General features: G+C 72.1%; 52 protein-coding genes and 2 tRNA genes (1 of these 54 cut by a window edge). 26 read left to right on the top strand and 28 right to left on the bottom strand.

Annotated elements, in window-relative coordinates; translation table 11 throughout:
- Nucleotides 1-319, bottom strand: the 5' portion of a protein-coding gene (locus ABZV06_RS21145; RefSeq protein ID WP_355237238.1) for an SOS response-associated peptidase. The gene continues 392 nt to the left of window position 1, outside the view; 319 of the gene's 711 nt are visible here — the first part of the coding sequence; the start codon lies at nt 317-319; its stop codon lies off the left edge, out of view.
- Nucleotides 320-420: 101 nt separating this feature from the next.
- Between ABZV06_RS21145 and aroA the strand changes: the two genes are divergently transcribed.
- From aroA to ABZV06_RS21125, 4 genes are all read left to right on the top strand, one after another.
- Nucleotides 421-1,722 carry a 3-phosphoshikimate 1-carboxyvinyltransferase gene (gene aroA / locus ABZV06_RS21140; RefSeq protein WP_355623530.1) on the top strand — a complete coding sequence of 434 codons (1,302 nt, stop codon included), beginning with the start codon at nt 421-423 and terminating at the stop codon, nt 1,720-1,722.
- Between the two features lie 135 nt (nt 1,723-1,857).
- Nucleotides 1,858-2,853, top strand: coding sequence for a ribosome small subunit-dependent GTPase A (gene rsgA / locus ABZV06_RS21135; RefSeq protein ID WP_355237612.1), 996 nt, complete (start codon nt 1,858-1,860; stop codon nt 2,851-2,853).
- Nucleotides 2,854-2,881: 28 nt separating this feature from the next.
- Nucleotides 2,882-3,700 carry a histidinol-phosphatase gene (gene hisN / locus ABZV06_RS21130; RefSeq protein WP_355237232.1) on the top strand — a complete coding sequence of 273 codons (819 nt, stop codon included), beginning with the start codon at nt 2,882-2,884 and terminating at the stop codon, nt 3,698-3,700.
- Between the two features lie 59 nt (nt 3,701-3,759).
- Nucleotides 3,760-4,614 (top strand): hypothetical protein, encoded by an 855-nt coding sequence (locus ABZV06_RS21125; RefSeq protein WP_355237609.1) that lies wholly within the window; start codon nt 3,760-3,762, stop codon nt 4,612-4,614.
- Between the two features lie 73 nt (nt 4,615-4,687).
- Here the strand turns inward: ABZV06_RS21125 and ABZV06_RS21120 are convergent, their stop codons facing one another.
- Nucleotides 4,688-5,887 carry a glycosyltransferase gene (locus tag ABZV06_RS21120; protein ID WP_355623527.1) on the bottom strand — a complete coding sequence of 400 codons (1,200 nt, stop codon included), beginning with the start codon at nt 5,885-5,887 and terminating at the stop codon, nt 4,688-4,690.
- Nucleotides 5,888-6,091: 204 nt separating this feature from the next.
- On the opposite strand from ABZV06_RS21120, the gene ABZV06_RS21115 reads away from it, so the two are divergent.
- Both ABZV06_RS21115 and ABZV06_RS21110 read left to right on the top strand, forming a co-directional pair.
- Nucleotides 6,092-7,090 (top strand): SDR family oxidoreductase, encoded by a 999-nt coding sequence (locus ABZV06_RS21115; protein WP_355237226.1) that lies wholly within the window; start codon nt 6,092-6,094, stop codon nt 7,088-7,090.
- A gap of 51 nt (nt 7,091-7,141) precedes the next feature.
- Nucleotides 7,142-7,714, top strand: a complete 573-nt coding sequence (locus ABZV06_RS21110) for a DUF5709 domain-containing protein (protein ID WP_355623524.1) — start codon at nt 7,142-7,144, stop codon at nt 7,712-7,714.
- Nucleotides 7,715-7,719: 5 nt separating this feature from the next.
- Here the strand turns inward: ABZV06_RS21110 and ABZV06_RS21105 are convergent, their stop codons facing one another.
- Nucleotides 7,720-8,367: a response regulator transcription factor gene (locus tag ABZV06_RS21105; protein ID WP_355623553.1), complete on the bottom strand. Its 648-nt coding sequence runs from the start codon at nt 8,365-8,367 to the stop codon at nt 7,720-7,722.
- A gap of 14 nt (nt 8,368-8,381) precedes the next feature.
- On the bottom strand, nt 8,382-9,506 hold the full coding sequence (locus tag ABZV06_RS21100) for a DUF5931 domain-containing protein (protein ID WP_355237220.1): 1,125 nt from the start codon (nt 9,504-9,506) through the stop codon (nt 8,382-8,384).
- A gap of 120 nt (nt 9,507-9,626) precedes the next feature.
- Between ABZV06_RS21100 and ABZV06_RS21095 the strand changes: the two genes are divergently transcribed.
- Entirely contained in the window at nt 9,627-10,067 is a 441-nt protein-coding gene (locus ABZV06_RS21095; RefSeq protein WP_355237217.1) for an ATP-binding protein, read from the top strand.
- A gap of 206 nt (nt 10,068-10,273) precedes the next feature.
- Here the strand turns inward: ABZV06_RS21095 and ABZV06_RS21090 are convergent, their stop codons facing one another.
- Complete coding sequence (locus ABZV06_RS21090) at nt 10,274-11,212, bottom strand: ribose-phosphate pyrophosphokinase (RefSeq protein ID WP_355237214.1); 939 nt, start codon at nt 11,210-11,212, stop codon at nt 10,274-10,276.
- Nucleotides 11,213-11,289: 77 nt separating this feature from the next.
- Between ABZV06_RS21090 and glpK the strand changes: the two genes are divergently transcribed.
- The 3 genes from glpK to ABZV06_RS21075 all read left to right on the top strand — a co-directional run bounded on the left by glpK (nt 11,290) and on the right by ABZV06_RS21075 (nt 13,738).
- Complete coding sequence (gene glpK / locus ABZV06_RS21085) at nt 11,290-12,774, top strand: glycerol kinase GlpK (protein ID WP_355623521.1); 1,485 nt, start codon at nt 11,290-11,292, stop codon at nt 12,772-12,774.
- A gap of 3 nt (nt 12,775-12,777) precedes the next feature.
- The gene (locus ABZV06_RS21080; protein ID WP_355623518.1) at nt 12,778-13,200 is read left to right on the top strand and encodes a DUF3592 domain-containing protein; all 423 of its coding nucleotides are present in this window, start codon (nt 12,778-12,780) and stop codon (nt 13,198-13,200) included.
- An 88-nt stretch (nt 13,201-13,288) separates the two neighbouring features.
- The gene (locus tag ABZV06_RS21075; protein ID WP_355237206.1) at nt 13,289-13,738 is read left to right on the top strand and encodes a YbaB/EbfC family nucleoid-associated protein; all 450 of its coding nucleotides are present in this window, start codon (nt 13,289-13,291) and stop codon (nt 13,736-13,738) included.
- Nucleotides 13,739-13,759: 21 nt separating this feature from the next.
- Here the strand turns inward: ABZV06_RS21075 and ABZV06_RS21070 are convergent, their stop codons facing one another.
- Nucleotides 13,760-14,209, bottom strand: a complete 450-nt coding sequence (locus ABZV06_RS21070; RefSeq protein WP_355237204.1) for a hypothetical protein — start codon at nt 14,207-14,209, stop codon at nt 13,760-13,762.
- A 104-nt stretch (nt 14,210-14,313) separates the two neighbouring features.
- Between ABZV06_RS21070 and ABZV06_RS21065 the strand changes: the two genes are divergently transcribed.
- Entirely contained in the window at nt 14,314-14,607 is a 294-nt protein-coding gene (locus ABZV06_RS21065) for a hypothetical protein (protein ID WP_355237201.1), read from the top strand.
- Nucleotides 14,608-14,624: 17 nt separating this feature from the next.
- Nucleotides 14,625-15,521, top strand: a complete 897-nt coding sequence (locus ABZV06_RS21060; protein WP_355237198.1) for a hypothetical protein — start codon at nt 14,625-14,627, stop codon at nt 15,519-15,521.
- A 20-nt stretch (nt 15,522-15,541) separates the two neighbouring features.
- Here ABZV06_RS21060 and ABZV06_RS21055 read toward each other — a convergent pair whose 3' ends face one another.
- Entirely contained in the window at nt 15,542-16,375 is an 834-nt protein-coding gene (locus tag ABZV06_RS21055) for a phosphoribosylaminoimidazolesuccinocarboxamide synthase (RefSeq protein WP_355237195.1), read from the bottom strand.
- Between the two features lie 138 nt (nt 16,376-16,513).
- Between ABZV06_RS21055 and ABZV06_RS21050 the strand changes: the two genes are divergently transcribed.
- The gene (locus tag ABZV06_RS21050) at nt 16,514-17,845 is read left to right on the top strand and encodes an extracellular solute-binding protein (protein WP_355623515.1); all 1,332 of its coding nucleotides are present in this window, start codon (nt 16,514-16,516) and stop codon (nt 17,843-17,845) included.
- Between the two features lie 66 nt (nt 17,846-17,911).
- Here the strand turns inward: ABZV06_RS21050 and ABZV06_RS21045 are convergent, their stop codons facing one another.
- Entirely contained in the window at nt 17,912-18,163 is a 252-nt protein-coding gene (locus tag ABZV06_RS21045; protein WP_089019121.1) for a hypothetical protein, read from the bottom strand.
- Nucleotides 18,164-18,335: 172 nt separating this feature from the next.
- On the opposite strand from ABZV06_RS21045, the gene ABZV06_RS21040 reads away from it, so the two are divergent.
- Nucleotides 18,336-22,106, top strand: coding sequence for a S8 family serine peptidase (locus ABZV06_RS21040; protein WP_355623512.1), 3,771 nt, complete (start codon nt 18,336-18,338; stop codon nt 22,104-22,106).
- A gap of 117 nt (nt 22,107-22,223) precedes the next feature.
- Here ABZV06_RS21040 and ABZV06_RS21035 read toward each other — a convergent pair.
- The 6 genes from ABZV06_RS21035 to ABZV06_RS21010 all read right to left on the bottom strand — a co-directional run bounded on the left by ABZV06_RS21035 (nt 22,224) and on the right by ABZV06_RS21010 (nt 28,304).
- Nucleotides 22,224-22,300: transfer RNA gene (locus ABZV06_RS21035), tRNA-Met, on the bottom strand.
- A gap of 129 nt (nt 22,301-22,429) precedes the next feature.
- A tRNA-Met gene (locus ABZV06_RS21030) sits at nt 22,430-22,503 on the bottom strand.
- Between the two features lie 60 nt (nt 22,504-22,563).
- Nucleotides 22,564-23,502 (bottom strand): hypothetical protein, encoded by a 939-nt coding sequence (locus ABZV06_RS21025; protein WP_355623509.1) that lies wholly within the window; start codon nt 23,500-23,502, stop codon nt 22,564-22,566.
- Nucleotides 23,492-24,001, bottom strand: a complete 510-nt coding sequence (locus tag ABZV06_RS21020; RefSeq protein ID WP_355237180.1) for a SigE family RNA polymerase sigma factor — start codon at nt 23,999-24,001, stop codon at nt 23,492-23,494. Before ABZV06_RS21020 ends, ABZV06_RS21025 begins: the two co-directional genes overlap by 11 nt.
- Before the next feature lie 196 nt (nt 24,002-24,197).
- Complete coding sequence (locus ABZV06_RS21015) at nt 24,198-27,194, bottom strand: UPF0182 family protein (protein WP_355237603.1); 2,997 nt, start codon at nt 27,192-27,194, stop codon at nt 24,198-24,200.
- Between the two features lie 96 nt (nt 27,195-27,290).
- Nucleotides 27,291-28,304 (bottom strand): PDZ domain-containing protein, encoded by a 1,014-nt coding sequence (locus ABZV06_RS21010; RefSeq protein WP_355237177.1) that lies wholly within the window; start codon nt 28,302-28,304, stop codon nt 27,291-27,293.
- A 115-nt stretch (nt 28,305-28,419) separates the two neighbouring features.
- On the opposite strand from ABZV06_RS21010, the gene ABZV06_RS21005 reads away from it, so the two are divergent.
- Complete coding sequence (locus ABZV06_RS21005; protein WP_355623507.1) at nt 28,420-29,736, top strand: zinc-dependent metalloprotease; 1,317 nt, start codon at nt 28,420-28,422, stop codon at nt 29,734-29,736.
- Between the two features lie 288 nt (nt 29,737-30,024).
- Here the strand turns inward: ABZV06_RS21005 and ABZV06_RS21000 are convergent, their stop codons facing one another.
- On the bottom strand, nt 30,025-30,633 hold the full coding sequence (locus ABZV06_RS21000; protein ID WP_355237171.1) for a hypothetical protein: 609 nt from the start codon (nt 30,631-30,633) through the stop codon (nt 30,025-30,027).
- Nucleotides 30,634-30,888: 255 nt separating this feature from the next.
- Complete coding sequence (locus ABZV06_RS20995) at nt 30,889-31,419, bottom strand: M48 family metallopeptidase (protein ID WP_355237168.1); 531 nt, start codon at nt 31,417-31,419, stop codon at nt 30,889-30,891.
- A 526-nt stretch (nt 31,420-31,945) separates the two neighbouring features.
- Here ABZV06_RS20995 and ABZV06_RS20990 point away from each other — a divergent pair.
- From ABZV06_RS20990 to ABZV06_RS20980, 3 genes are all read left to right on the top strand, one after another.
- Nucleotides 31,946-32,113 (top strand): DUF5679 domain-containing protein, encoded by a 168-nt coding sequence (locus tag ABZV06_RS20990; protein ID WP_007464795.1) that lies wholly within the window; start codon nt 31,946-31,948, stop codon nt 32,111-32,113.
- Nucleotides 32,114-32,321: 208 nt separating this feature from the next.
- Nucleotides 32,322-33,434, top strand: a complete 1,113-nt coding sequence (locus ABZV06_RS20985) for a hypothetical protein (protein ID WP_355623504.1) — start codon at nt 32,322-32,324, stop codon at nt 33,432-33,434.
- Nucleotides 33,431-34,777, top strand: a complete 1,347-nt coding sequence (locus tag ABZV06_RS20980) for an AarF/ABC1/UbiB kinase family protein (protein ID WP_355237162.1) — start codon at nt 33,431-33,433, stop codon at nt 34,775-34,777. Before ABZV06_RS20985 ends, ABZV06_RS20980 begins: the two co-directional genes overlap by 4 nt.
- Nucleotides 34,778-35,070: 293 nt before the next feature.
- On the opposite strand, the gene ABZV06_RS20975 is transcribed toward ABZV06_RS20980, so the two are convergent.
- The 3 genes from ABZV06_RS20975 to ABZV06_RS20965 all read right to left on the bottom strand — a co-directional run bounded on the left by ABZV06_RS20975 (nt 35,071) and on the right by ABZV06_RS20965 (nt 38,105).
- Entirely contained in the window at nt 35,071-35,436 is a 366-nt protein-coding gene (locus ABZV06_RS20975; protein ID WP_139582271.1) for a WhiB family transcriptional regulator, read from the bottom strand.
- A gap of 129 nt (nt 35,437-35,565) precedes the next feature.
- Nucleotides 35,566-35,817, bottom strand: a complete 252-nt coding sequence (locus ABZV06_RS20970; protein WP_355237158.1) for a hypothetical protein — start codon at nt 35,815-35,817, stop codon at nt 35,566-35,568.
- 122 nt (nt 35,818-35,939) lie between these two features.
- A complete protein-coding gene (locus tag ABZV06_RS20965) occupies nt 35,940-38,105 on the bottom strand; it encodes an ATP-dependent DNA helicase UvrD2 (protein ID WP_355623501.1) in 2,166 nt (721 codons plus the stop codon).
- Nucleotides 38,106-38,198: 93 nt separating this feature from the next.
- Here ABZV06_RS20965 and ABZV06_RS20960 point away from each other — a divergent pair, with 93 nt between their 5' ends.
- Nucleotides 38,199-38,441, top strand: a complete 243-nt coding sequence (locus ABZV06_RS20960; protein ID WP_355050572.1) for a mycoredoxin — start codon at nt 38,199-38,201, stop codon at nt 38,439-38,441.
- Between the two features lie 63 nt (nt 38,442-38,504).
- On the opposite strand, the gene ABZV06_RS20955 is transcribed toward ABZV06_RS20960, so the two are convergent.
- On the bottom strand, nt 38,505-39,794 hold the full coding sequence (locus ABZV06_RS20955; protein WP_355623499.1) for an MFS transporter: 1,290 nt from the start codon (nt 39,792-39,794) through the stop codon (nt 38,505-38,507).
- Between the two features lie 216 nt (nt 39,795-40,010).
- On the opposite strand from ABZV06_RS20955, the gene ABZV06_RS20950 reads away from it, so the two are divergent.
- The 3 genes from ABZV06_RS20950 (at nt 40,011) to ABZV06_RS20940 (ending at nt 41,792) form a co-directional block, all read left to right on the top strand.
- Complete coding sequence (locus ABZV06_RS20950; RefSeq protein WP_355237149.1) at nt 40,011-40,991, top strand: helix-turn-helix transcriptional regulator; 981 nt, start codon at nt 40,011-40,013, stop codon at nt 40,989-40,991.
- A gap of 74 nt (nt 40,992-41,065) precedes the next feature.
- Entirely contained in the window at nt 41,066-41,305 is a 240-nt protein-coding gene (locus ABZV06_RS20945) for a DUF397 domain-containing protein (protein WP_355237147.1), read from the top strand.
- Nucleotides 41,306-41,516: 211 nt separating this feature from the next.
- The gene (locus ABZV06_RS20940; RefSeq protein ID WP_355237145.1) at nt 41,517-41,792 is read left to right on the top strand and encodes a hypothetical protein; all 276 of its coding nucleotides are present in this window, start codon (nt 41,517-41,519) and stop codon (nt 41,790-41,792) included.
- Nucleotides 41,793-41,918: 126 nt separating this feature from the next.
- Here the strand turns inward: ABZV06_RS20940 and nudC are convergent, their stop codons facing one another.
- From nudC to ABZV06_RS20925, 3 genes are all read right to left on the bottom strand, one after another.
- The gene (gene nudC, locus ABZV06_RS20935) at nt 41,919-42,878 is read right to left on the bottom strand and encodes an NAD(+) diphosphatase (RefSeq protein ID WP_355237142.1); all 960 of its coding nucleotides are present in this window, start codon (nt 42,876-42,878) and stop codon (nt 41,919-41,921) included.
- A 73-nt stretch (nt 42,879-42,951) separates the two neighbouring features.
- The gene (locus ABZV06_RS20930) at nt 42,952-44,295 is read right to left on the bottom strand and encodes a pitrilysin family protein (RefSeq protein WP_355623496.1); all 1,344 of its coding nucleotides are present in this window, start codon (nt 44,293-44,295) and stop codon (nt 42,952-42,954) included.
- A complete protein-coding gene (locus ABZV06_RS20925; protein ID WP_355623493.1) occupies nt 44,292-45,602 on the bottom strand; it encodes a pitrilysin family protein in 1,311 nt (436 codons plus the stop codon). Before ABZV06_RS20925 ends, ABZV06_RS20930 begins: the two co-directional genes overlap by 4 nt.
- 309 nt (nt 45,603-45,911) lie before the next feature.
- On the opposite strand from ABZV06_RS20925, the gene ABZV06_RS20920 reads away from it, so the two are divergent.
- Genes ABZV06_RS20920 through ABZV06_RS20905 form a run of 4 tightly spaced genes read left to right on the top strand, consistent with a single transcriptional unit; the run spans nt 45,912 to nt 49,065 of the window.
- Complete coding sequence (locus ABZV06_RS20920; protein ID WP_355237133.1) at nt 45,912-46,976, top strand: ABC transporter substrate-binding protein; 1,065 nt, start codon at nt 45,912-45,914, stop codon at nt 46,974-46,976.
- A complete protein-coding gene (locus tag ABZV06_RS20915) occupies nt 46,973-47,752 on the top strand; it encodes an ABC transporter ATP-binding protein (RefSeq protein ID WP_355237130.1) in 780 nt (259 codons plus the stop codon). Before ABZV06_RS20920 ends, ABZV06_RS20915 begins: the two co-directional genes overlap by 4 nt.
- Nucleotides 47,742-48,626 carry an ABC transporter permease gene (locus ABZV06_RS20910; RefSeq protein WP_355237127.1) on the top strand — a complete coding sequence of 295 codons (885 nt, stop codon included), beginning with the start codon at nt 47,742-47,744 and terminating at the stop codon, nt 48,624-48,626. Before ABZV06_RS20915 ends, ABZV06_RS20910 begins: the two co-directional genes overlap by 11 nt.
- A gap of 1 nt (nt 48,627) precedes the next feature.
- Nucleotides 48,628-49,065: an Rrf2 family transcriptional regulator gene (locus ABZV06_RS20905; RefSeq protein WP_355623490.1), complete on the top strand. Its 438-nt coding sequence runs from the start codon at nt 48,628-48,630 to the stop codon at nt 49,063-49,065.
- A 250-nt stretch (nt 49,066-49,315) separates the two neighbouring features.
- Here ABZV06_RS20905 and ABZV06_RS20900 read toward each other — a convergent pair whose 3' ends face one another.
- The 5 genes from ABZV06_RS20900 to ABZV06_RS20880 all read right to left on the bottom strand — a co-directional run.
- Entirely contained in the window at nt 49,316-49,516 is a 201-nt protein-coding gene (locus ABZV06_RS20900; protein WP_355237122.1) for a hypothetical protein, read from the bottom strand.
- 229 nt (nt 49,517-49,745) lie between these two features.
- Complete coding sequence (locus ABZV06_RS20895) at nt 49,746-51,059, bottom strand: DEAD/DEAH box helicase (RefSeq protein WP_355237119.1); 1,314 nt, start codon at nt 51,057-51,059, stop codon at nt 49,746-49,748.
- Between the two features lie 223 nt (nt 51,060-51,282).
- Complete coding sequence (locus tag ABZV06_RS20890; protein ID WP_101369720.1) at nt 51,283-51,486, bottom strand: cold-shock protein; 204 nt, start codon at nt 51,484-51,486, stop codon at nt 51,283-51,285.
- Between the two features lie 227 nt (nt 51,487-51,713).
- Nucleotides 51,714-55,166, bottom strand: coding sequence for an ATP-dependent DNA helicase (locus ABZV06_RS20885; protein WP_355623487.1), 3,453 nt, complete (start codon nt 55,164-55,166; stop codon nt 51,714-51,716).
- Between the two features lie 55 nt (nt 55,167-55,221).
- Nucleotides 55,222-56,137, bottom strand: a 916-nt coding sequence (locus tag ABZV06_RS20880) for a PD-(D/E)XK nuclease family protein (protein ID WP_355623484.1), incomplete at its 5' end; no start/stop codon positions are given.

Genomic DNA, 56,137 nt, shown 5'->3' with positions numbered 1-56,137 from the left:
ACTCGTACCAGCCGTCGGCCGGAACCAGGCAGCGACGCCGGGCGAACGCGCCGGCGTACGCCCGACTGGTGGCCACCGTCTCGGCCCGCGCGTTGATCATGCGCGCCGCGCCGGCGGCGGACCGGGACCAGTGCGGCAGGAAACCCCAGCGGGCGACGCAGAGACTGCGGTGACCCTCGGGGGTGAGCCGGACCAGCGGAACGCGATCGGTGGGCGCGACGTTGTGATCCGGCCGGATCACCCCGTCGGTGTCGTCGGACGACTCGAACAGGGCGCTCAGCTCACCGGCGCCACGGGTCGTCGCGTACCTGCCGCACATGCGCCCACGCTATCCCTCCGGGGCCCCGCCTGCTGTCCCGCCAACCGGGAGTACGACCGCCGGTCGATGCCTCCCACCGGCCGGCACGGCAGAATGTAACCGTGGGGAATCTGACCGCGACCCGGCCGCCGCAGCCGTGGACCGCACCGACCGCATCCGACCCGGTGGCGGCGACGCTGCGCCTACCCGGTTCCAAGTCGATGACCGCGCGCGCCCTGGTGCTCAGCGCCCTGGCCGCCGGGCCGTCGACCCTGGCCGAGCCACTGCGCGCCCGCGACACCGAGCTGATGTCCGCAGGTCTGCGCGCGATGGGCGCGCACGTCTCGATCAGTGACGACGAGCGCTGGCTGGTCCGGCCGCACCCGCTGGTCGGCCCCGCCCACGTGGACGTGGGGCTGGCCGGCACCGTGATGCGGTTCCTGCCGCCGGTGGCGGGTTTGACCGACGGGCAGGTCACCTTCGACGGCGACCCGTACGTCCGCACCCGCCCGCTCGGCCCGCTTGTCGACGCGCTGCGCTCGCTGGGCGTCCGGATCGACGTCACCGGCTCGGGCAGCCTGCCGTTGACCGTGCTCGGCGCCGGTCGGGTCACCGGCGGTGCGGTGGTGATCGACGCCTCCGCGTCCAGCCAGCTGGTCTCCGGGCTGCTGCTGGCCGCTCCCCGCTTCGACAGGGGCCTCGTGGTGCGCCACGTCGGCCCGCCGGTGCCGTCCGCGCCACACCTGCGGATGACCGTGCAGATGCTGCGCGCTGCCGGTGCCGCCGTCGACGACAGCACCCCCGACGTGTGGACCGTCGAGCCGGGCCCGCTCACCGGGCGCGGCTGGGAGATCGAGCCCGACCTCTCCGGCGCCGTGCCGTTCTTCGCCGCTGCCCTGGTCACCGGCGGCGAGGTGACCCTGCAGGGTTGGCCGCACCGCAGCGCGCAGCCGGTCGACCGGCTCCGCACGCTGCTGCAGCAGATGGGCGGCGAGGTCACCCTCTCCACCGGCGGGCTCACCGTCCGGGGCACCGGCGTGGTGCACGGCGTGACCGCCGACCTGTCCGACGTCGGCGAGCTGACCCTGGTGTTGACCGCGCTGGCCATGCTTGCCGACTCGCCGTCGGTCTTCACCGGCGTCGGGCACATCCGCGGCCACGAGACCGACCGGCTCGCCGCGCTGGCGCGGGAGTTCGGCGGGCTCGGTGCCGACATCACCGAGACACCGGACGGGTTGGAGATCCGGCCCCGCCCACTGCGCGGCGGAGTCTTCCGCACCTACCAGGACCACCGGATGGCGCACGCCGCAGCGGTGGCCGGGCTCGCCGTTCCGGGCATCGAGGTGGACGACGTGGGGTGTACCTCCAAGACGATGCCCGAGTTCCCGGCACTATGGTCAGCGATGGTGACTGGCAAGAGCTGACGCGAGAAGGGGACGGTCCTGGCGACCAAACGGCGGGAGTACGACGAGGACGACGTACGGGTCCGGCCCGGCAAGTCGTCGCGTCCGCGTACGCGCACCCGACCCCAGCACAGTGACGCGGTCGACGGCTTCGTCATCGCCGTCGACCGGGGCCGCTACCAGTGTGTGCTGGCCGGCGCCGAACGCGGCGTGGTCGGGGCCGAGCTGCCGACGGTGACCGCGATGCGGGCCCGGGAACTGGGCCGTAAGTCGGTGGTCGTGGGTGACCGGGTCAGCCTCGTGGGGGACACCTCCGGCGCGCAGGGCGCTCTCGCCCGCATCGTCCGGATCGCCGAGCGCCGCTCGGTGCTGCGTCGCACGGCGGACGACGACGAGACCACCGCCGAGGGCCGGTTGGAGCGGGTCGTCGTGGCGAACGCCGACCAGTTGGTGATCGTCAGCGCGCTGGCCGACCCGCCGCCGCGTACCGGGTTCATCGACCGCTGCCTGGTGGCCGCGTACGACGCCGACGTCGAGCCGCTGCTCTGCCTCACCAAGGCCGACCTGGCCGGTCCGGAGGAGGTGCTGGGCTACTACACGGAGCTGGAGCTGCCGTACGTGCTCAACCGGCCCGACTCCGACCTGGGCGCGCTTCGTGCGCTGCTGAGCGGCAAGGTCTCGGTACTGGTCGGGCACTCCGGAGTGGGCAAGTCGACGCTGGTGAACCGCCTCGTCCCGGAGGCCGCGCGCGCCGTCGGCGTGGTCAGCGCGATCGGCCGTGGCCGGCACACCTCGACCAGCGCCGTGGCGCTGCGGCTGCCACCGGTGCCGGGTGTCGACACCGACCCGGGCTGGATCATCGACACCCCGGGCATCCGCAGCTTCGGGCTGGCGCACGTCTCCGCCGACAGCCTGCTGCACGGCTTTCCCGACCTGGTCGAGGGCACCGTCGACTGCCCGCCCAACTGCCAGCACACGGCCGACGAGACCGACTGCGCCCTGGACGCCTGGGTGGCCGCCGGCAAGGCCGACCCGCGCCGGCTGGCGTCGTACCGCCGGTTGCTCGCCTCGCGTGCCGGCGACGGCGACGCGCGCGGCGACAGCGACCAGCGCGGGCCCGGCGAGGACGACCGGCGCGGGCCCGACGAGTGAGCCGGCGGGCGTCGGCTAGGTTGCCGGCATGACCGGGTACGCCGACGACCTCGCCCTCGCCCACCTGCTCGCCGACCGCGCCGACGCCATCGCCACGGCCCGGTTCCGGGCGCTCGACCTGCGGGTGGACACGAAGCCGGACCTGACACCGGTCTCCGACGCGGACACCGCCGTCGAGCGGGAGATCCGCGCGCTGCTGGCCGAGCACCGGCCCGGCGACGGACTGCTCGGTGAGGAGTACGGCGCGGCCCCGGCCACCGACCTGCGTGGTCGCCGGTGGATCGTCGACCCGATCGACGGGACCAAGAACTTCGTCCGTGGGGTGCCGGTGTGGGCCAGCCTCATCGCGCTGTACGACGGTGACCGTCCGGCGGTCGGCGTGGTGTCCGCGCCGGCGCTGGGGCGGCGTTGGTGGGCGAGCGCGGGCGCGGGCGCGTACGCCGGTCCCGGTCCCGACGCCGGCGAGCGGATCGGCGTGTCCGCGGTACGCGACGTCGGCGACGCGAGCGTCTGCTACTCGTCGTTGACCGGGTGGGAGGACGCCGGCCGGCTCGACGCGATGCTCGACCTGTTGCGGGCCGGCTGGCGCAGCCGGGCGTACGGCGACTTCTACGGCTACGTGCTGCTGGCCGAGGGCGCGCTGGAGGTGATGGTCGAGCCGGAGCTGTCCCTGTGGGACGTGGCGGCGCTGGTGCCGATCGTGACCGAGGCGGGTGGCACGATCACCGATCTGAGCGGTCGACCCGCGCCGACGGGCGAGCCCGGCACCGAGAGCAGCGTGGTGGCCACCAACGGTGTGCTGCACGCCGACATCCTCGCCCGCCTCGATCGACCAGCCGAGCGCTGACTCACGACAACCTCTATCCTCGCCAGGTGGTCTCCTCCGGCTGGTGCTTCCTCGCGGCGATGATCGTCGCGTACGGCTTCGCCAACCTGCTCCAGTCGGTGGCGGCGGCCCGCACCACCGTGCACCACACCTTCGATCCGGGTCTGCTGCTGAGACTGGCCGGGCACCGGACATACCTGGTCGGGCTGACCTGTCAGATCGGCGGTTTCGTGCTCGCCTTCCTGGCCCGGCGCGATCTGCCGCTGTTCCTGGTGCAGGCGAGCGTGGCGGCCGGGCTCGGGGTGACCGCCATCATCGGCGTACTGGTGCTGAAGTGGCGGTTGCCGATGGCGGAGGTGGCCCTGCTGGCCCTGCTCTTCGCCGGGATCACCGCGTTGGTGCTGGCCGCCCGGCCGGCGCCGTCGAAGCAGCTCGGCACCGCCGGCTCGGTGGCCCTCCTGGTGGCGCTCGGTGTCATCGCGGTGCTCGGCGTCTTCGCCGTCCGGCTGCACGGCGCGCCCGGCTCGGTGGCGCTGGGCTCGCTGGCCGGATTGGCGTTCTCCTCGGCCGCAGTCGCGGCACGCCCCCTGGCCTCCGCGCCGTCGGCCGAGGCGTTCCTCGCCGACCCGCTGTTCTACCTGCTGGTCGCCCACTCGATCGTCGGCCAACTGCTGCTCGGCCTGGCCATGCAGCGCGGCTCGACGACCGCTGCCGTCGCCGCCATGGACGCGGCCGGGGCGGTGCCCGCCGCGATCGTCGGCCTGCTGCTGCTCAACGACAAGATCTGGCCGGGGCGGGAGTGGCTGGCCGCCGTCGGCTTCCTGGTCACCCTGGCGGCCGTGATCGGTCTGACCCGGTACGCCCAGCCGCAGCAGCACCGCTCGATGGCGCACCGCCGCGACCGGGCCATGGTCGGCGTGGGCCGGCCCATCTGAGCGAGAAGCCCACCACGCCGGTGAGCGAGCAGCCCACGCCACACCGTGCGGGCGTGGCGTGGGCCGTGTCGTCTCAGGCCTCGACGGGCTTGCGGCGGCTCACCACCCGCTCGTAGAGGCGTTCCAGTGCACCGGCGGTCCGTTCCCAGGTGTAGCTGCTGCGGACCCGGTCAACTGCGGCGTGACCGTAGGCGAACCGGCCGGCGTTGTCGCCGAGCAGCCGGCGCAGCGACAGGCCGAGGGTCCGGACGTCGCCGGGTGGCACCAGGCGGCCGGTGACCTCGTCGACGACGGCGTCCGCCAGGCCACCCATCGCGTAGCCGACGACCGGCACCCCGCAGGCCATCGCCTCGAGGGAGACCCGCCCGGCGGAGGAGTAGTGCGGGGTGCAGGCCACCACGTCGGCCGAGCGGTACCAGGTCGCCATCTGGTCGTGCGGCACCGCCCCGACCAGGCGTACCTGCTCGGCCACCCCGGCGAGCTCGGCCAGTTCGCGCAGGCGGCGCGACTCCGCGTGGTGGGACAGTTGATCGGCGGGTGGGCCACCGGCGATCACCAGTTCGGCGTCGCCGACCAGTCGCATCGCCCTGATCAGGTCGTCCTGGCCGTGCCCCGGGGACAGTCCGCCGACGGAGAGGATCCGGGCCCGCTGTTCGCGCGGGGCCGCCTCGCCGTCCGGGTGGAACTGCGCGATGTCCACGCCGGCCGGCACCATCGCCACGGAGGTCCGTTGCAGACCCATCCGGGTCAGCTCGTCCACCTCGTCGTTGGACTGGGCGACGGCGATGTCCACCGCCCTGGTCAGCGCCCGTTCCAGCGGGATGCGCTCCCCCGGGCCGTCGTACCCGCCGCCGAGGTGACGGAGTTGCTCCACGCCGAGGGAGTGGAAGGTCTGCACGACCGGGATGTCGGTCTCCCGGACGGCGTGCGCGGCGGCCAGGCCACCGATCCAGTAGTGCCCGTGCACCACCTCGGGACGCCAGGCGCCGCCCCACTCGTCGGTCAACCAGCGGCCGAACTCGGTGACGTGCGGTACGAGCCCGGCCGTGGGCAGGGCGGTCGGAGGGCCGACGGGCACCCGGTGCACCCGGTAGCCGTCGACGTCCGCCGTCGCCGGCAGGGCCGGATCATCCTGGCGCTCGTAGATCCGGACATCATGGCCTCTGCCGACCAACTCGGCGGCGACCCGTGCGATGTGTTGTCGGGTGCCGACCGGCGGGCCGTCGGCGTGCCGGTACGAACTGCTGTGCGCGCAGACGAGGCCGACGCGCATGGGTCACCTCCCTGCGATCTTTTCCTCGGCGGTCCCGGTCAGAGCGTCCCATTAACCTGCGGGACCCGAGCCGAAACCTGGCAGATCGGGAACAGTCACCGCGAGTGCCACCGACACTTGCGCCACGGCAATCACAGTAGCCCCGATTCGGATCGTCGACGGCCGGTGGGAATGACCAGGCCCGACCCGGGGTACCGCTGGTGAATGCCGCTGACCCGGAGCCTCGACGACTCGACCGTGGTGATCACCGGCGCGTCCAGCGGGATCGGCACGGCAACCGCGTACGCGCTGGCCCGCCGCGGCGCGGCCGTGGTCCTCGCCGCCCGCAGCGAGCAGGCGCTGGGACAGGTCGCGCAGCGCTGCCGACAACTGGGCGGCCGAGCGTTGGCCGTACCGACCGACGTGACCGACCTCGATTCGGTCCAGCACCTGGCCGAGCGGGCGGTGGTCGAATTCGGCCGCGTCGACGCCTGGGTGAACAACGCCGCGGTGAGCGCGGTGGGTCTGTTCGACGAGATCCCCGTCGCCGAGTTCCGGCGCGTCCTGGAGGTCAACCTGCTGGGTACCGTGCACGGCATCAAGGCCGCGCTGCCGCACCTCGAAGCGGCCGGTGGGGGCGTGCTGGTCAACAACGCGTCGGTGCTGGCCGAGGTGGCGATGCCGTATCAGTCGGCGTACAACGCCGCCAAACACGGCATCCGCGGCCTGGCCGACACCGTTCGGCAGGAGCTGCGGGTCACCGGCCGGGGGCAGATCTCCGTCTGCACCGTGCTGCCGGCCACCATCGACACCCCGTTCTTCCGGCACGCGGCCAACCACACCGGCCGGGAGTTGGTGCCGCCCCCGCCGATCTACCCGCCGGAGGTGGTCGCCGAGACGATCGTGCGGTTGCTGCGCCGACCACGCCGCGAGGCGTACGCGGGTGGGGCGGCCCGGCTGCTCGGCCTGCAGTGGCGCTTGGCCCCGGCGCTGGTCGAGCGGACCCTCGGCTGGTACGCCCACCGCACCCAGTTCGGCCCGGGCGTCCGACTGGACAGCACCGGCAACGTGTTCCATGCCGACGGGCAGGCCAGCCACGACGGCGGCTGGCACGGTCGACGACGTCAGTTGGTGCGGATGACGGCGGCGTTCGGTCTCGCCGCCGCCGGCACCGCCGTCGGCACGATGGCGGCGATGAACCGTCGATCCCGCCCCGACCGCTGATGACCAGCCGTGCTCCGGTTACGGCGCGAGGGCAGCGGGTAGTGATCAGACATGCGCGACAACGAGTACCCGACCCCCGTGTCCGACACCGAGGCGCAGGGCCTGCCCGACACCGCCGATGACGACTCCACCGCCAACGACGACGTGCTCACCGGGCGCGAGGCGGACGGCCCGGACCCGGCCCAGTTGCCCGGCGACCGGACCCCGGTGGCGGTGGACCGCTTCGGGACGACCGCCGAGGAGCAACTGGACGGGGAGTCGTTGGACTACAAGCTCGATCGGGAGGTGTATGAGCGTCCGGTGGACGACCCGCTCGCCGGCCCGGTCGACCCGAAGATCGCCTTCGAGGCGGAGAACGAGGCCGCCGCGGCGGAGGCCCAGCTCGACGCCGACGTGATGGACCCGGGGCCCACCTCGGATCCCAACTCGCCGGTCTCCCTCTACGACCACGGTCAGCTCGGCACTGTCGCCGACGCGACGGTGGGCCGGCTGGTGGAACCGGACGAGGGGGCACACACCGACCAGGAGACCGATTCCGTGGCGTACGACGCCGGTTCGGCGGGTGGCGGGGCGACCGCGGAGGAGTTGGCCATCCACGAGACCGAGCCGCCGCGCTCGGTCTGAGCCGGTCAGTCGTCCAGGCCACGCTCGATGGCGTAGCGGGTCAACTCGACTCGGTTGTGCAGGTGCAGCTTGCCGAGCGTGTTCTGCACGTGGTTCTGCACCGTACGGTGGGACAGGCCGAGCCGCTCGGCGATCTGCTTGTACGACATCCCCTTGGCCACCAGGCGCAGCACCTCCGTCTCCCGACCGGTGAGTCGGGGCGTCCCCGGCTCACCGTCGGCGGCCGTGCCCGCGTCCGACCCGGCGGCCAACCGGCGGTACTCCCCCAGCACCAGCCCCGCCAGACCGGGCGTGAAGACGGGAGCGCCGGCGGCGGTGCGACGTACCGCGTCGAGGAACTCACCGGGTGCCGTCGACTTCACCAGGTAGCCGGTGGCGCCCGCCTTGACCGCGTCGAGCACGCTCTGCTCCTCGCCACTGGCACTGAGCATCAGCACCCGCACGTCGGGCAGGACGGCGCGCAGCCCGACGACCACCTCGACGCCGGAGATGTCCGGTAGTTGCAGGTCGAGTACGACCACGTCGGGTCGAACGGCGGCGGCGACACGGATCGCCTGCCGCCCCTCGCCACTGGTAGCCACCACCAGGAAGCCAGCCTCGGCCAGGTCCCGGGCCACGCCCTCGCGCCACATCGGATGGTCGTCGACCACCATCACCCGCACGGCGGTCACCGCCGCGTCCTCGGCACGGTCAGCTCGATCTCGGTGCCGGCGTCGGGGCTCGACATGATCCGGACCGTCCCGCCCAGGTCGGACACCCGACCGCGGATCGACTGGGTCACGCCGAGCCGCCCCTGCGCGGCGGCCTCGGCCAGTCTGCCCTCTCCGATGCCGGGCCCCTCGTCACGGATCGACACGGTCACGGTCTCCCCCTCGTCCTCGATCAGCACCCAGGCCCGCCCTCCGGCGTGGTGGCCCACATTGTCCAGGGCCGCCCCGGTGGCGGCCGCCAACTCGCCCGCCACCTGCCGGGGCAGGGTCACCGGGGTCGCCGGCGCGGACAGCGACACCGCCGCCGACGCGTACCGGCCGAGCAGGCCACGCAGGTCCACCGCGTCCGTCCCGGTCAGCGCGGCCGGGGTGGCGTCGGCGATCAGGGCGCGCAGTGCGGCCTCCTGTTCACCGGCGAGCCGGGCCAACTCGCCGGCCTCACCGGGCAGGTGCGCACCGCGCCGCTGCACCAGCGCCAGCACCTGGAGGACCGAGTCGTGGATGTCGCGTGCCAGCCGCTCCCGCTCCCGGGTGGCGGCCTCCAACTCCACCGCGTGTTGCAGGCGTTCCTCGGCGGTCGCGGCGAGCCGGGCGACGTGCCCGACCACCAGCCCGGCGAGCAGCAGCAGGATCACCCCGGTGAAGGAGGACTGGCCGATCCGCTCCCGGGTGGCCAGGTCCGCGCCGGCCACCAGCAGCGCGGCCACCGTGCCGCGACGCCGGCCTCCGGAGACGGCCCAGGCCAGCACCGGGCCGGCCATCCAGGCCACCCCGAGAGTGGGTACGCCGTGTCCGAGCGCCTGCCGTCCCACCACCCACGGGCTGGACAGCACTATGGCAATCACCACGCCGAGGTCGACCAGCAGCAGCGGCCAGCGACGCCAGGCCGGCCGGGCGTACGCGACGGCTGTCACTCCGGTCCAGATGATCATCAGCAGTACCAGGGCGCCGACGGCGATCGGATGGTCGTACCTGTCGACGTCGCGCACGGCGAGCGCGCAGACGTACCCGAGGGAGGCCAGCCGGAACACGGTGAGCGCCCGCCAGAGCGGCACCTCGAAACCACCTGGCGGGGACGGCATGGCGGTCAGGATGCCACAGCCGGGTCAGCCGCGCGGGGGCCACGGCGTGCGGTGCGAGAAACGCTGAAGTACGGTTGAAAAGCCGCGAAATACTCCGAGATCCGCACCCGGGACAGGGCCATGACGAATGCAGATCCGCACGCACCGCGTACGGTTGTGCCCATCGAACCCGCCCTCCTGATCGCCGAGGCCTTCAACCAGGCCCAGGTGACCGAGATTCGCCACTCGGTCACCTCCTGCGCGCACGCCTGCGGTCTCGACGGCCAACGACTGGACGACTTCGTGCTCGCCGTCAACGAGCTGATCACCAACGCCGTGCGGCACGGCGGTGGGCGCGGGTGGCTGCGGCTCTGGCAGGAGCCCGGTGAGCTGCTCTGCGAGGTGGCGGACCACGGGCACGGCATCACCCCGCAGCGGCTCGGTGACCGGAGCCGCCCCGCCCCGGACACCGCGGGCGGGTGGGGTCTCTGGCTGGCCCGCGAACTGACCGACGCCATGGAGATCGCCACCAGCTCCGCCGGCACCACGGTCCGCATAACCGCCACCCTCCCCACCCCCTAACCCCCACCCCACCCACCCCCGTCGCGTCGCCCCCCGTCGCCCGCCCCCCGTCGCGTCGATCTTGCACTTTCGGTGGCGACAAAGCGGTCCCAAGGCGACATTTGGGCAACACAAACTGCAAGATCGGCGGGGGCGGGAGCGGCGCGGCGCGGGCGGGGCGAGGGCGAGGGCGGGGTGGGGTGAGGGCGGGGCGGGGGGCGTTGAGGTCAGCCGAAGAGGGCGGAGACCGACTCTCCGTTGTGAATCCGGCGCATCGCCTCGGCCAGCGCCGGAGCCACCGAGAGGACCTGGAGCTTCTCCACCCTCTTCTCGGCGGCGATGGGGACGCTGTTGGTGCAGACGATCTCCAACACCCCGTTCTGGTCGCTGAGCCGACGCAACGCGTCGCCCGAGAACAGGCCGTGCGTGCAGGCCAACCGGATCGAGCGGACCTTGAGGTCGCGCAGGTGCTCCATCAGCTCGATCACCGTGCTGCCCTTGGCGATCTCGTCGTCCAACACGATCACGTCCCGGTCGGCGACCTCACCGATCACCGCGCTGATCTTGACCAGGTCGTCGCTGAACCGTTGCTTGGCACCGGCCGCGACGGGCGTGCCGAGCAGCCGGGCGAAGGCCGCGGCCTCCTTGGCGTTGCCCAGGTCGGGCGAGACCACGACGGTGTTGCTGAGGTCGTACCGCCGAAAGTGGGTGGCCAGCTCCCGCAGCGCGTGCAGGTGGTCGACGGGAACGCTGAAGAAGCCGTGCACCTGCGGCGAGTGCAGGGTCAGCGCGAGTACCCGGTCCGCTCCCGCCGAGGTCAGCAGGTCGGCGACGAGCCGGGCGCCGATCGAGATCCGTGGCGCGTCCTTCTTGTCCGAGCGGGCGTACGCGTAGTGCGGCAGCACCACCGTGATCCGGCCGGCGGACGCGCCCCGCGCCGCGTCGATCATCAGTAGCAGCTCGACCAGGTTCTCCTGGACCGGTGGCACCAGCGGCTGGATCAAAAAGACGTCCCGCTCGCGGCAGTTGGCCTGCAACTGCACTTCGAGACAGTCGTTGGCGAACCGGGAGACCCGCACCGGATGCAGCGGCACCCCCAGGTGGGCGCAGATTTCGGCAGCCAGATCGGGATGGGCGGTTCCACTGAAAACGGCGATGTCGCGCACGTTCGCACATCGTAGGCGAAGCGAAGGCCGACGTGACGTCGGTCGCTCCGCGTCGCCGGTTTGGGTACGGTGCTGCCGTGACCCCCGAGTACGTCGCCGCCATCGACCAGGGCACCACCTCCTCGCGGTGCATCGTCTTCGACTCCGCCGGGGAGATCGTCGCCGCGGCCCAACGCGAGCACCGCCAGATCTTTCCCCGCCCCGGCTGGGTGGAGCACGACGCCGAGGAGATCTGGGACAACGTGCAGCAGGTGGTGGCCGAGGCGCTGCGGTCCGCCGGCATCGACGCGGACGGGCTCGCGGCGGTGGGCATCACCAACCAGCGGGAAACCACCGTCGTCTGGGACCGGGCCACCGGCCGCCCGGTGGCCAACGCCATCGTCTGGCAGGACACCCGCACCGGGCCGTTGCTGCGCGAGCTGTCTTCGGCGTACGGCGAGGAGCGCTTCCGGGCCCGCACGGGCCTTCCGCTGGCCACCTACTTCGCCGGTCCGAAGCTGCGGTGGCTGCTCGACGAGGTCGACGGTCTGCGCGAGCGCGCCGAGCGCGGCGAGGTGCTGTTCGGCACGATGGACAGTTGGCTGATCTGGAAGCTCACCGGCAGGCACGTCACCGACGTGACCAACGCCAGCCGGACCCTGCTGATGGACCTGACCACCCTCGACTGGGCCCAGGAACTGCTGGACGCGCTGGGCGTGCCGGCCGCGATGCTGCCGGAGATCCGCTGCTCCGCCGAGGTGTACGGCACGGCCACCGGTGTCCTGGCCGGCGTGCCGGTGGCCAGCGCGCTCGGCGACCAGCAGGCCGCCCTGTTCGGGCAGACCTGCTTCCAGCCGGGCGAGGCGAAGTGCACCTACGGCACCGGCAGCTTCCTGCTGCTCAACACCGGCGCCAGCCCGGTCCCGTCGACGCACGGCCTGCTCACCACCGTCGCGTACCGGATCAAGGACCAACCACCGGTGTACGCCCTGGAGGGCGCCATCGCGGTCACCGGCTCGCTCGTGCAGTGGCTGCGGGACAACCTCGGGTTGATCTCCTCGGCGTCCGAGGTGGAGGACCTGGCCCGCACCGTGGACGACAACGGCGGCTGCTACGTCGTGCCGGCGTTCTCCGGTCTCTTCGCCCCGCACTGGCGCAGCGACGCGCGCGGGGTGATCGCCGGCCTGACCGGCTACATCACCAAGGGACACCTGGCCCGGGCCGTGTTGGAGGCGTCGGCGTGGCAGACCCGCGAGGTGGTCGACGCGATGGACGCCGACTCCGACGTGGCGCTGCGCCGGCTCCGGGTGGACGGCGGGATGACGGCCAACGCGCTGCTCATGCAGTTCCTCGCCGACGTGCTCGACGTTCCGGTGGTCCGCTCCCGGATCACCGAGACCACCTGCCTCGGCGCCGCGTACGCCGCCGGTCTGGCGGTGGGTTTCTGGCCCGACCTCGCGACCCTGCGCGCGCAGTGGCGCTCCGACGCGCAGTGGGAATCGACGATGGCCCCCGAGCTGCGCGAGAGGGAGTTGCGTCAGTGGCGCAAGGCCGTCCAGCGCACCCTCGACTGGGAGGAGTGAGTCATGCCGCAGGTGGTGCTGACGATCCTGGCCGGCCTTGGCCTGGCCGGGATGGCGTACGCCCTCGTCCGGTTCCGGCGCGACCTCGGCCTGCTGCGCCGGGGCGTACGGACGCCGGGTGAGATGGTGGAGCTGCGTCCGGTCATCCGGGGGAACGGTCCCCGGACCTACTACCCGGTGGTGCGGTACCGGCCGACCGACGGTTCCGTGGTGACCGCGACGCCGGGACGCTTCCGGCAGACCCCGCTGTCGGCCGCGCCGGGGCCGGTCACCGTCGTGTACGAACCCGAGCGTCCGAACCGGATCCTCGTCGAGTCGCCGAGCGCGGCGGGAACGTCCTCGGTGCTGGTCCCGTTCGTCTCGCTGCTCACGGTCAGCGTTGTCGTGCTGGTGGTCGGCATCGGGGTCTTCGTGAGACTGGGCTGACCCGCCCTCCACAATGGTCCGGCCCCCCAGCTCCGGGTCGCGGTGGGTACCGTCGGCCGGTCAGACCGACGACAGCGGGAGGGGCACGATGAGCGGGCCGATCGGCGACACACCGAGACCGGACGTGATGGCGCAGTTGGCCGCACGGATGCGGGAGCAGTTGGGTCGCGGCGAGGAACTGCGCGGCCGGTTGACCGGGTTGACCGGTCGCGCGGAGAGCGAGAACGGGTTGGTCCGCGTCACCTGCACCGCCGACGACCCGGCCCGGGAACTCCAGATCGACCCACGGGCCCTGCGCCTGCCCGCCGCCGAGCTGTCGGAACTGGTCGCCGGCCTCCTGCGCGAGGCACGGGCCGACCTGGCACGGGCGACCGCCGAGGTGATGCGCGAGGTGGGTGGTCCGGCCGGACCGGCGACGCTCGTGCACGATCCGGCGGCGGCTCAGGCGAAGCTGGCGCAGCTCAACGACATGGTCAGCGGGCCGCTCCGGGAGAGCACGGAGATGCTGGAACGACTGCGGCGTCAACTGGGGGTGTGACGGTCGCCGGCCCGGAGCGGGTCAGCGGCTGCGCCGCACCCGCTTCGCGGCCGCCCGCAGATAGACGACGGCGAGCGCCACCATGGCGGCCAGCAGGGCCGAGCCCACCAGCAACGGGGCGATGACCCAGGCCATCAGGCTGACGGTGGCCCGGTCGCCGTTGGCCCAGCCGTCGACCCGGTCCCCGGCGTGCGGGGCGCCACCGCCCACCGGACCGGTGACCACCCGGCCGTCGGACATGCTCCACGTGCCACGGCACCGCTCGGCCCCCTTGGGACCATCGTTGTCACAGGACTCGACCTGGATGCTCACCCGCTCGGCGCCGATCAGATTGCGGCCGAGGCCGACCGGCAGTACCAGGAGGGCCAGGAGCAGCACGATTGGCATCGCCACCCGCTGCCAGCGCGGCCGGCGGGCCATCCGGGCCGCGTAGTTGTCGGGGGGCGTCGACGCGGACGGTCCGGCTGGCATGGGTCGCAGGCTACCAGCGACGGGCACTCACGCCCATCCATGATCCTGTTAGGCTGTCCGGGCTCCGGCAACATGAACATCGATCGCGTACACGGGGAGAGTCGATGATCGAGGTTGACCCGCCGGCGATCCGCGCGCTCGGCGAGACGATCGAACGTCAGGTCGGACCGCCCCTCGACGCCTGCGCCGAGCTGCTGGCCTCCGCCCGCGCCATCGAACACAGCAACTTCACCTCGGTGGTGCCGCAGCTCGCGGTCGCCTACGTGGGCGCGATCGAGTTCGTCGAGGAGCAACTGCGCACCAAACGCGAGCACCTCGCCGAGGTCCGGTCCCGGCTGGGCCGCACGGCGGACAACTGGGAAGCCGCCGAGACCGCCAGCACCATCGCTCCCCGCTGACGACGCCGGAGACCGACATGGCAGACCCTACCTACCCCGCGGCCGCGGCGAAGATCGCGATGGCCGAGATCAGCGTGGCCGCCTCGGTCATCCCGTCGGCCTGGCCGATCGCGCAGATCGTCTACTTCAACCAGTGCGACCCCGAGACGATCATGCGCAAGGGCGGTGACTGGTTGGCCATGTACGACCAGCTCGGCACCGCACACGGCAACCTCGACGACGCCCTCGCGACCCTCACAGCGGCCCAGTGGAGCGGCAAGGACCGCGACGCGTTCGGGGCGCACATCAACGCGTACGGCGTCCAGGTCGTCGGTACCCAGGTGCTGACGGTCACCGTGGGCGTCACCATGCTCTGCGTCGGCGGGGTCCTGCTCGCCCTCGTCGTGGCGTACGCGGTGGTATCCACGATCCTGCTGGCCTTCGCCACTTTCATCGTGGCGGCCTCGGCGACCGTCGTCGGAGCGCCCGCCGCGGCCTCGGCCGAGGCCACGGCAGCCTCGTTCGCCGCCTCGGCGCTCAGTTTCCTGAAGGGGATCGAGACGATGGCCGAGGCCGTCGCCACCGGCGGGGCGGCGGCCATCGCGGGCGCCGCCTCGTTCGACGTCGGCACCCACCTCGGCAGCGGCGACGTCGGGGTGCTGAAGGACCTGGTCCAGGCCACCGTCGACGGGCTCGACAACGTGGCCGCCGGGTTCCTGTCCAAGTGGGAGCGCGACTTCGTGGGCTACGGCATCCACAGCGGCGCCCGCCACGCGGTCGGTTCCCCGACCGGACCCGGCTACCTGATCTACGGAGGCGGCACCCAGGTCGCGCCGGCCGGTGCGGACGGCGACGGGGACACCGTCTGGGGCACCTCGGGCGTGGTCGACAACCTGTGGTCGAGGTTGTTCGGGAACGACGCCTGGAACCACTGAGGGCCCCCGGGGCGGCGCGGTCACTCCCAGCGGTTGCCGGTGAGCTTCTCGTACACCTCGACGTAGCGGGCGCGGGTCGCCTCGACGACCTCGGCGGGTACGTCCGGCGCGGGCGGCAGCTTGTTCCAGCCGCCGCCGGTGGCCCAGTCCCGCACGTACTGCTTGTCGTAGGAGAACTGCACGCGGCCCGGCTGGTACGACTCGGCCGGCCAGAAGCGCGACGAGTCGGACGTCAGCAACTCGTCGGCGAGTACCAGGGTGCCGTCCGGCGCCCAGCCCAGCTCGATCTTGGTGTCGGCGACCAGGATGCCCCGGTCGGCGGCCAGCTCCGCGCCGCGCCGGTAGATGTCGATGGTGATCTGCCGGAGCCGTTCGGCGGTCGCCTCGCCCACCTTGTCCACCACGTCGGCGTAGGTGATCGGCTCGTCGTGCTCACCGGCCGGCGCCTTGCTCGACGGGGTGAAGATCGGCTCGGGCAGGATCGACGCCTCGTCGAGCCCGCGGGGCAGCGGTACGCCGGAGACCGCGCCGGTGCGCTCGTACTCCCGCAGGCCGCCACCGGTGAGGTAGCCGCGGGCGACGCACTCGACGGGAACCATGTCGAGTCGCTGGCAGCGGATCGCCCGGCCGGCGAACTCGGCCGGCACGTCGGTGGCCGAGATGACGTGGTTCGGCACCAGGTCGGCCAGTTGCTCGAACCACCACAGCGACAGCGCGGTCAGGAGCCGGCCCTTGTCCGGGATCGGCGTCGGCAACGCCACGTCGTAGATCGAGATGCGGTCCGACGCGACCAGGATCAGGTCGTCGCCGTCAGCGTACACATCCCGGACCTTGCCCGAGTGCAGAAGTTCCACGCGCCCTAGTACACCACGTGACCGGGCAGCGCCTGTTGCGGCCACCCATCCGACCGGGGTGACCGGACGGACGTTGACACCCTCGTGCGCCGCCTGCGTGAATGGTCCGGCCCCCGTCCGTTGGTGCCAGGAGACCCCGTGCCCGCTGTTCGTCCCACGCTCGACCGGTTTGGCGCCGACCCGGGCCGACGCCGGGTGCTCAGCGCGCTGCTCGGCGCTCCCCTGCTGGCCACCGGTGGGCTGGCCGGGTGCAGCGACGGCGCCGACACCTCGACCGGGAACGCGCCGGTGGAGCTGTCGGTCTTCTGGTGGGGCGGAGCGAAACGGGCCGAGCTGACGGAGAAGGCCCTCCGGCTGTACTCGGAGCGCAACCCGGGGGTCACCTTCCGGGTCACCTGGCAGGGCGTCGACGGCTACTACGAGCGGCTGGCCACCCAGGCGGCCGGCGGCAACGTTCCGGACCTGATCCAGCTCGACGACTCGATGTTGGCCGAGTACACCCAGCGTCAGATCGTCCTGGACCTGACCGATGCGATCGGCGATCACCGAGTGGACCTGCGTGGTTTCCCGGAGGGTCTGGTCCGCTACGGCACGGTGGACGGGCGGACGACAGGGGTGGCCGCCGGGCAGACACTCGCGGCTGTGGTCTTCAACCGCGACCTGCTGCGCGAGCTGCGGGTACCCGAGCCGCGCAGCGGGACGTCCTGGGCGGACTACATCGCGTGGGCACAGCAGGTCACCGAGGCCAGCGACGGTCAGGTGGCCGGCACGATGGACGCGTCCGGCGACTATCGCGCCCTCTGGCTCTGGCTCCGGTCCCAGGGCGGCGAGTTCTACCGGGGGCGGGAGCTCGGCTTCGGCGCCGACGAGCTGATCGCTTGGTTCGAGCTGTGGCAGCGCGCCCGCGCCGGGCGGGCCACACCGGGCGCGGCCCTGGTCGAGCAGGCCGACAGCGGGGAGCCGTCCCGGCAACCGGTGGTCACCGGGTTGACGGCCGCCTCCTTCGCGTGGTCCCACCAGCTGCCGGAGTTGCAACGACTCACCGACTCCGAGCTGGGTGTGGTGGGCTTCCCCGGTCCTGCGGGCGCCCAGTGGCCGCGCGCATCGATGTACTGGTCCGGTTTCCGGGGCACCCGCCATCCGGACACGGTGGCCGACGTGATCAACTTTTTGACCACCAACGGCGAGGCCGGCACGGTCCTCGGCCACGAGCGCGGCCTCAACCCCAGCCTCGCCGTCCGCCGGTACACCCAGGGCAGCATCACCGACCCGGCGCAGCGGCGCGCCGCCGCCCTCGGCGACAGCCTGGCCGACCAGCTCGGGCCGGCGCCGGAGCCACCGCCGAAGGGCCATGCCAAGGTGCGCACCCTGCTGGTCACCGCCGCCGAGCGCGTCCGGGTCAAGCGGGACGGCACCCGCGAGGCCACCGCCCGCTTCCTGTCCCAGGCCATCGGCGCCCTCGCGGGCTGAGCCCGCCGGTCGTTCCGCGCGGCGGTCACCCGTCGAACGCGGTCCTGCCCCAGACGGTGCCGCCGCTCAGCGCGGCGGACCGCCACGGCGGTTGCGCGTCAGTCGCAGCACCAGGAACACGATGATCGCCACCACCACGAGACAGCAGAGCAGTCCGAGGAAACCGAAGCCGCCACCACGGGAGCGCCGCCGCGCGGCCTCCACCACCAGCTCTCCGGTGCCCGTGGACGCCCAGGCCGCGACCGGCACGAAGACCGCGAGAACAACCGCACCGAGGACCGCGCTGAGCCGGCCCCACCACTTGCCGAAAGAAGACATGCGCCCATCCTCGCCGAAGGGCGCAACGTCGGCACGGCGGTCGACCCCAAATTCACGGGACCGGGCCCGGCCGCCCGCGCAATGTGCCCGCAACCGCACGGTAAAGACGATGATCTTTACATGAATCCATCGAGGTGATCAGATTCGGCAACTGGTCACCTCAGGAGGCACTGTGCGGCTCTCTCCCACCCGAAGATCTGCGGCAGCAGCGGTCGGCGTCACCCTCGTCGCCGCTCTCGTCACCCCGACGACAGCCCACGCCGCTCCGGCGTCCCCGGCACCGCCGACACCACCCGGTCGGGCCGCTGACGCCCCCGCCTCTCCCGTGACGGTCACCCTCATCACCGGCGACCGGGTGACCGTGACCCCCGGGCGCGCCGGTCAAACGCCCACGGTGGACGTCGCGCGCGCGTCGGGCGCCACCGGCTCCGTACGCGTCGCCACCGAGGGCGGCGACACCTACGTGTATCCGGACGAGGCGTTGCCGTACCTGGCGACCGGCCGCCTCGACAAGCAGCTCTTCGACGTCACGCAACTCATCGCACAGGGCTTCGACGACGCACGGGCCAGCGCGCTCCCGCTGATCGTCACCCGCGCCACGGACTCGGCGACGCTCCGGACCCGCACCGACCTGCCGGGCGCGGAGACCACCCTGGACCTGCCGTCGGTCCGTGGCCAGGCGATCCGCGCCCACCGCCCGCAGGCTGCCGACTTCTGGTCGGCCCTCACCGCCGGACGTTCCGACACAGCGGCGTCCACGACACGCTCGGCCGACGCCGCGACGCCCTCCTTCGCCGCCGGCGTCGACAAGGTGTGGCTCGACGGCAGGGCGAAGGCCGCCCTCGCCGACACCACCGCGCAGGTCGGCGCACCGGCCGCCTGGGCCGCCGGTGGAACGGGCAGCGGCGTACGGGTGGCCGTGCTGGACACCGGAGTGGACACGACCCACCCGGACCTCGCGGACCAGGTCGTGGCGTCCCGCAGCTTCATCCCCGGCCAGGACGTCATCGACCGCAACGGGCACGGCACCCACACCGCGTCCACGGTCGCCGGGACGGGCGCCGCCTCCGACGGGCGGGAGCGGGGGGTCGCCCCCGGCGCCGACCTGGTCATCGGCAAGGTCCTCGACGAGTTCGGGAGCGGGTCGACCTCGGGGATCATCGCCGGCATGGAATGGGCGGCGCGGACCGAACACGCCAAGGTGATCAACATGAGCCTCGGCGTCAGCGCCTGGCACAGCCAGGATGATCCGCTGAGCCAGTCCGTCAACCAACTGAGCGCCGAGACCGGTGCTCTCTTCGTCGTCGCCGCCGGCAACGGCGGCCCGGACCCGTACACCCTGGGAGCGCCGGGGACCGCGGACGCCGCGCTGACCATCGGCGCGGTGGACGCCACCGACCACCTGGCCGACTTCTCCAGCGCCGGACCCCGGATGATCGACGACGGCCTCAAGCCCGATCTGACCGCCCCGGGGGTGGACGTGCTGGCGGCACGCTCGCAGCACATCGAGTGGGGCGAGGGCTTCTACCGGCTGGACAGCGGCACTTCGATGGCGGCACCGCACGTCGCCGGCGCCGCCGCCCTGTTGGCACAGAAGCACCCGACCTGGAGCGCCGGGCAGATCAAGGACGCCCTGATGAGCACCACCGTGCCGACGCCCGACTACAGCGCCTACCGGGCCGGCACTGGCCGGTTGAACGTCGCCGCCGCCTACCACCAGGACCAGATCATCGCGACCGGATCGGTCGACGCGGGTCTCGTCCGGTGGTCGCCGCGTACGCAGCCGCAGCGCATCACCCGGAAGATCACCTACACCAACACCACGAGCAGCGCCGTCACGTTGGCGCTCTCCGTCGACGGCACGGACGCCCCCACCACGACCTTCACGGCGGGCGCCACCCGGCTGACGGTGCCGGCACAGGGCACCTCGACGGTGGACGTCGTGGTGGACCCGAAGGGCCTCACCCCCGGCCGTTACTCGGCCCGGGTCACCGCCCGCCACGGCGCCGGTGTCGTGCACACGGCCGTCGGAATCGCCGTGGAGTCCAAGAAGTACGACCTCACGATCCGACTGAAGGACCGCGCAGGCCGGCCCATGAGTGGTGAGGTCGAGGTCGTCGGTGCCGACGGCGTCTCGACCTTCATGTGGGTACCGGACGGACAGCTGACCAGCCGCTGGACGCCCGGCTCCTACACGGTCGTCGGCGCCGTCGACGTCAAGGGTCTGCACGGCGACCGTTCGCTCGGCCTCGCGCTGCTGACCGTGCCCGAGGTGGAGTTGACGACCGACCGGGTCGTCGACCTCGACGCCTCGAAGGCACGTCAGGTGAAGGTGGCGACACCCCAGCCGACCGCCATCACCAACAGTCGCATCGACGTCTACCGCTCGTTCACCTCTCGCGAGCCGACGCCCAGCGACACGAGCGCCCTGCACGAGACGTTCTGGCCCGGCGCCACCTACGACAGCCTCTGGGCACTGCCGACCAGGGGCACGGTGCGACAGGGCAGCTTCGTCTTCACCACCCGCATCCGGGCGGAGCAGACACCGCTGGTGATCAGCCACGAGGGCGGTCGCATCGGTGACCCCCTCGCACAGCCGGGCGCCCACCCGCTGACCGACGGCATGACACGCCTCGGCGCCGTCTTCGCCGGCACCGGCTCGACGGCTGACTACACCGGCGTGTCGGCCCGTGGCAGGGCCGTCGTCGTGCGGCGGGACGACGCCGTACCCCCGTCGGAGCGGGTGAAGGCGGCAACCGCCGCCGGCGCGGCGCTGCTCCTGGTCGTCAACGACCGCGAGGGCCGGGCCAGCGAGTGGTACGGAAACTCCGACGGTACGACGAACGGACCGCTCCCGGTCGCGTCGCTGATCGCGGGTGGGGGCGAGAACCTGATCAGCAGGATCACCGCCGCCGGCCGCAAGGGGGTACGCCTCACCGTCACCGCCCATCCGTCATCGAGATACCTGTACGACCTGGTCGACTACCACCGCGGCGGCGTACCCGAGGATCCGTCGCCCAGGACGGACCCGAAGCACCTCGCCCGGATCGACCTCGTGTTCGCCCCGCCGCCCGGTCAACAGGCTGCCGAGACGCGGACCGACTTCCCGCCGTACGAGTGGGCGGCCGCCCGTGGTTTCCGCTTCCAGCCGGTGGCCCCGGGGCCGCGTACCGACTGGGTCTCGGCCGGCGACGGTGTCCGGTGGAAGCAGTTCGCGGACGTCGTCAACTGGGGACGGTCGAACACCGACGAGATCGCCTACCGGCCGGGCAGCGTCCAGAAGGACCGCTGGTTCGGGCCCATCACACGACCGCGCCTGCTGACGTACGACATCCCGTTCCGCAGCGAGTTCGGGATGAGCGCCTACATCCAGGGATTCGGTGACGCCGGTGCCGCGCACAGCGGCGGCGCGGCCATGCTGCAACGGATCTCGTTCTACCAGGGCGACAGACAACTGGTGCAGTTCGAGAACTGGCCGGAGCTGTTCGCCGGTGACCTGCCGGCGCAGACGTCGCCGTACCGGCTGGTCGTCGAGACGGAGACCAAGCCCGAGTACAGCCCGTACTCCTCGAGCACGCGTACCGACTGGACGTTCTTCTCCGGTGCCGTCACCGAGGTGCAGGCGACGCCGCTGGTCCAGTTGGACTACGGCACCGACGTGGACCTGGCGGGCCGCGCACCGCGCAGGAACGACCTCACCATCACCCCGGTGGTGGTGGGCAGCACCGCCGCGAAGGACGGGGTCTCCTCGCTCGCTCTCGAGGTCTCGTACGACGACGGGCGCACCTGGCAGCGGCAGACCCTCAAGGAGCGCAAGGGCACCTGGACGGCGGCCCTGAACGCGCCGGGCCAGGCCGGGTACGTGTCGATCCGCGTCACCGCGCAGCAGCGCAACGGCGGTGGCGTCACCCAGACCGTCAGGCGGGCCTTCGGCCTGAAGTGACGTCCGTGCGGGGGCCGGTCTGCGCCGGCCCCCGCACGCGACGGCGGTGCCGTCGCCGGAACCAGAAAACCCGGCCCCCCCCATCAGGGGGAACCGGGTTCTGTCGTGCACTTTCCGTGGTAGCGGGGACAGGATTTGAACCTGCGACCTCTGGGTTATGAGCCCAGCGAGCTACCGAGCTGCTCCACCCCGCGTCGGCTATTCAAGCTTAACCCATGCGCCCCGGCGATGATCAGCGGGGGTCACCGCCGGGCAACCGCGCGAGCGGACGCGACAATGACGAAAGCCCGCCCCCGGAATCCGGAGGCGGGCTTTCTCTTTCGTAGCGGGGACAGGATTTGAACCTGCGACCTCTGGGTTATGAGCCCAGCGAGCTACCGAGCTGCTCCACCCCGCGTCGGCTCGTTAACCGTAGCGCACCGACCCGGGGCACCGCAAAACGACTCCGATACCGCCGTCAGCCGAGCCAGTTCTCGATCGCCGCGACCGCCCGTCGGCTGTCGGCGTCGACCTGCGCGCGTTCGGCCGCGGTGTACTCCCAGCCCTGCTCCCAGAGCACCGTCACCACGTCGTCGACCCGGAAGGCCCGGACCAGCCGCACCTCGTACGCGCCCGGGTCACCCATCCCCGGCGGGTACGGGGAACGCAGCTCGAACAGCACCGACTCGTCGCCGTACACCCCCGGGTCCAGCAGGCGCTGCCGCCAGGTCCTGCTGTCGTCGGGCATCTTCTGCTCGGGGCAGGCGCGCACGGCCTGCCGCAGCTCCCGAATCGCGTCGTCGGCACGGCCGGGCCGGTAGATGGTGATGCTGTGCCGGTAACTGCCGGCCGGCACGCTCCCCGCCGGGGCCTCCGGCGTCTTGTAGGCGATCGACCGGGCGCGGCGCTGCACCACCGTCGACTCGCTGGCGTACCGGGCGTCGCACAGCGGCGGCAGGATCGGGCCGCCGGCGGTCGACTCCAGGCCCGTCCGGTTGGCGGCGGCCAGGACGAAGAAGGCGCGGTCCGGGATCGAGGTCGGCGGGTGGGCGGTCGCCGCGCCGGTGGGCGTGGCTGGCCGCGTACTCCCCGGGGTGGTGCGCGACGGCGTCGGACCCGACGACCCGGCCGCAGACGACGCGGACGGCCCGGGGGTCGGGGTGGGAGTCACCCCGCTCGGTATCGGGGCCGGCGCGCCGGCCGGTGGCGGCAGCGGCGCGGACCCGTCCGCGCTGAACGCCAGGCGTCCACCGACTGCCACCCCGCCGAGCAGCACCGCCACCGCGAGCGCGCTGCCGGCCATCCGGACGCGCGCCTGCCGGTCGGCGTGCCGCCGGACCACCTCGGGACGTGCCACGGTCACCTCGTCCGCGCTGACGGTGAGCGACCGGTACAGGTCGGAGATTTCAGCTGACATCGTTCGCCTCCAGCTCGTCGATGTGGACGTCGGGCAGCAGCGCGGCCAGCCGGGACCGGCCCCGGGACAACCAGGACTTGACGGTGCCGACCGGCACGTCGGCCTCCCGGGCGATCTCCTCCACCGGCAGGTCGAAGAGGTAGTGCAGGGCCAGCGCCTGTCGCTGCGCGGGCGGCAGTTGGCGCAGCGCGCCCACGAGCAGCACCGCGTCCTCACCCGGAGGGGGCGCGGTCGGTGGCGGCCCGCTGCGGCTCAGCAGCACCCGCCAACGGTGCAGGTGCCGCCAACGGTCGTTCGCCAACCGGGACACCACCAGCCGCAGCCACGCCTCCGGCGCCGGATGCTCGGCCAGCCGCCCCCACTGCCGCCAGGCCCGCGCGAACGCCTCCTGCACGACGTCCTGCGCCTCGGTGTGGTCGCCGGTCACCGCGTAGCCGTACCGCATCATCCGCCGCGAGGTGCCGCGGTAGAAATCGTCGAAGCTCCGTGCGTCCCTCACGACTGCCTCCCCCTTGTCCGCGCCCCCCCCGATGCATCAAGGACGGCGGGGAGCTGGTGTGGGTTGCGGGTCGGCCGGACAAATCGTGTCGGAGAGGCGACAGGCTGGCATACGGTACGGACGCGACGGAGCCCCCGGCGTCCAGACCCGGGTGGGTCCGACGACGAGGGCTCCGGTGTGCTCCGCAGGCGGCTGGTCAGCCGCCCGGGGTGGCCGACGGCGACGGGGGTGCCCCGCCGTTCGGGTTGGCCGCCTGCTGCGCCTGCTGGAACGCGGTCAGCGCCTCGTCCAGCGCCTTCAGCGCGCGACCGTACCGCTCGAAGTCCCCGGACGTCTGCGCGGCGCGGACCTCGGTGATGGCGGTCTGCACCCGGTCCGCGGCGGCGGCCAGCTCACCGGTCGGCGGCGGCGTCGCACTGCCCGGCGCCGGGGTCGTGCTGCCCGGCGTCGGCGTCGCGCTCGGCGACGGGTTGGTCGGGTTACCTCCCGTGGAGGGCGGGGGCGAGGTGCCCTGCCCGGCCTTCTTACCCTGATCGACCAACTGCTTGATGCCGTCGTTGATGTTGTCGGCGAGCGCCACGAACGAGCCGCCGTCACCGTAGGAGAGCAACACCTTCTGCAGCAGCGGGTACGCGTCCTGCTGGTTGCTCTTCACGTAGACCGGCTCGACGTAGAGCATGCCGTCGGCGAAGGGCAGCGACAGCAGGTTGCCGTACTGCACCTGCGCCTGGTTGCTGGAGAGCAGGTTGAGCTGCTGTCGGATGTTCGCGTTGTTGGTCATCTGCTGGTGCACCTGCACCGGCCCGGAGATCCGGGTCTGGTCCGGCAGCTCCAACACCTCGAGCCGCGGCTTTCCGTCGACGTACGACCCGGAGATCAGCGCGGCCAGGTTCTGCCGGCCGTTCGGGGTGACCGCCGAGGTGAGCTGGAACCGCGGGCTCTCCTGCCCCGGGAACTGGGTGAAGAGGTAGTACGGCGGCTGCTTCTGGCCGCTGTCCGGCGCGTCCGGCACGTTCGGCACCTGCCAGAAGTCCTGCGCCGAGTAGAAGTCACCCGGGTTGGTCACGTGGAACTTGGTGAGCAGGTTGCGCTGCACCTTGAACATGTCCGCGGGGTAGCGCAGGTGCTCGGTCAGCTCGGGCGGGATGTCCGCCTTCGGCTTGATCAGGTCACCGCCGAAGGCCTTGTTCCATGCCTTGAGCACCGGGTCGGTGTCGTCGTACTCGTAGAGCGTCACGGTGCCGTCGTACGCGTCGACGGTGGCCTTCACCGAGTTGCGCATGTAGTTGACGTTCTCCCGGGCCAACTGGAAGGTGCCCCGGTTGGTCAGCTCGTCGGTCGTCTCGACCTGGAGGTTGACGCGCTCGGCGTACGGGAAGGTCGCGGCCGTCGTGTAGCCGTCGACGATCCACTGCACCCGGCCGTCGACCACCGCCGGGTACGGGTCACCGTCGAGGGTGAGGAACGGCGCGACCTTCTCCACCCGGTCCCGCGGGTTACGCACGTACAGCAGCTTGGAGTCCTTGTTGATCGCCTCGGTGAGCAGGAAGTTCGACTCCTGCTCCTTGATGGCGTACAGCAGCCGTCGGCTGAACGAACCGATCTTGACGCCGCCCTCACCGGTGTAGGTGTAGGACTCGCCGCCACCCTCACCGACCGGCCTGTCGAACTCGGCCTTCTTGTTCGGGTCGGACTGCCCGACGATCGCGTAGTCGTCGGGCGCCATCCGCTCGCCGTAGTAGATGCGCGGCTGCTTGGCGGGAATCTGCTCGGTCTGCGAGGAGCACGCCTCCTGGGTCCGCTCGCCGAGGAAGCCCGAGACGAAGAAGGGCTGCCCGCCGCACACCACCTGGTTCGCCGGGGCGGCCACCAGGCCGTACCCGTGGGTGTAGACGGTGTGCCGGTTGATCCAGGTGTTCTGCTGGTCGGTCAGCTCACCGTAGTTGATCTCCCGTACGCCGACGACGTAGTCGGAGGTCTTGCCGTTCACCCCGTACCGGTCGATGTCCAGCTTGGGGCCGAAGTCGTAGAAGCCCCGCACCTGCTGGAGCTGGGTGTACGTCTCGCTGACCAACTGCGGGTCGAGCAACCGGACGTTCGACACGACGGAGGTGTCGGTGGCCAGGTTCGCCGGTGGCGTGAGGTTGTTCGCCGCGTACGGAGTGGTCTCGGTGCCGCCCAACCCGAACGCCACACGTGTCGCGTCGATGCTGCGCTGGATGTACGGCGCTTCCTTGTCCTTGGCGCTCGGCTTCACCTCGAAGGTCTGCACCGCCCACGGGTAGATGCCGCCGATCGCCACCGCGGAGACGCCCAGCAGGGCGAGGGAGATGCCCGGCCACACCAGGTTCCGCATCCAGGCGTTGGAGAACACGATGATCGCGATGGCCACCACGACCGAGATGTACGCCAGGATCTCCTTAGCGGGCAGCAGCGCGTTGACGTCCGCGTAGCCGGCACCGTACAGCTTGGCGCCCTCGTTGTACTCCAGCAGCATCGCCCGGCGGTCCAGCACGTACGCGAGGGCCTTGAGCAGGACGAACACCGCGACGAGGCTGCTCAGGTGCGCGCGCGCCGCGGTGCTCATCCGGTCACCGACGCCCTGTAGGCGAACCCCGCCGAAGAGGTAGTGCACCGCAAGCGCGCCGATCAGCGCCAGCACCACGGCGGTGAAGCCGACACCGAGCAGGTAGCGCCAGAACGGAAGCTGGAAGACGTAGAAGCCGATGTCGACCCCGAACTCCGGGTCCTTGATCCCGAAGTCACCACCGTTGCGGAACAGCAGCCACTGGTTCCACCGGCCCTGCGCGGACAGGCCGGCGAAGAGGCCGATCACGGCGGCGGTCAGCGCGATCCACGTGCCGAGGCGCGGGCTCAGCGCCATCCGGTAGCGCTCCAGCGTGGCCTGCTCCACCGAGTGCGGTCGCAGCCGCGGCCGCAGCCGGTACGCCAGCCACAGGTTGCCGCCGACGACCACCGCCATGCCGACACCGATGGCGAGGAAGAGCAGCAGTCTGGTGACGAGCACACCGGTGAAGACCTCGGTGTAGCGCACCTCGTCGAACCAGAGCCAGTCGGTCCACGCCTGTACACCCCAGCCGAGCAGGGTGAAGAGCACGAACACCCCGACCAGGACGGCGATCGTGACCCGGCCGCGCCGGCTCATCCTCGGCAGAGGGCTGCTGCTACGCATTACCACTGTTGGCTCCGCACGCTCGATGTGATCGGCTCCGATCAGGCACCCAGAGTACGGGGTGTTCCTGAGCGTGTCGGGGCACGGTCACACGGGTCAGCAGCGGGTCGGCTGACCACCCGCGCGCAGCGTGTCCAACGCGGTCAGCGCCTCGTCCAGCGAGCCCACCTTCAGCAACGGCAGGTCGGGCTGTGGGTTACGGACCGCCTCGGCGCAGTTGTCCGCCGGCACCAGGAAGACCTTGGCCCCGGCCCGCTTCGCGCCGACCAGCTTCTGGGCGATTCCGCCGATGGGGCCGACGGTGCCCTCGTCGTCGATGGTGCCGGTGCCCGCGATGACCTTTCCGCCGGTGAGGTCGGCCGGGGTCAGCTTGTCCACGATGCCCAGAGCGAACATGAGGCCGGCGCTCGGTCCGCCGATGTCCTCCAGGTCGATGCCCAGGGTGAACGGGTGCGGCTGCTGCTGGTCGATCTCGACCCCGATCCGCGGCCGGCCGTCCTGCTCCCGACTGGTCACCGTCGCGGTGGCCGCCGCGCCGTCGCGCGTGTAGCCGATGGTCAGCGCCGTACCCGCCGGCTTGGCCCGGATCAGCTCGGTGACCTTGGCGGCCACCGGCACCGGCTTACCGTCGACCGACGTGACCACGTCGCCGACCCTGAGCACCCCGGCGGCCGGACCGTCCGCCGCCACCGTCTTGATCACCACCTGGACCGGGAAGCCCAGTTCCCGCAGCGCGGCGGTCTCGGCGCTCGTCTGCGACACCTTGAAGTCCTCGGCGTTGCGCTGCTCGACCTGCTCGGTCGACTCTCCCGGCGGGTAGACCAGCTCGCGCGGTACCACCGCCTCGTCGTCGGAGAACCAGCCGGCGATCGCCGAGCGGAGCCGCACCGTCGGCTGCACCCCCACGGTCGTCAGTCGGAGCTGGCCCGCGGAGGTGGAGGTCTCCCGGCCGGTGACCTGGATGACCTCCTTACCGTCGGTCGTTCCGAGGGTGTTGACCGTCGGGCCCGGGCCGAGCACCACGTACGGGATCGGCACCCGGAGCACCCCGATGCTCAGCAGGGCGGTGAACAGGGCACCGAGCAGGACCGTCAGGCCGCGACGTCTCATGCGCCAGAGCGTACCGATCGCTGCCGGCCCGTCCGACGGATGCGCCACGCGACTTCGCCCTCAGCGCAACGCCAGCGGCGGCTACCTGGGGCGCGGCCCGCGTACCGTAGACGTCGTGCCTGATATTCCGTTCGGTTTCGCGCTCCCGGGTGGGCAACCACCAGACCCCAACGATCCCGCGCAGATGCAGCAGTTCATGTCGCAGTTGCAGCACCTGCTCTCGGCGCCGGGCAGCGGGCCGGTCAACTGGGACCTGGCCCGGCAGGTGGCCGCCAGCCAGCTCGCCGCCAGCGGCGACCCGGCCGTGTCGCCGTACGAGCGCCACGCGGTCGAGGAGGCGTTGCGCCTGGCCGACCTGTGGTTGGAGCCGGCCACGGCGTGGCCGTCCGGCATCCAGTCCCCGGTCGCCTGGAACCGCAACGAGTGGATTTACAAGACGCTCGACGTGTGGCGCAAGCTCTGCGACCCGGTGGCCAGCCGGATGGTCGGCGCGATGGGCGACCTGGTGCCGCCGGAGGCGCGCGCCCAGCTCGGCCCGATGCAGTCGATGGTGGCCACCCTCGGTGGCGCGCTCTTCGGCGGTCAGCTCGGTCAGGCTCTCGGCTCGCTCGCCGCGGAGGTGCTCTCCGCCGGTGACATCGGCCTCCCGCTCGGCCCGGCCGGCACGGCCGCGCTGATCCCGGCCAACATCCGCGCGTACGGCGAGGGCCTGGAACTCCCCGAGGACGAGGTACGCCTCTACGTGGCGCTGCGCGAGGCCGCCCACCAGCGGCTCTTCCAGCACGTTCCGTGGCTGCGCGGGCACGTGCTCAGCGCCGTGGAGATGTACGCCTCGGGCATCCGGGTCAACCGGGAGGCGATCGAGGAGGCGATGGGCCGGGTCGACCCGACCGACCCGGAGTCGATGCAGGCGATCGCCCTGGAAGGCATCTTCACCCCCGAGGACAGCCCGGCTCAGAAGGCCTCGCTGGCCCGACTGGAGACCGCGTTGGCCCTGGTCGAAGGCTGGGTGTGCCACGTGGTGGACAGCGCCGCCAGCGACCGGCTGCCCAACGTCGTCCGGCTCGGCGAGGCGTTCCGCCGCCGCCGTGCCGCCGGTGGCCCCGCCGAGCAGACCTTCGCGGCGCTCGTCGGCCTGGAGCTGCGCCCGCGCCGGCTGCGCGAGGCGGCGGCCCTGTGGGCGGCGCTCACCCAGCACCGCGGCATCGAGGGCCGGGACGCCGTCTGGGGCCACCCGGACCTGCTCCCGTCGGACGACGACTTCGCCGACCCGGTCGCGTTCGCCATGAACGACATGGACCTGAGCGAGCTGGACAGCTTCGACTTCACGGCCCCGGGCGGCGCGCACGAGAAGGCGCCGGGCGAGGCCGACGACACCGAGGACGAGGGCGGCAACGACGGCGGCGGCACGGACGGCGGCACCAGGAGCTGACGCGGCCAGGCCGGACGTCGCGCGGGTCGGGCGTCCGGCACACGCCCGCGCCGCTCGGGCGTCCGGCACACGCCCGACGCGGCTCGGCGGCTCGGCGCGGCTCGATGATCCGGGCGCGCGCCCGGCGCGGCTCAGTAATCCACTCGGCTTCCTGGATGGCGGGTTGTCCGCGCGGCCTGGACGCCGCGCCTTCCTGGAACCCGAGTGGATCACGCCCGCGACAACCCACCGGGGCGGCCGACGCCTCGACAGCGCGGCGGCCAGGCGAACGGCGATCAGGCGCGGCGATCAGGCGGGGCGGCCTGAGCCCGACAGCAGCGAGCGGGTGGCCTCCCAGCCTTCGAAGGCCGGGTCCAGCGCGGCGAGGTCGGCCGGGCCACGTTGGCGTCGCCAGCCGGCCGTGACGGCGACGTCCCCTGGCTGGGGGGCGCCGACCCGGGCGTCGGCCGGCACTGCGGTGTCAAAGTCGAGCGGGGGCAACCACTGCGGCACGGGCAGCCGTACGGCCACTCCGAGCAGACCCGGGCCGCCGCCCTCGGCCGGGGCGACGGCGACCGACCGGGTGGTGAGCGGGCGCAACAGCTTGCCGACGGTCAGCGCGGGCAGGTCGGGCACGTCACCCACGAGCACTGCCGCCTGGTCGTAGCCGTCGAGCGTGGCGAACACCGCGTTCGGCGTCGGCTCGGGCACCTCGTGGACGGCGGTGCCGGGCCAGACCAGCGCGTCCGCCAGCGGACGGTCTGCCGGGGTCACGGCGACGGCCACGTCCACCTCGTTGAGGGTCGCGACCAGGTCGATGACATCCTCGGCGAGCGCCGCCCGCCACTCCGCCAGGTCGATCCCCGGCGGCGACCACCGCACCGGCCCGAACATGACCACCACCACCCGCCGCGCCATGACCCGACCCTAACGCCCCGACCTACCGCCCCGCCCACCCCGCCGAGCCCACCCGACCGAGCCCAACGCGCGCCGAGCCCGCCTCGCCGAGCCCAACGCGCGCGACCCGCCGCACCGCGCAAGCCCAGACGGGCCAGTCAGCCGGCGGGCCCGATGATCGACTCCACATCAGCGATGTCGGGGCATCCCGACGCCAGGACACCCCGACATCAGCGATATGGAGTCGGTCACTGCTGGGCTGGGCCCAGGGGCGGGTCAGGTGGGCACGGGGGCGCAGGATGCGGCGGCGACGCCTTCCAGGTAGCCGCGGGCGCGCTCCGACTTGGGGTACCGGCCGACGACCGCCCAGAAGCGGGAGTTGTGGCTGGGCACGATGAGGTGGGTCAACTCGTGCAGCAGCACGTAGTCGATCACCCAGTCGGGCATGTCCTGGACGCGGTGGGAGATGCGGATGCTGCGGTCGGCGGGGGTGCAGGAGCCCCAGCGGCCGTTCTGGTTGGTGACCCACCGGACGCTGGCTGGCACCGCCCTCTCGCCGTACCCGCCGAGGTAGAGGTCGATCAGCCGGTTGGCCCGGGCGACGAGTTCGTCGTCGGAGCGGGCCAGTCGGCCCTCGCGGGCGGCGAGCCGCGCCAGCATGCGGTCCACCCACTCGCTCTCCTCGGCACGGGAGAACTGGTCCGGGATGAGGACGACGACCCGCTCACCGTCACGGTACGCAGACACCGTACGTCGCCGACGCTGGCTGCGCCGCACCTCGACGACCGGCTTACGCGTCCCCGCCATCACTGGCCCGCGCAGCCTCGGCTACGTGTCACGAGGGAAAGCTAATGCGTACTGACCAGGGGTCCGCAAGAGTCAACCGCACGACACGCGCCCAAAAAATGGTGATTGGTCGTCCGGCGTCCCGAAAATTTCTTGACTGGACCACCCCTGAAGTGCCGTCGCGCCATCTCGTCACCCACCGTGTACGGCGATGGCGGCGTCGCACGGCCCTCTCCGACACGGTAGGTGATCACGGCGTCCGACGCTGCCGCGGGGGCACCCGCAGGAGTGGCTGGGAGGGTTTGGTCGGCGTGTCCCCGCCAAACTGACTTATCCGACCTAATTCGCCATGCACACTCTCGACGTCGACTTGCTCACAGTGACGATGCACAGCTGACATGGAACTGCCCAGACCTGGGTAGGGTCCGCGAACCAGCGGTCACGAAGGTGGCCGTGGAGTAAGACCCAGCGCCGGCGCCCCGTGTGGTCCGCCGCCGGGCATTCCGCCGGAACCGTATTGACCGGCGGACGAGACGAGGAGGGCACCGTGGCCGACCAGGCCCAGACCTACAACGGTTACTGCGTGAAGTGCAAGGAGAAGCGGGACTTCGAGGGGCACGTGGAGGTCTCGAAGACCGGCATGAACATGGCAAAGGGCAAATGTCCGGTATGCGGCACAACAGTGAACCGGATTCTCGGCAAGGCGAAGGTCTGACCCGTTCGGATCTGCGGGGGCGGGACGGCCACAGGGCCGTCCCGCCCCCGTTGCCGTCCAGAACGTAGACGGGCTTGTCGGGTGGCCGACAGTACGCGCCGCGGCCTGTGGATAACCCGGCAGAACCTGTGGACAAGGCTGGATACGACCCCGAGCGCCTGTGGACAACGATCGACCCAGCGCAGGGAAGCGGTCACGATTCGTCACCATGAGTCGTACCCCGCTGCCTCGCCCCACGCTCGTCCCCGGCCTCAGCCGGCTCTGGCGAGATCGACACACGCTGCAGATCGGCCTGGGCCCCGGCCCCGCCGCGCTGGTGGAGCTGACCAATCCGCGTACCGCTCACCTGCTCGATCTGCTGGACGGCAGCCGCAGCGAACGGGACGTGCTGGTCGAGGCCAGCGCCGCCCAGGTCCCCGCCGACGACGCGCGTACGCTGCTGGACGCTCTGCGCACGGCGGGCCTGTTGGTGCCGGCGCACACCCTGCTCCCACGCGACCTGACCGGGCCCGTCCGGACCCGGCTCGCCGCCGAGGCCGGAGCGTTGGCCCTGGTCGCGGCCCGGCTACCCGGCACCCCGGCCCAGGTCCTGCGTCGCCGGCGGGTGGCGCGGGTGCTGCTCACCGGGGCCGGAGCCCTCGGCGCCCCGCTGGCCGTGGCGCTGGCCCAGGCCGGCGTCGGGCAGGTGATCCCGCACCTCAGCGGCCTGGTACGACCGATCGACCTCGTCGGGACGGGCATTCCCGCCGCCGAGTTGGGTCAGCCGTTGGCCCCGGCGATCCGGGCGGCGGTCGACCGTGTCGCGCCAGGCACCGGCACCCACCCGGTCCGGGCCGCCCGGGTGGATCTGGTGATCCAGTTCGGCGCGGACCGTCCACCCGCGCTGCTCGCCGCCGGCCTGGCCCAGCGTCGCCAACCGCACCTGGTGGTGACCCTTCACGAGGGCGTACCGGTGATCGGACCGTTGGTGCGCCCACCCGCCGGGCCGTGTCTGCGCTGCGTCGAGCTGCACCGAGCGGACCGCGACCCGGCCTGGCCAGGGCTCGCCGCCCAACTGGCGGCGGCGCAGCCGGTGGCAGCGGGTGCGACCGGCACCCTGTTCGCGGCGATCGGGTACGCGGTGGCGGAGGCCCTGGCGCACCTCGACGGAGGCCAACCCGAGACGCTCGGGGGTGCCATGGAGATCTCCGGCGCGGGCCGGTTTCGTCGCCGGGGTTGGCCGCCGCACCCCGCGTGTGAGTGTTCACGGAGCCGGGTGTCCGCACCAGCCCGGCCGCACAGCAGCAGCGGAGCCCTCCGGTCGGTAACAATGGCGAAGTGACCGACATCCCGCGCCGGGCCGTGTCCCGGACCGCCAAGCTCGCCGCTCTGCCGCTCGGCTTCGCCGGCCGGACCGTCCTCGGCATGGGTAAGCGCGTCACCGGGCTCGCCTCCGACGTCATCTCGGCAGAGATCCAACAGCGCACCGCCGAACAGCTGTTCAGCGTGTTGGGGCAGCTCAAGGGTGGGGCGATGAAGTTCGGCCAGGCGTTGTCGGTCTTCGAGGCGGCCCTGCCGGAAGAGATCGCCGCGCCGTACCGGCAGGCGCTGACCAAGCTCCAGGAGGCCGCGCCGCCGCTGCCGGCCGCGAGCGTGCACAAGGTGCTGGCCGAGCAGCTCGGCCCGGACTGGCGCGACCGGTTCGTCGAGTTCAACGACACCCCTGCTGCGGCGGCGAGCATCGGGCAGGTGCACCGGGCGCGGTGGCGGGAGCCGGGGTACGGCCCGGCGGGCGAGCCGAACAGCCGCGACGTGGCGGTCAAGATTCAATATCCGGGCGCCGGTGACGCGTTGCTCGCCGACCTCAAGCAGCTCTCCCGGCTGGGCGGGATGTTCCGGGCCATCCAACCCGGCCTCGATGTCAAGCCGCTCCTCGTCGAGTTGCGTGAGCGGATCACCGAGGAGCTGGACTACGAGCTGGAGGCCGAGTCGCAGCGCACCTTCGCCGTGGCGTACGCCGACGACGACGAGATCTTCATTCCGGAGGTCGTCTCCGCGTCGCCCCGGGTCCTGGTCACCGAGTGGGTGACGGGCACTCCGCTGGCCGACATCATCCGCGAGGGCACCGAGGAGCAGCGGGACGAGGCCGGCCGGCTCATGGCGACGTTGCACCTCTCCGCACCCCAGCGGGCCGGTCTGCTGCACGCCGACCCGCACCCGGGAAACTTCCGGCTCCTGCCCGACGGCCGGCTCGGCGTGATCGACTTCGGCGCGGTGGCCCGGATGCCGGAGGGCACACCGGAGCCGATCGGCCTCATCGCCGGGCGGGCTCTGCGCGGCGACGCGGACGGGGTGGTGGCAGGGCTCCGGGACGAGGGGTTCATCGGCGCCACCGACGAGATCGACGCCGAGGGAGTCCTCGATTTCCTCCGCCCGATGCTGGAGCCCATCGCCGCCGACGGGTTCCGGTTCAGCCGGGCCTGGCTGCGGGCCGAGGCGGCACGGCTGGCCAGCCCCCGCTCCCCCACCTACCAGTTGAGCCGACAGCTCAACCTGCCACCGTCGTACCTGCTCATCCACCGGGTGACGCTCGGTTCGATCGGGGTGCTCTGCCAGTTGGAGGCCAAGGCCCCGTACCGAAGCATCCTGGAACGCTGGCTGCCGGGCTTCGCGCCGGTCGCCTGAGGACGTGACGAAGGGCGGGTGCCGGTCGGCACCCGCCCTTCTGCGTGGGGTGGTACTAGAGAATGCCCAGGTCGCGCGCCGACTGGTTACGGCTGTTCATGGCGACGGTACGGGCGGATCGGGTTGCCTCAGTGCTCGTGGTGGTACGACCGGCCTGAGGCCGGCGCATTCGAGCCCTGGTCAACGCTTCGTGGAGTAGTTGCATCTCGAAGGCTCCACTCGGAACGTTCAACATCGTTTTCTCACTCACTGCCGGTGTGTCACCGGCGTAGTTGGAACGGGTCGGGAACATGTCAGGCTGCCAGCCGGACCGCGCCACGCACCTCGGACAGCCCACTGGCCGCCAGGCGCGCCTCGGCCTCGACCCGGAGCGCGGCGTCACGAGCGACGTCCTCCTTGCGCGGACGGCCACGGGGCCGCTTGCGCGGAACGACCGCGCCACGCTCGAAGATCTCGCCGCCCCAGACGCCCCACGGCTCCGCTCGCTCCACCGCTCCGGCCAGGCACTCGACGCGCAGCGGGCAGTCCCCGCAGAGCGACTTGGCCAACTCGAGCTCGGCAGGCGAGTCGGAGAACCACAGGTCGGGGTCGAACTTCCGGCAGGGCAGGTTCGCCTCCAGCTCGACGCTCACATCGAGGGGGGCCAACGCCAGACTCATCTCCCGGTCACCTCTCTCTCACTTCGATCTCGTGGATCGCATTCCGACGTACTTCGGCGGGGCAAAAAACTGAGGCCGCGGATCCCGGTAACGGGTTCCGCGGCCTCGAGGTGAGCCGGTGTCTGAGATTCAGACCGGTCTACCTCGAGGTGGAACGCCGCGGACATCCGTGCGCTTCTTCGCGCCATCGATGCCCATGCCCGTGATGCCACTGGTCCCCTCGACTCCGGCATTCGGCGCAACGGTCAGGTTCAGCTCGGCCTGAACCTGGTGCACCTGCGGAACCGACGGTCGTGCGGCCGCAAGGGCCACCCGGACAGCCGACAGCGGAGCGTGGACAGACGGCATCGCCGTCAGACGCTCATAGGTGAAGATCTCCACGGTGGCCACCTCCCTCACGTTCCTCGAATCGACTGGACCAACCCCCGTGAGCAGCCGGAATGGCGCCGCTCGCGTGGTGTGTTCTGAGGCTATTCCTCGCCTGGGCGCGAGGGCAAACGAATTTACGACGAGATTTCGAAAGTTTTCTCCGGGCAGACGTCGTCCACCCCCGCGCCCCCCACGAGCGCCAGTACCGACTCGCCGTAGAGGCCCAGTTTGCGAGGGCCGATGCCGGCGATGGCGATCAACTCCTCCGGCCGGCCGGGCCGCCGCTCGGCCAACGCGGTCAACGTGGCATCGGTGAACACCACGTACGCCGGGACCTTCTGCGCGCCGGCCACCCGCTGCCGCCACTCGCGCAGGCGTTCGTGCAGCTCGTCGTCGATGTCGGACGGGCAGGTGGGGCAGCGACCGAGCTTCCGGTCCGGGCCGGCGAGCAGGGTGGCGCCGCAGATCCGGCAGGACACGATCTGCGTCCGACGCCGCTCGGGACGGGGTGCGGGACCGGCGGAGGCACCGGCCCGCTCGGTGCCTCCGGAGCGGTCGAGCTGGGGCAGGAACCGCGAGGGCCGTCGGGCCCGCCCGCCCGGCGAGCGCGCGGCGGCGTACGACAGCCAGAGCCACTGCCGGGCCCGGGTGATCCCGACGTAGAGCAGCCGGCGCTCCTCCTCCACGTGCTCGACCGTCTTGGCGTACGTGGTGGGCAGGGTGCCCTCGGCGAGGCCGACCAGGAAGACGGCATCCCACTCCAACCCCTTGGCCGAGTGCAGCGATGCCAGCGTGACCCCGTCCACCGTCGGCACGTGCTGCTGGGCGGCCCGGCGTGCCAGCTCCTCGGTGAAGTCGGTGAGGGTGACCGCGCGCTCCACCGAGGCGGCCGCACCGATCGGCACCACCTCGGGCATGGCCGCGTACTCCTCGGCGAGCTGGACCAGCGCGGCCAGCGCCTCCCAGCGCTCGCGGGCGGCGCCGCCCGCCGGGGGCGTGTCCGGCGCCCAGCCGACGGCGGTGAGCGCCTCGACGACGGCGGCGGGCAGCGGCGTCTCCCCCGGGATGGATCGGGTGGCGGAGCGCAGGGCGACCATCGCCTGGCGAACCTCGGTGCGCTCGAAGAAGCGCTCGGCGCCCTGGACGACGTACGGCACGGCGGCCTCGGTCAGCGCCTTCTCGTACGCCTCGGACTGCGCGTTGGTCCGGAACAGCACGGCGATCTCCTTCGCCGGCGTCCCCCCGTCGATCAGCGTCCGGCAGCGCGCGGCCACCGCGTTCGCCTCGGCCGGCTCGTCGGTGAAGATCCGCAGGTCGGGTTCCGGCCCCGGAGGACGCTGTCCGCTCAACTCCAGTCGCAGCCGCGCCTCGGTGCCGCGAGCCTGAGAGATCACGGCGTTGGCGAGCCCGACGATCTGCGGGGTGGAGCGGTAGTCCCGAACCAGCCGGACCACCGTGGCGTTCCGGTGCTGGCGCGGGAAGTCGACCAGGTACGCCGACGTCGCCCCGGTGAACGAGTAGATGGTCTGGCTGGCGTCACCGACCACCGTCAGGTCGGCGCGGCCGCCCAGCCAGGCGTCCAGCAGCCGCTGCTGGAGCGGGTTGACGTCCTGGTACTCGTCGACCACGAAGTGCCGGTACTGGCCACGGACCTGTTCGGCGACGTCCGGGTGCTCCTCGATGCCCCACACCGCGGCCCGCAGCATGTCCTCGAAGTCGATCACCCCGTTGGAGCGTTTGAGCTGCTCGTACGCGGTGAACACATCGGCGACCTTCGCCGGCTCGTGTGGCGTGTCACGCAGCGCGCGGGCCGCCGCCACGACGTAGTCGCCCGGTTCGACGAGCGACGACTTGGCCCACTCGATCTCGCCGGCCAGGTCCCGTGCGGCAGCCCGGTCGGTACGCAGACCGACCCGGGCGGCGGCGAGAGTGACCAGCCGCACCTTGCTGTCCAGCAGCTCGGGCATGGCTCGGCCGGCCAGCAGGCGGGGGGCGAAGTAGCGCACCTGGCGCAGTGCGGCGGCGTGGAAGGTCCGCGCCTGGACACCGTGCGCCCCGAGCAGCGTGAGACGGTGTCGCATCTCGGCGGCGGCGCGGGCGGTGAAGGTGACCGCGAGCACGTGCCGGGGCGAGATCTCACCGGTGAGCGCCCGGTGGGCGATCCTGGAGGTGATCGCGCGGGTCTTGCCGGTGCCGGCCCCGGCCAGGATGCAGACCGGGCCGGCGGGTGCGGTCACCGCGGAGCGCTGCTCCGGGTCCAGCCCGGCGAGTACGCCTTCCGACGCTGAGTGAACCCCCACAACCAGGAATCATCTCAGCTCCCCCGGGCGTTGTAGCGGACAGCCTCGGCTTGATCGGCAAGCCGGCGGCCGGAGCAGCTGGAGGATCAGATCATGCTGACGATGTATTCCACTCCCTGGTGCGGCTACTGCCACCGGCTGAAGTCGCAGCTCGACCGGGAAGGCATCGGGTATGAGGTGGTCGACATCGAGCAGGACCCGAAGGCCGCGGACTTCGTGATGAGCGTCAACGGCGGCAACCAGACGGTGCCGACGCTGCGTTTCGACGACGGCAGCGCCCTGACCAACCCCTCGATCACGCAGGTCAAGCAGCACCTGGCCACGCTGGGCGCCTGACCGCCCGGTACGACACTCGAACGGCCGCCCTCCGGGGCGGCCGTTCGTCGTTCCCGACATCCGTCACCGCCGGAACGGCCGCCGGGTGGCCGTGGTCACCGACCCGTCGATGCCGGCGTCGAGCGGGCGGCGCGGCCCCGGCAGGGCCGGCGGCGTCGACGTCGGCGCCCCGGACGGCGCGCTCAGGTGCCGGCCCCGCCAGAGGTAGGCACCGGCGGCCAGCGTGGCCACCCCGACCAGCACGAACAGGGCCCGGTAGTCCAGGACGCCGACCAGGAGGGCGCCCGCGCCGATGGAGAGCGCCTGCGGTCCGCTGACCAGCGCCTGGGTGGCCGCCGCCACCCGTCCGACCAGGTCGGGTGGGGTGCGCCGCTGGATCAGCGTGTGCAGACCCACCATCGTCAGGGGCAGCGAGATGCCGGCCAGCAGCACCGCCGCGAACCCGAGCGGCAGTTCGGGATACGCGAGCGCGAGCGCGGCCGGCGCGAAGAACGCCACCCCGGCGGCCAGCGTGCCGACCTCGCCGAGCCGGCGGACCAGGGCCGGTGAGCAGAGCCCCCCGCACAGGCCGCCGACGCCCTGCACCATCACGAGTACGCCCACGAACGCGGCGTCCCGGTCCAACCCCTGGTCGACGTACGCGAAGATCAACGACTCGCTGAAGCCCATCACCAGCGACCCGAGCCCGTAGCCGACGAGGGCCCGGCGCAGCGCCGGCTCACCGGTCAGGTGCCGCAGGCCCGCGCCCAGCTCGGCGGGCCAGCGCAGCCGTACGGTGGGCGACGACTGCGCCGGGCTCGGCACCGCGGTCACCACCGCGGCGGCGGTCACGAAGCCGACCATGCCGATGCTGGCCAGCGCCCATCCACCGAGCGCCGCGTAGAGCGCCGCGCCGGCCAGAGGGCCGATCAACCGCAACCCCTGGCGTACGGTCTGCAGCACGCCGTTGGCCTCGGCCAGCAGGTCCACGGGCACCAGTTGCCGGATTAGTCCGCTGAGCGCCGCGCCGAGCGTGATGGACGACAGCCCGTACAGGGCGGCGACCAGATAGACGAGCCAGACGTCGTTCGCGTCGCGGACGGTGAACAGCGGCACGAGCAGCAGCGCGGTGACGACGTTCGCGGCCACGAAGAAGGGCCGGCGCGGGTACCGGTCGACGAACCAACCGACCAGTGGCGCCGTCGTCATCGGAGCGACGACGGCGAAGATGATGCCGCCGGCGAGCCCGTTGGAGCCGGTCAGGTCCTTGACCCAGATGGCGAGCGCGAGCAGCAGGATCGACTCGGCGGTCATGCTGGCCAGCAGGCCGCCGAACAGCAGGCGGAAGTCGGGTCGGCGCAGGACGGTGCGCATGGGGTCCCTCCGGCAGGGTGGCGTGCCCGGCTGGGCGCGGTCGACGGGGCTGGGACCGCGGGTCCGTCATCGTCCGGCGTACCCGTGGTCCATTTTTGGTAAGACACGCCCCCGCCGGAACCTCCGACACCGGTCGCGCCGTCCATACTGACCGTGGGGGGCGAATTTCATACAGTTACCGTCGCGTCTGCGGCGGACGACGGGAAAGAGGACACTGTGCCTCCTGCCGCACCCAGCCCAATCATGCGTCGTCGACGGTTGGGCATCGAACTGCGCAGCCTGCGCGAGACCGCGGGCCTCACCGGCGACCAGGTCATCGAACGGATCGGTTGGGCGTCCGCGTCCAAACTGTCACGCCTGGAGAACGGCCGCAGCAGACCGGACCCGCAGGACGTCGGCGTCCTGCTGGACCTCTACGGCGCCGACGCCGCGGCGCGCGAGGAGTTGCTCGGGATCGCCGGTGAGGCCGGCGACATGCGCGGCTGGTTGAAGAACTTTCCGGTGATGACGCAGCAGCAGCGCAGCTGGGCCGAGTTGGAGGCGGGCTGCGCGGAGATCTCCGAGTACAACCCGGTGCTGGTGCCGGGCCTGCTACAGACCGCCGGGTACGCGCGGGTCCGCCTCCTCTCGGCCCGCCGGGTGGGCGAGGGCGCCGGCGAGCCCGAGCCGGCGGACGAGCTGGAGACCGAGGTACGGGCGCGGTTGGCTCGTCAGACCCTGCTGACGCGCGAGCCGCACGCGCCGAGCTACACGGCCGTGCTGGAGGAGGCGGCTCTGGGCCGTCGGGCCGGCCCGCCCGAGGTGCTGCACGAGCAGCTGCACCAGCTGTGCGAGCTGGCCCTGCTGCCGAACGTGACGCTGCACGTGCTTCCGCGGGACACGCAGGTCGGCGATTGGTACCTTCCGCCGACCGCCTTCTCCCTCTATCGGTTCGCCGATCCACTCGATCCGGAGACATTGGCCATCGAAGGGGGGTTCACCGACGTCATGTCGACCGAGTCAATCACGCTAAATCGCTATAAAGTAGTGTTCGAGTGGCTATGCACGGCGGCACTGAACGCCTCGGACACCCTCTCCTGGCTGATCGAGGCGACGGGACGGCTGACCGGGGCGGGCCCCGCATCCACAGTGGCGTTCGGGCCGGCAACGGCGCCGACCCAACGCCGCCGTGATTCGGGGCGGCTGACGGACCGGTGATCCACGGGGGACCATCCGTCGGGACGTGCGGCACCACTCGTCCCATTGGATCGGTTCACACCAGGAGCAGAGCCATGAACGACATCCACCACACGCCGTCCGTCTCCGCCAGTTCGCTGGCGGACGCCCCGTGGCGTACCAGCACACGCAGCCAGACCTCCAACTGCGTGGAGGTCGCACCGCTGGGCAGCGGCCCGTCGGCGGTCGCGCTGCGCGACAGCAAGGACCGGGGCGGCCCGGTGCTGCTGTTCAACCGGGCCGGTTGGCTCGGTTTCATCGCTGGAGCGAAGACGGGCCAGTTCGATCTGAACTGATCCTCCACTGAGGCGGGGCCGTCGGCACAATGCCGGCGGCCCCGCCGTCGTATCCGTCGGCGACCCCACTGACCAGGCATCCGCCGATCGGACGAGGCTCGAAACCAATAGGCGCGTTTCACTTGCTGGGATGAACACGGGGCGTAACATGACCCACGAAACGTGGAACTTCCACACTGGCTCATCCGTCGCGGTTCATCCGGAGACCCTTATGCGGTTCCTGATCGTTCGCACCGACATCCGCACCGTCGCCGACGGGGACATCGCCGCCGCCTGGGCGGACGGCCATCGCCTCCGCGACGAGACGACCACACCCGAGCCGCGCCGGCAGACCGTCCACGCCGAGGACCGGGACGCCGCGTTACTGCTGGCCCGGGCCCTGTCCACAGTCGGCGCGGTACGAGCAGGCAAGCAACGGGTCAAGGTCCTTCCGCTCAGCGAAGTGCGGCCCGCCTTCCGGCGCAGACCCGGCCGGACCGGTACCTGACCCACCAGACGTCCGTCGTGGTCGGCTCGGCTCCCCCGCCGCGTCATTCGCTCCCACCGACCACGGCGGCCCGTGTTCCCGGCCCGTGACCGCCGCGGCAACGTCGGCCACGGGCCGGGACCGTGCTCAACGCCCGGCGTCCACCCAGCCGTCCAGCCAACGGTGGACGAGGAACAACGCGATCGACGACGGCGGCGGCAGGATCAGCCGGGCGCCGTCCCCCACGTCCACCGTCCGCCCCGCGCACGCCGCCCCGATCTCGTCCCGCGTGAACCACCGGGCGTACGCGATCTCGGACGGATCGACCCGCACCGGGTCCGCCGGATCGGCCGTGGCCAGGAAGCCCAGCATCAGCGAACCCGGGAACGGCCAGGCCTGGCTGCCGACGTACCCGATCCGCTCGACCCCGATGCCCACCTCCTCGCGGACCTCGCGCAGCACGGCGGCCTCCGCCGACTCCCCCGGCTCGACGTAGCCCGCCAGGCAGGAGTAGCGCCGCCCGCCCGGGGTCCCCGGCCAGCCGGCGTTGTTGCCAAGCAGGCAGCGGCCGTCGGGGCCGTCGACGCCGTCGTGCACCAGCACGATCATCGCCGGGTCGGTGCGCGGCCAGATCCGGCCGCCGTTGCGATCCACCCGCGACCAGCCGGCCTCGTCCATCACCGTCGGCGCGCCGGTCGCCGACGAGTAGCCGTGCCGGGTATGCCAGTTCAGCAGCGCGAGGGCGGTGGTGAAGATGCCGGCCTCCCGGTCGCCGAGCAGGTGGCCCACCTCCCGCAGGTTGACCGCTCGGGTGCCCGACACCGCCGGCAGCGGCGTGTCGAGCGCGAACACCGGCACCCCGTCCGGCTCGACACCGAGGAACATCGCGGTCGACTCGGCGCCGGCCGGCACGTCGGCGGCGTCGAACAGCACCAGCGTCGGGGGCGACACGTCGGTACGCGCGAGCGTCCGCCCGTCATCGGTCGAGTCGAGCAGCAGTATCCGTCCGCGCAGCCATGCCTCGGTCAACCACTGCGCGTCACCCCGCCGGTGCGCGGCCCGATCCAACGTCGAACGCGCCAGCGGTGGCGCGGCCTCGCCGCTCACGTCGTCGCTCCGCTGGTCGCCGCCCAGCCGCGGCGCTGGGCGACACGGCCGGACGTGCCGTGACCGTCCCGCCTCACGGCTGCACCGGCTCGGTGTGGACCGGCATCAGCGCGGCCAGCCCCGGGGTGACCCGCTCGGCGTCGCCGAGGACGACCACCGCCGCCCGGGCGGGCGCGAGGTAGTGGGCGGCAACCCGCGCCACATCGTCGACGGTCGCCTTCGCCAGTCGGGCCGCGTACTCCGCGAGGAACTCCAGACGCAGGCCGTTCCCGGCGTACGCGCTGGTCAGCGCGGCCAGACCCGCCTGGGTGGCCATGCCGAGCTGGAGGGTGCCCAGGGCGTACTGGCGGGCCTGCTCCAACTCCTCGAGCTTCGGCGGCAGCGTCGCCAGACGACCCAGCTCGTACATGGTCTCCAGTAGCGCCGGACCGGTGACCTCGGTGGCCACCTCGGCGCCGGCGACCAGCACCGACCCGGCCACCGAATGCTCGACCACCGAGTGCGGGCCGTACGTGTAGCCCTTGTCCTCGCGGATGTTCTCCACCCAGCGGGACGAGAAGTAGCCGCCGAAGATCAGGTTGGCCAGTTGCAGCGCCGCGTGGTCGGGGTCGGTGCGCGGCACGGCGGGCAGCGCGACCCGCAGCGAGGACTGCACCGAGCCGGGCCGGTCGACAAGCAGCAGCGGCCCCGGCTCAAGTGGCGGGGTGGCCGGCAGGTTGGCCGTACGCCCGGCCCCGGTCCACCCGGCGAGCGCCCGTTCGACCGCGTCCAGGGCCTTCTCCGGCTGCACGTCCCCGACCACCACCAGCTGTGCGCCGGCGGGGTGCACGCGCTCGGTGTGCAGGCTGCGCAGTGCCGCCGGGCGTACGCCGCGGAGCTGGCCCGGCTCCGGGGTCTGCGTGGCGTACGGGTGCCGCCCGTAGATCCTCTTCAACAACGCTTCCCGGGCCAGGTGCGACGGCTGACTCTGCGCGACCTGGATCCGGTCGATCAGCCGGTCCCGTTCGGCGGCCACCTCGTCGCCGGGGTAGCTGGCACCGGTCAACACCTCGGCCAGCAGCTCCAACATCCGGTCCAGGCCGGTGACCAGGCCCGCGCCGGAGATCATCAGTCGGTCCGGATCGACGCCCGCGGAGAGCCCGCCGCCCACCTTCTGCAACTCGGCGGCGAGCTGCACGCTGGTCATCGACTCGGTGCCGGAGAGCATGGTCTGCGAGAGCATCGCGGCGCGCGCCAGGTGGGCGCGGCCGAACGGCACCCAGAGCCGCAGCTCCACCAGGGGCACGGCGGGCCGGCGTACGGCGATCACGGTCAGCCCGTTGCGCAGTGTGCGCTCGGCCTGCTTGGGCACCTTGAGCTTGCGGGTGGGGCCGAGCGCGGGCAACGTACGCGGCCCGGCGGTGGCGGTGGTCGTCATCGGGTACCTCCGGGGATGACCTCGACCATCGCCCGGCGCTCCGGGAGCAGGGTGGCCGCAGCGGCGCGGACCTGTTCCTCGGTGACGTCGCCGACCAGTCGGGGCAGGTCGTTGAGCAGGCCCGGCTCGCCGCGTTGCTGCTCCAGGACGGCCATCCGCAGGGCCCGGCCGAGCACCGCGTCGGTGTCGCGGAGCAGGTGGGTGGCCATCCGCGCCTGGGTGCGGGCCAGCTCACCGTCCGTCAGCCCGTCGGTCGCCAGCCGGTCCAGTTCCTCGTCGACGGTGCGCAGCACCTTGTCCACGTCGCCGCCGGGCGGCAGATGTGCCTGCAACAGCAACGCCGTCGGGTCACGCACGTCGAACGGGTCGCCCATGAAGCTGAGGTAGCCACCCAGGCTGGTCACCGTGCGGTCGCGCTGCACCAGGCGTTCGACCAGTCGGGACGCTTCGCCGTCGGTGAGCACCTCGGCCAGCACCACGTACGGCAGGTAGCCGGCGAAGTCGCCGATCGGGTCGGGCACCCGCCACGCGCCGGCCACCGCCGGCAACGGTGCCAGGGCGTCCGTGTACGAGCTGCGCCGCTCGGCGGTCAGGTCGGGCTCGGTGAAGTCGGGCCGCTGTGGCGCGGGCCGGGCCGGCACGTCGCCGAAGTGCCGGTTCACCAGCTCGGTCGCCTCGGCCACGTCGATGTCACCGCTGACGGCCAGGACCGCGTTGCCGCTGGCGTAGTAGCGACGGAAGAAGTCGGCGGCGTCGGCGACGGTGGCCGACTCCAGATCGTCGAACGAGCCGTAGCCGTCGTGGGCGTTCGGGAACGTGTCGAACATGACCGGCGGCAGGGTCAACCAGGGGAAGCCACCGTACGGCCGGCTGAGCACGTTGACCCGGATCTCCTCCTTGACCACGTCGACCTGGTTGCGCAGGTTCTCCTCGGTCAGGCGGGGTGCCCGCATCCGGTCCGCCTCGAGGAACAGAGCGCGCTCCAGCGCGTTGCTCGGCAGCGTCTCGAAGTACTCGGTGTAGTCCAGGTGGGTCGAGCCGTTGAAGGTGCCACCGGCACCCTGCACGTGGCGGAAGTGGGCCAGCTTCTCCAGATTTTCCGAGCCCTGGAACATCAGGTGCTCGAAGAGATGCGCGAAACCCGTACGCCCCTGGGGTTCGGATCGGATGCCGACGTCGTAGACCACCGCCACCCCGATCACCGGGGCACTGCGATCGGGGGTGAGGACCACCCGCAGGCCGTTGTCGAGGGTGAACCGCTCGACCGGGTACTTCGTCGCTGGAATTCTGGATCTCCGCGCCGCCACGGGATCGACCCTAGCGTGTCGGCCCGTTCGCCACCGCCGACCTCGGCGGAGCCGCCGTCACCGGTCTGGCGAATCGCAGCGGTCGTCACCGCGTCGACGGGTCGCGCCCGCTGGGGACGATGAGCACCACTCGGCCGCGAAGGGGCAGTCCGGGCCGGCCGAGTCGGCGGACTTGACCCATCAAGACGGTAGGAAATGCCGACATAACTGAGACGCCCCTTCCCGGCATGTGGATGGGCCTTGACGCTGACGGAGGCCTGGCCCAGTCTTCCTACCAAGTAAGTAGGAATACTGCGGATTGGATGGACGATGAGACGGCTCCCCCTGCGCCGGTTGGTCACCCTGACCACCCTCGCCGCCCTCGGCGCGGCGACCCTGGGCAGCACCGCCGCGTGTGGCGACGACAGCGAGGGCGCGGGGGGCGGCTCCGGCCCGGTGACCCTGCGGCTCGGCTACTTCCCCAACATCACCCACGCGCCGGCCGTCGTCGGCGTGGAGAAGGGCATCTTCGCCGAGAAGCTCGGCGCCGACGTCAAGCTGGAACCGAAGACCTTCAACGCCGGCCCGGCCGCCATCGAGGCCGTCTTCTCCGGAGCGCTGGACGCGACCTACATCGGCCCGAACCCCACCGTCAACGCGTTCTCGAAGTCCAAGGGCGAGGCCGTCCGGGTGGTCTCCGGCGCCGCCTCCGGAGGCGTGGCGCTGGTCGTCAAGCCCGGCATCAACGGGCCGCAGGACCTCAAGGGCAAGAAGGTCGCCACCCCGCAGCTCGGTAACACGCAGGACGTGGCCGTCCGCTACTGGCTCAAGCAGCAGGGGCTGACCACCACCAAGGAGGGCGGCGGCGACGTGAAGATCGTGCCGCAGGAGAACGCCCAGACGGTGGAGACGTTCAGCAGCGGCGCGATCGACGCCGCCTGGGTACCCGAGCCGTTCGTGTCCCGGCTTGTCAACGCCGGCGGCAAGGTGCTCGTTGACGAGCGGGACCTGTGGCCGGACAAGAAGTTCGTCATCACCAACCTGCTGGTCAGCACCAAGTTCCTCAAGGCGCACCCGGACGTGGTGCAAAAGCTGGTCGACGGCCAGGTCGCCGCGAACGAGTTCGTCAACAGCAAGCCGGACGAGGCCCAGCAGGCCATTTCCGACGCGATCGGCAAGATCACCGGCAAGCCGCTCGACCTCAAGCTGATCAAGCAGGCGTGGCCGACGTTGGAGTTCACCAACGACCCGATCGCCACGTCCCTCAAGGCCGGACTCGACCACGCCGTCGAGGTCAAGCTCACCGAGCCCGTCGACCTCAAGGGCCTGTACGACCTGACCTACCTCAACAAGTCGCTCAAGGCGGCCGGCAAGCCCGAGGTCACCCAGCCATGACGTCGACCACGACGACGCCGCAGAGCGCGACCACCTCGGTCGCGCTCTCCGGCGTGACCAAGGTGTACGGACGCGGCGCGAACGCCGTACTGGCCCTGGACGGGGTCTCCCTCGACGTGGCGCCGGGCGAGTTCGTCTGCCTCGTCGGCGCGTCCGGCTGCGGCAAGAGCACGCTGCTCAACCTGGTGGCCGGCCTGGACCGTCCCAGCGGCGGCGAGATCGGCATCGCCGGTGGCGCCAGCCCGGGGCTGATGTTCCAGGAGCCGGCGCTGTTCCCCTGGCTGACCGTCGAGGCCAACGTGGAGGTGCCCCTCAAGTTGCGCGGCCTTCCCCGCGCCGAGCGCCGCGACCGGGTGGCCGAACTGCTGCGCACGGTGCACCTGGCCGAGTTCGGCCGCAAGCGTCCGCACGAACTGTCCGGCGGGATGCGCCAGCGGGTCGCGCTGGCCCGCACCCTGGCCCTGGACACGCCGGTGCTGCTGATGGACGAGCCGTTCGGCGCCCTGGACGCCATGACCCGCGACATCCTGCACGACGAGCTGGAACGGATCTGGTCCGAGCGCCGACTCTCGGTGCTGTTCGTCACGCACAACGTCCGTGAGGCCGCCCGGCTGGCCGACCGCATCATCCTGCTCTCCAGTCGCCCCGGCCGGATCATCTACTCCGCCGAGGTGGACATCCCTCGTCCACGACGGATCGACTCTCCCGAGGTCGCCGCCATCGCCGCCGAGGTCACCGAACGACTGCGTACGGAGGTGGGCCGCCATGGCCAGTGACACCCTCACCAGCACCGCGCGTAGCGATGCGGAGATCACCGGACTGGACGCGCTGGAGATCGCCGGCCGGGAGAAGGAGGTCTCCCGGGGCACCCGGCTCTGGGCCGCCACCTGGCCCAAGCTCGCCGCGCTGGCCATCGCCATCCTCGCCTGGCAGGTGGTGGTCTGGTCGGGCTGGAAGCCGCCGTACTCCCTGCCGGGCCCGCTGGTCGTCGGCCGCGAGCTGCTCACCCAGGCCCAGGGTCCGCAGCTCTGGGAGGGTCTGGTCACGACGCTGCGCCGAGCGGCCCTCGGGTACGTCTTCTCGGTCGCCGTCGGCCTGCTCCTGGGTCTCGCGGTGGCCCGGTCCACGGTGCTGCGCGCCGCCATCGGCTCGATGATCACCGCGTTGCAGACCATGCCGTCGATCGCCTGGTTCCCGCTGGCCATCCTGCTGTTCGAACTGAGCGAGAAGGCGATCTTCTTCGTGGTGGTGCTCGGCGCGGCGCCGTCGATCGCCAACGGCGTGATCTCCGGCGTGGACTACGTGCCACCACTGCTGCTGCGCGCCGGTCGCAACCTGGGCGCTCGCGGGCTCAATCTCTACCGGTACGTGATCGCACCAGCCGCGCTGCCGGCGATCGTCGCGGGCCTCAAGCAGGGCTGGGCGTTCTCCTGGCGCAGTCTGATGGCCGGCGAGCTGCTCGTGGTCGGCATCTCGCAGACCTCGCTCGGCGCGCAGCTCACCTACTCCCGCGAGCTGTCCGACGCGCCGTGGCTGCTCTCCACCATGATCGTGATTCTGGTCGTCGGTCTGGTCGTCGACGCCGCGTTCGGCGCGGCGGACAAGGCGATCCGCCGTCGTTGGGGCGTACTGGACCAGGCTGGTCAGTGAGGTGTACGTCTCCGCGCGCAGCGACTACGCGCTCCGGGCGATGCTCGCCGTCGCCGCCGCCGCACCGGGCGGCGACGGTGTCGGCGAGCTGGTGAAGGCAGGCAACCTGGCCGAGGTACAGGAGATCCCGCTCAGCTTCCTGCAGGGCATCCTGCTCGACCTGCGCCGGGCCGGCCTGCTGTACAGCCACCGGGGCGCCGACGGCGGGTACGCGCTGACCAGGCCGGCCACCGAGATCACGGTCGGGGACGTGCTGCGCGCGGTCGGCGGGTCACTGACCACCGTGCGCGGTCTGCCGGCCGAGCGGGCCGGCTATCACGGGGTGGCCGCCGGGCTCACCGACGTCTGGCTGGCGGTGCACGGGGCGATCGCCACGGTCGTCGACAGCACCACCCTGGCGGACCTGCTGGCCCACAACCAAACCCCCGCCGCCCCCTGACCCAGCCCCACCCCACCCCGCCCAGCCCCACCCAGCCCCGCCCCGCGATCTTGCACTTTCTGCGGCGATAAAAGGGGTGTATCACCGCAGATCGGCGACCGAAAGTGCAAGATCGACGAGTTGGTTGACCCGAGCGCACCCGCGCACGAAGGCGGTGTGGTCGGGCCGGTGCCCCGCCGGCCCGACCACACCTTCGTACCGATCCTGACCGCGCCTGCCCCTCCGCCGGCACCGGTCGGCCGGTCGCCGCTCAGCCCCGGTGCTCGACCGTCGGGCCGGAGCCCAGGTCGCCGGGAGTGCGCAGCTCCACCAGACCGGCGGGCGCGTTGCCCGCCGTGGTGGCATGCCAGGGTCCGAAGGCCGCGACCATGGCGAGGAGCAGCCCGGCGAGCCCGACCGCGACCACCAGGATCAATTCGCGTAGGGCCCCCGAGCCGACTTCCCCCGCCATGGTCACTCCTCCCCCGTGCCGGGTCCCCCGCCCGGCTCCCCCCGCTGGTCAGCTTCGACCACCGTGCAGCGGGGCACAGTCGGCCAGCCGACCCATTTGAGGCTGATTACCGATTCAACCGAACGGCCAGCCGGCGGAAGCATCCCGAGGTGAACGGGCTGCGGCGGTGGCACGGAACGAACCGACCCGCCCAGCCGAAGCGGGACGGGTCGGTGACGTGCGGAAGGGATCAGACCGTACGCGGGCGGCGCGGGCGACGGGACCGGCCCGACGCGCGGTGCGCCGGGCGGGCGCCGCCGTCCGAGGTCGAGCCACCGGCGGTACGTCCCCGGCTGACAGCCACCGGCGGCGCGGCGATGGTGACCGGCACACCGGACGGCTCACGGGCACCGGTCACCCGGGCCAACGAACCGTCGCCCGGGCGCACCTGGACCGACTCCGGCCGGATGCCGGCGACGGCCATCAGGCGGGACATGTCCCGACGCTGCTCGGGCAGGACCAGCGTCACCACCGAGCCGGACTCGCCGGCACGGGCCGTCCGGCCACCCCGGTGCAGGTAGTCCTTCGCCTCGGTCGGCGGGTCCACGTTGACGACCATGTCGAGGCCGTCCACGTGGATGCCCCGGGCCGCCACGTCCGTGGCGACCAGGGCGGTCACCTGACCGTTGCGGAACTGCTCCAGGATGCGGGTGCGCTGCGGCTGGGACTTGCCGCCGTGCAGCGCGGCGGCGCGTACACCCTTGGAGAGCAACTGGCGCGCGAGCCGGTCGGCGCGGTGCTTGGTCCCCATGAAGAGGATGGTGCGACCCTCACGGGCGGCGATACGGGTCAACGCGTCGGGCTTGTCGAGCGCGTCGACGTGCAGCACGTGGTGGGTCATCGCGGTGACCGTGGCGGTGCCGGGGTCGACCGAGTGGGTCACCGGGCTGCTGAGGAAGCGGCGGACCAGCCGATCCACACCACCGTCCAGGGTGGCGGAGAAGAGCATCCGCTGACCCTGCGGGGCGACCTGCTCCAGGAGCTTGGTCACCTGCGGCAGGAAGCCCATGTCGGCCATCTGGTCGGCCTCGTCCAGCACGGTGATCTCGACCTGGTCGAGCCGGGCGTCGCCGCGGTTGATCAGGTCGTGCAGCCGGCCGGGGGTGGCTACGACCACCTCGGCGCCGGCGCGCAGCGCGTCCGCCTGGCGCTGCAACGACAACCCGCCGACGATTGTGGCGCAGCGCAGACCGACGGCGCGGGCGTACGGGGCAAGCGCGGTGGTCACCTGCTGCGCCAGCTCCCGGGTCGGCACCAGCACCAGGGCCAGCGGGCGACCCGGCCGGGCCTTACGGCCGGCGGTGCGCGAGAGCAGGGGAAGCCCGAAGGCGAGCGTCTTACCCGAGCCGGTACGACCCCGGCCGAGCACGTCCCGACCCGCGAGCGAGTCCGGAAGAGTCGCCGTCTGGATCGGGAACGGCTCGGTGATGCCCTGCGCGGTCAGCGCGCTCAGCAACGCCGGCGCCAGACCGGTGTGGGCGAAAGACGGAATAACTGTGGTCACGCAGAAGCCTTCCTCGACGCGGAACGTGTCGAGGGAGGGCGCCGAAGTCGGCGCTGTCAACCGGCGGCACAAGGCAGCCAGGACTCACAAGCACGAACCGATTGGAGTACGGGCCGGCCCGCCGCCGGGCCGCCGCCTGCGGAGGCAGGCGGCGGCGAGGCGGGCCGGTCCCGTCACCGTCACACCCGGAGGGCGCGACAGGTAATACTGACCGATCCGAAGATCAGATCGGGCGGATGTTCTCCGCCTGCGGGCCCTTCTGGCCCTGGGTCACCTCGAACTCGACCCGCTGGTTCTCGTCCAGGCTCCGGTAGCCGGAGGACTGGATCGCCGAGAAGTGGGCGAAGACGTCAGCGCCGCCGCCGTCCGGGGTGATGAAGCCGAAGCCCTTGTCAGCGTTGAACCACTTCACGGTGCCAATAGCCATGTGTTTCGTCTCCTTGACGGAACGTCGGACGCGCACTTGTTGCGTGCCCGAAGAGGAGCGCTCCGCGCGGGGATGCGCGAATCGCCTGTCGCTTCTGGTCGCCCCGCCCGGAGAACTCCGGACACAACAAAGAGCGCCTGGGGCCACAATTCCCGCCAGGCGCACACAGAGTCTCTGGTAACCAAAACTGCAACCCGGTCAACCTACCACGGATTTCCCCGTGATGGTCAAACTCGGCTGGAATCCACGGGCAAATGAGCGATCATGGCGGTGAGCCCGGTCACGTCCAGCAGATCGGTCGGACGGACCGTGACCCCGTCCCGCACGTAGTGGAACGCCGCGCCCACCCGCTCGACCGGGACGCCGGCCAGCTCGGCCCAGGCCAGCCGGTACACGGCCAACTGCACCGCCGCCACATCCGCGGCCGGCCCGGCGGGACGTGCGCCGGTCTTCCAGTCGACCACGTCGAACCGGTCGCCCGGACGGGCGAAGACCGCGTCCATCCGTCCCCGGACCACCACACCCGCGATCACCGTGGCGAACGGCACCTCCACCTCGACCGGCACCCGGTTGGCCCACTCGCTGGCCAGGAAACGCTCCTGAAGCTCGACCAGCGCCTCGTCCGGCGCGGCGTCCGCGTCGGCCGCGCCCGGCAGCTCGTCCAGGTCCAGCAACCGGTCGGCACCGAAACGCTGTTCCAGCCAGGCGTGGAAGGCGGTGCCCCGGCGGGCGTACGGGTTGGGTTCGGTGGGCACCGGCCGGCGCAGCGTACGCGCCAGCGCCGCCGGGTCACGCCGCAACGCCACCAACTGGGTGACGCTCAGCTGCCCGGGCAAAGCCACCTCGACCGCGCCGGAGAGCCGGGTCAGCTCGGCCCGCTCGGCCAGCAGCAGGTCGGCCTCCTGCCGCCAGCGCGCCACCTCCGGATCGGCCTCCGTGCTGGCCTCCGGGCCGGTCGGCTCGACCTGCTCCACCGGCTCGTCGTCCGACCGAGACGGCACCGGCCCGGCCAGCACCGGCCCCACCGGCCCGAGCGCCGCCGAGGCCGGGCCGTCGGTCATCAGCCGGCGGACCAGTCCGGCGGCCTCGGCCAGCGCCGGCCGGCGGCCACCCAGCGGGTCGGCCGGCCACTCCGCGCGGAGCACCACCTCGGCCGTCGGGTTCGCGGTGTCCGGGGTGGGCTCCGGTGCCCACGCGTCGATCAGGTGACCGGGGCCGCCGTCCAGGCAGGCGTCGTACACCTCGCGCAGGAAGACCGACGGACCTCGCGGTCGCTTCGTGCCCTCCCCCCACCAGTAACCGGAGCAGAGCAGCAGCCGGCGTGGCCGGGTGACCGCGACGTACGTCAGCCGGCGCTCCTCCCGCTCGTCGTGGGCCCGCCACGCGTCGGTGAAGTCGGCCACCGCCCGGGCCACGGCACGCTGGTCGACCGCCTCGTCGAGCGCCAGCTCCGGCAGCCCGTCGGCGTCGCCACGCAGAGGGAACGGCAGTACGCCCAGACCGCCCAGCCAGTGGTCGGAGTTGCGCACCGGCCCGGGCCACGACCCGCGGCACAGACCGGCCACCGCCACCACGTCCCACTCCAGCCCCTTTGCGGCGTGCGCGGTGACCACCTGCACCGCGCCCTCCACGACCTCGACCTCGCCCGGGGCGAGGCCGCGCTCCTCGTCCTCGGCGGCGGCCAGGTAGGACAGGAAGCCGGACAGCGTCGCGCCGGGCGTCTCCCCGCTGAAGCGGGCCGCCACGTCCGCCAGGGCGTCCAGGTGACCCCGCGCCAGGCCGGCGTCGCCCGCGCCGTCGCGGCCGGCACGCACCGCGACCTCCACGTCCAGGCCGATGGTCCGCTCGATGTCCGCGATCAGATCCGGCAACGCCTGATCCAACCGGTAGCGCAGCAGCGCCAACTCCATGCCGTACGCCCGCAGCCGCGCGAACCCCTCCGCCGAGTACGCCTGCGCCGGCCCGAGATCGGCCAACGCCTCCACCAGGGTCGCCTCGTCCAGCAGGTCGGGGCTGATGTCCGAGTCCTCGTCGGCGGCCACCTGTTGGCGGGCCTTAGCGATGCCCCGCGCCCGTCGGTGCAGCGCCACCAGGTCCCGCGGCCCGATCCGCCACCGGGCGCCGGTGAGCAACCGCAGCAGCGCGGCTCCGTCGGTCGGGTCGGCCAGCACCCGCAGCGTGCACACCACGTCCCGGACCTCGGGGGTGTCGAGCAAGCCACCGAGCCCGACCACCTCCACCGGCAGGCCACGCTCGCGCAGTGCCGACTCGATCGCCGGGATCTGGCTGCGGACGCGGACCAGCACGGCCGTCGTCGGGCGTTGCGCCACCGGGATGTGCTCCGGTGCCGCGCCGGGCATCCGGGCAGCGCCACGCCAGGCGGCGAGCACGCTGTCGGCGATCCACGCGGCCTCGTCGGCGTACGTGTGCAGCAGCGCGCAGTGCACCGTGCCACCGGCCGCCCCGCCGGGGCTGCGGTGCGGAATCGGCTCCCGGACGGTCAGCGCGGACCGCAGCTCCGGCACCCGCGCGCCGGCCGCGCGCAGCGGCGTCGACAGCGCGTTCGCCACCCGCAGGATCTCCGGACGGTTACGCCAACTGGTGGTCAACCCGAGCGCCGGCGCGGGCTCGCCGTCGGTCCTGGCGAACTCGGTGGGGAACCGGTCCAGGGTGCCGGCACTGGCCCCGCGCCAGCCGTAGATGGACTGGCACGGGTCACCCACCGCCGTCACCGGGTGCCCGCCGCCGAACAGCGCGTTGAGCAGCACCACCTGGGCGTGGCTGGTGTCCTGGTACTCGTCGAGTAGCACCACCCGGAAGCGGTCCCGCTCGATCTCGCCGACCGCCGGGTGATCCCGGGCCACCCGGGCCGCCCGGGCGAGCTGGTCGGCGAAGTCCATCGCCTCGAAGTCCACCTTGCGTCGGGCGTACGCCCGCACCAGCGGCAGCAGACGCAGCCGGGTCTGTTGCAGGGTGAGCGCCTTGCGTACGTCGGCGTACACCCGGCCGGGACGCGACTGCACCTCGGCGAAGAACCGGCCGGTCCAGGCTGCCAGTTCGTCGGGGGCGACCAGGTGCTCGTCCAACTCCCCGGCGAGCGCCAGCACCGCGTCGGTGATGGTGCTCGGCATCCGGTCCACCTCGGACATGTCGCCGTCGTAGTTGCGCACCAGCAGATCGACCAACTGCCAGCGGGACGCCTCGGTCAGCAGCCGGGTGGACGGCTCGTAGCCGGCCCGCAGACCGTGCTCGGTGACGATCCGCCCGGCGAACGAGTGGTAGGTGGAGACGGTGGGCTCACCGGCGAGCGGGTCGTCGAGCCGGTCGCGGTCCTGCCGGCCGACCCTGCGGATCAGTTGGTCGAGTCGGGTACGGACCCGATGCGCCAGCTCACCGGCCGCCTTGCGGGTGAACGTCAGCCCGAGGATCTGCTCCGGCCGCACGTACGAGTTGGCCACCAGCCAGACCACCCGCGCGGCCATCGTCTCGGTCTTGCCCGACCCGGCGCCCGCCACCACGAGCAGCGGCTCCACCGGGGCGGCGATGATCGCGGCCTGTTCCCGGGTGGGCGCCGGCAACCGCAGCAGCTTGGCCAGCTCCACGGGCGTGTACCGGGGGCCGGAGTCCGCGAGCCGGGGCGTCGGCGCGGGACCCGCGCCGAACAGGGTGGGCTGGGTCACTGTGTTGTCTCAGTTCGAGACTGCGGGGCTCGCAACACCGGCTCACTCCTCGCCCTCACGGATTGTCCGGAGAACGGACGGTCGGCGGCTCGACCACCTGGCGTCCCTGCCCGGAGACCGGGCAGCTGGTCCGCACCGGGCAGACCCGGCACTTCGAGTTGGCCACCGCGGCGAACGTGGCGGCTGCCATCGTATCGGCGGTCCGCCGGACCAGCGCCGTCGCCCAGCCGGCCGCGGGGCCCTCGCCCGCCGCGGGCTGGTTCTGCTCCCGGGCGTCCTTCGCGGTGGTGCCGAGCTGCACCAGCGCCGCACCGCCGGACTCGTCGCCGAACTCGGGGAACGCGCCCGCCTCCACCGCCGCCTGGTACGCGCCGAGCTGCGGATGCTCGGCCAGCTCGCTGCCGGTGACCGCGGTCGACTTGCCGGTCTTGAGGTCGATCACCACCAGCCGGCCGGCCTCGTCGACCTCCAGCCGGTCGACCCGTCCGGTCAGGTCGATCGGGCGCTGCGGATCGTCCAGGCGCACCGCGAACTCGTGCTCGATGGCGAGCAGCCGGCGCGGGTTGGTGGCCAGCCAGCGCAGCAACTTGTCGACCATCGCCTCGGCGCGCTCCCGCTCGGGGCCGGCCATCCACCGGGCGGCCAACTCGATCGCGTCGAACCGGGCGGCCACGTAGTCGAGCAGAGCCCCCCGGTCGGCGCTGGCGTCCTCGGCGAGCATCGCGGCCGCGTGCACGAGGTTGCCCACACCCTGCGCGGTGCTGGTCGGACCACTGCCGCCGTGCCGTTCCAACAGCCAACGCAGGCTGCACCGCAGCGCGCTCTCCATCGCCGACGGCGTGACCCGCACCGGCTCCCCGTCGTCGACGAGTGGCCGGTCGTCGGAGAGCGCGCGCAGGCCCCACCAGTCGTCGGGGTGCGCGCCGGGCACTCCGGCGGCGGCGAGCCGCGCCAGCTCGGCGGCCGCGGCG

The organism is Micromonospora sp. NPDC005172 (genome assembly GCF_040608555.1).
In the GTDB taxonomy this organism is placed as follows: Bacteria; Actinomycetota; Actinomycetes; order Mycobacteriales; family Micromonosporaceae; genus Micromonospora.
This window is presented reverse-complemented; position numbering and strand designations above follow the sequence as displayed.

What these genes read in the sequence shown, in the direction of transcription:
- hisN (WP_355237232.1), top strand. Translation starts at nt 2,882, where the DNA reads ATGACCGGGTACGCCGACGACCTCGCCCTCGCCCACCTGCTCGCCGAC.
- ABZV06_RS21125 (WP_355237609.1), top strand. Translation starts at nt 3,760, where the DNA reads ATGATCGTCGCGTACGGCTTCGCCAACCTGCTCCAGTCGGTGGCGGCG.
- ABZV06_RS21120 (WP_355623527.1), bottom strand. Translation starts at nt 5,887, where the DNA reads ATGCGCGTCGGCCTCGTCTGCGCGCACAGCAGTTCGTACCGGCACGCC.
- ABZV06_RS21115 (WP_355237226.1), top strand. Translation starts at nt 6,092, where the DNA reads ATGCCGCTGACCCGGAGCCTCGACGACTCGACCGTGGTGATCACCGGC.
- ABZV06_RS21110 (WP_355623524.1), top strand. Translation starts at nt 7,142, where the DNA reads ATGCGCGACAACGAGTACCCGACCCCCGTGTCCGACACCGAGGCGCAG.
- ABZV06_RS21105 (WP_355623553.1), bottom strand. Translation starts at nt 8,367, where the DNA reads ATGGTGGTCGACGACCATCCGATGTGGCGCGAGGGCGTGGCCCGGGAC.
- ABZV06_RS21100 (WP_355237220.1), bottom strand. Translation starts at nt 9,506, where the DNA reads ATGCCGTCCCCGCCAGGTGGTTTCGAGGTGCCGCTCTGGCGGGCGCTC.
- ABZV06_RS21095 (WP_355237217.1), top strand. Translation starts at nt 9,627, where the DNA reads ATGACGAATGCAGATCCGCACGCACCGCGTACGGTTGTGCCCATCGAA.
- ABZV06_RS21080 (WP_355623518.1), top strand. Translation starts at nt 12,778, where the DNA reads ATGCCGCAGGTGGTGCTGACGATCCTGGCCGGCCTTGGCCTGGCCGGG.
- ABZV06_RS21075 (WP_355237206.1), top strand. Translation starts at nt 13,289, where the DNA reads ATGAGCGGGCCGATCGGCGACACACCGAGACCGGACGTGATGGCGCAG.
- ABZV06_RS21070 (WP_355237204.1), bottom strand. Translation starts at nt 14,209, where the DNA reads ATGCCAGCCGGACCGTCCGCGTCGACGCCCCCCGACAACTACGCGGCC.
- ABZV06_RS21065 (WP_355237201.1), top strand. Translation starts at nt 14,314, where the DNA reads ATGATCGAGGTTGACCCGCCGGCGATCCGCGCGCTCGGCGAGACGATC.
- ABZV06_RS21060 (WP_355237198.1), top strand. Translation starts at nt 14,625, where the DNA reads ATGGCAGACCCTACCTACCCCGCGGCCGCGGCGAAGATCGCGATGGCC.
- ABZV06_RS21045 (WP_089019121.1), bottom strand. Translation starts at nt 18,163, where the DNA reads ATGTCTTCTTTCGGCAAGTGGTGGGGCCGGCTCAGCGCGGTCCTCGGT.
- ABZV06_RS21025 (WP_355623509.1), bottom strand. Translation starts at nt 23,502, where the DNA reads ATGTCAGCTGAAATCTCCGACCTGTACCGGTCGCTCACCGTCAGCGCG.
- ABZV06_RS21015 (WP_355237603.1), bottom strand. Translation starts at nt 27,194, where the DNA reads ATGCGTAGCAGCAGCCCTCTGCCGAGGATGAGCCGGCGCGGCCGGGTC.
- ABZV06_RS21010 (WP_355237177.1), bottom strand. Translation starts at nt 28,304, where the DNA reads ATGAGACGTCGCGGCCTGACGGTCCTGCTCGGTGCCCTGTTCACCGCC.
- ABZV06_RS21000 (WP_355237171.1), bottom strand. Translation starts at nt 30,633, where the DNA reads ATGGCGCGGCGGGTGGTGGTGGTCATGTTCGGGCCGGTGCGGTGGTCG.
- ABZV06_RS20995 (WP_355237168.1), bottom strand. Translation starts at nt 31,419, where the DNA reads ATGGCGGGGACGCGTAAGCCGGTCGTCGAGGTGCGGCGCAGCCAGCGT.
- ABZV06_RS20985 (WP_355623504.1), top strand. Translation starts at nt 32,322, where the DNA reads ATGAGTCGTACCCCGCTGCCTCGCCCCACGCTCGTCCCCGGCCTCAGC.
- ABZV06_RS20975 (WP_139582271.1), bottom strand. Translation starts at nt 35,436, where the DNA reads ATGAGTCTGGCGTTGGCCCCCCTCGATGTGAGCGTCGAGCTGGAGGCG.
- ABZV06_RS20960 (WP_355050572.1), top strand. Translation starts at nt 38,199, where the DNA reads ATGCTGACGATGTATTCCACTCCCTGGTGCGGCTACTGCCACCGGCTG.
- ABZV06_RS20955 (WP_355623499.1), bottom strand. Translation starts at nt 39,794, where the DNA reads ATGCGCACCGTCCTGCGCCGACCCGACTTCCGCCTGCTGTTCGGCGGC.
- ABZV06_RS20945 (WP_355237147.1), top strand. Translation starts at nt 41,066, where the DNA reads ATGAACGACATCCACCACACGCCGTCCGTCTCCGCCAGTTCGCTGGCG.
- ABZV06_RS20940 (WP_355237145.1), top strand. Translation starts at nt 41,517, where the DNA reads ATGCGGTTCCTGATCGTTCGCACCGACATCCGCACCGTCGCCGACGGG.
- ABZV06_RS20930 (WP_355623496.1), bottom strand. Translation starts at nt 44,295, where the DNA reads ATGACGACCACCGCCACCGCCGGGCCGCGTACGTTGCCCGCGCTCGGC.
- ABZV06_RS20920 (WP_355237133.1), top strand. Translation starts at nt 45,912, where the DNA reads ATGAGACGGCTCCCCCTGCGCCGGTTGGTCACCCTGACCACCCTCGCC.
- ABZV06_RS20915 (WP_355237130.1), top strand. Translation starts at nt 46,973, where the DNA reads ATGACGTCGACCACGACGACGCCGCAGAGCGCGACCACCTCGGTCGCG.
- ABZV06_RS20910 (WP_355237127.1), top strand. Translation starts at nt 47,742, where the DNA reads ATGGCCAGTGACACCCTCACCAGCACCGCGCGTAGCGATGCGGAGATC.
- ABZV06_RS20900 (WP_355237122.1), bottom strand. Translation starts at nt 49,516, where the DNA reads ATGGCGGGGGAAGTCGGCTCGGGGGCCCTACGCGAATTGATCCTGGTG.
- ABZV06_RS20890 (WP_101369720.1), bottom strand. Translation starts at nt 51,486, where the DNA reads ATGGCTATTGGCACCGTGAAGTGGTTCAACGCTGACAAGGGCTTCGGC.